Origin of the sequence: Wolbachia endosymbiont (group A) of Andrena fulva, from assembly GCF_964026815.1 — a bacterium.
Classification (GTDB): Bacteria; Pseudomonadota; Alphaproteobacteria; order Rickettsiales; family Anaplasmataceae; genus Wolbachia; species Wolbachia pipientis.
Map to the genome: position 1 here is coordinate 921,957 of NZ_OZ034701.1, position 57,671 is coordinate 979,627.

Here is a 57,671-nt window from a genome sequence, read left to right on the forward strand (position 1 = left end):
AACACAATGTTGCTTATTTAAAATTACAACCAATTACCGGCAGAACCCATCAGTTACGTGCACATTTAGCTCATATAAATTGCCCTATTCTTGGTGACGGTAAATATGGTGGTAAAAAAGCTTTTATTGATGGGATAGCAAATAAAATTCACCTTCATTCGCATTCTTTATCTTTAAAACTGCCAAACAATAAAGAAATCACTATCACCGCTCCTATCACTAAACACATCGAAAAATCCATTGAAGCGCTATTTTTCGACTGAAACGATTTCACCAATCAACTTTTCTGTCTTTGGCTTTAATTTGAAGCACAGATATTAGGCTAATTAATGCGCAGGCAGTAAGATAAATGCCTGCTGCAAGTTTTGTTTCGGTTTTTTCTATAAGCCACATGCATATGTATGGAGAAAGGCCACCAAAAATTCCTGCAGATATATTATTTGCTAAGCTTACGCCAGTGCATCTTACTTTTGTTGGAAACAGTTCACAAATAACAGAACCATATATTCCAAAAGATGCACCTACTGGTATAGTAATCAATAAGTAAGTTATTATTACGACATAGTGGTTAACGGAAGATAATAATGGTAATACACATGTACCAATCAGAGATAGCATAATCAGTACAGGAATCATTACGCGTTTTCTTCCAACTTTATCAGATAAAATTGCAAAAAGTACCGCAGATGCTGCAAATACAACCTGTATTACTATCCTCATTAAATCTTTAACACTAATAGATAAAATAACTAGCTCTTTTATTGATATATTATAAAACATTATTGCTGCGTAGACAATTGCATTCTGAGCAATTCCCAGATTGATTGAAATAATAAGCGGTCTTTTATAGTTTCTTACTAGTTCTAACAATGGTGAATGTGCTAAATTATTAGCGTACTTATTAGTTTTATATGCTAAGCTTTCTTTTAATATGTACCTAGTTAAAAAACCTATTGTCCCCAAAAAAAAGCAAAAATAAAAAAGCAACTTCCATCCCCATATTTCATAGTTCTCACCTGTAACTCTTTTGCAGATAAATATCATTGTTATGCATAAGAGCGTTCCAAGGGCTCCGCTAAAGGGCTTCATACTTCCTAAGAAACCTAGATTTTTTTTATCTTTTGAATGCTCTATCGTAAATGCTGTATTAATGTTTGTTTCACCTCCTGCAGTTATTCCTTGCACTATTCTACAAAACACAAGCAATACAGGTGAAAGCAACCCTATTTCTTTATACCCAGGTATAATTCCCATAATTGTGGATGATATTGAAATTAATATTACTGAAGTAAGTAAAGTCTTTCTTCTGCCATACTTATCTCCCATATAACCAAAAATTACTGCACCAATTGGTCTAAACGCAAAACCAATTGCAAAAACACCAAGGAATTTGAGTGTACTCAAATAATGATCTTCTGATGGGAAAAAAACGTTGATGATTGTATCTGTTAATACTCCAAAAAGAGTGAGTTCATACCACACAATCATGTTACAGATCATGCCCGATAGTATTGCTTTTTGGATATTATTCATGGTCTTTCAATTTAACATAACCTAATATATCATTAACCGGTGCTCCTTGCTATAAAATTTTTCATTCAATAACCTTCAAGGATAATTCACGTAAATGCTTATCCTCCACCTTGGAAGGAGCACCCATTAGAACATCTTCACCTTGCTGATTCATAGGAAAACAGATTACTTCACGAATGTTCGGCTCATCGGCAAGTAGCATAACCATTCTGTCAACCCCTGGTGCTATTCCACCATGAGGCGGCACTCCGAACCTGAATGCACGCACAAGCGCACCGAATTTTGTATCAACTTCTTCTTTACTATAGCCTGCAATGGCGAAAGCTTTATACATGATATCCAGTTTGTTATTGCGAATTGCCCCACTTGATAGTTCTATTCCATTGCAAACAAGATCATACTGGTAAGCAAGGATATCGAGTGGATTCTTTTCCTCTAAATCTTTCAGACCACCGTGTGGCATAGAAAATGGGTTATGAAAGAAATCGATTTTTTTACTTTTATCGTCATATACAAAATATGGAAAATCAATGATCCAACAAAACTTGAAGATATTATCATCTATAAGACTGAGTTCTGACCCTAAAAGAGTGCGTACTTTTCCTGCAATGTTTGCCGCCTCATTCTCTTTGTCAGAAGCAAAAAATACACTATCTCCTGGCTCTATGTTTGTTGCTTCTCTTATGTGGTTTAGCCTATTTTCATCAAGAAATTTAGCAATTGGGCCTTTCGCAGTTCCATCTTTATCAAACGTTATATATCCGAGACCCTTAGCACCGAATTCTTTTTGCGCATGCTCTATCTTTTTATCAAAGAAGCTGCGTGGTTCCTCTGCTGTTTTAGGTGCAGGGATGGCTCTCACTACCATACCACGCTCAATATTGCTTTTGAAAATATTGAACCCTGAATCACGGAAAATTTCTGTAACATCGCTGATTAATAGTGGATTACGCAAATCTGGCTTGTCAGAACCATACTTAAGCATTGCCTCTTTGTATGTAATGCGTGGAAAATCTTTATCGACAGACTTGCGAGAAAATTTGGCGAACACTTTATATAAAGCAGATTCAATAACGTCAAATATGTCCTCTTGAGTCACAAAAGACATTTCAAGGTCTAGCTGGTAAAATTCCCCAGGAGAGCGGTCAGCCCTTGCATCTTCATCACGAAAACACGGTGCGATTTGGAAATATTTATCAAACCCTGAGACCATGAGCAACTGTTTGAAAATCTGCGGAGCTTGTGGCAATGCATAGAACTTGCCAGGATTTAGCCTGCTTGGCACTAGGTAGTCGCGTGCTCCTTCAGGAGAGGAAGCAGTGAGTATTGGAGTTTGAATCTCTAAAAATCCTCGCTCTATCATGAGCTTGCGGAGCTCTGCAATAATTTGTGAGCGCAAAATAATATTGTTGCGGACTTTTTCACGTCTTAAGTCAAGAAATCGATATTTAAATCTCATGTTTTCTGGGTATTCTTGCTCGCCGGTAATGCTTGCCAATATACTTCTTTCTTCTTTTGCTATTTCTTCATCAAAGTGGAACTCAACTTCCGACTCAACGCGCAAATTGTTGACTATCACCTCGATTTCTCCGGTAGAAATAGAGCTGTTTACCGTATCTTCAGTCCTAGCTTCAACTATTCCTGTAACAGTAATTACACTCTCCAATTTTAAATTTGATATCTCATCAAAAAAGTCTTTGTCATTATTAAATACTAGCTGAGTGATTCCGTAGAAGTCCCTTAAATCAACAAAAATTAGGTTACCATGGTCGCGCTTACGATATAACCATCCAGAAAGGGTAACTTCCTTTTCTACGTCGTTCTTCCTCAGTTCATTGCACGTATGAGTTTTACAGCAGTTCATATTTGTTTTACTTCTAAATTCTTTAAGAAGTATAGAAATAAACCTTATTACATACAAGCCCGTTCGTCAGATATTTGCGCAATTTTCGAAATAGAGCAGTACTGCTTTTATATTGTCTTTACCCGCAAAAAAATTGCACAATTTCTATAATTATGGTATAATAGCAAGGGTATTTTTAATGAATTAGATACAGGAAATGCCACTTACACAGATCATATTATATAGCGTAACATTACTTGCTGTCGCTGCAGTATTTCTCTTTTTGAGAAAAATATACAAAAATCGCATTAGAAAAATCATATTTCCTAGAAAAGTTTTTAAAGAAGAGTGGGAAGAAGACAGAAAATTCAATGAATTATATCAAAAAAATAAGCAAAAAGAGTTGCTGAAACAACAAGAAACGCTACGCGAGAAACAAAAAGATGTGCAAGTTTATAAAGAAGATCCAGAAATAGTTGACATAGCAAAACCGGTAGGTAAATGGACAAAGATGGTTATGATGGGTAATGGTTTAATGCAGCGTTTTGCACAATTGATACATAGAGAAGGCGGACAGAAAGGATTTTGGGAGCTGTTTGTAAAAGCTCAGGCTTCAACTCAAGGTAAACATAAGGGGAAGGGCAGATAATCCATGCTTGAATGTGAAAATTTATCCTGCACTCGTAATAATAAGGTACTATTTAAGAATCTCAGTTTTAAAGCTGAGCTAAAATCAAAGATTCTAATCACTGGTCCAAATGGTAGTGGTAAAACCAGCTTAATTAGAAGTTTATCTGGACTTTTACCGCCGGTATCAGGCAATATAAGGCACTGCGGAAAAGATATATATGATGATCCAAAATCCTATATATCTTCTATGGTCTATATAGGCCATAAGAATGCCTGTAAAGATAGCTTAACTGTTGCTCAAAACGTAGAATTCTGGGCAGGAATACGAAATACTAGAGAACTGATTGTGGCAGCTATTTGTTGTTTGCAGTTGCAGCCTGTACTTAATATTAGATATGGCGAACTTTCTGCAGGCTGGAGAAGAAGAGTTGCACTTGCTCGCCTCTTGATTTCTAATGCAAGCGTTTGGATGATAGATGAACCATTTTGTAATCTTGATAGTGCAACGTGTGAATTAGTGCTGAACCTAATCTCAATACGCTCTGAGCAAAATGGTATAGTAATTATTACAGGGCATAGCTCTACAGAGCAATTGTGTGATTTTACAACGATTGATATACGTAATTTCAATAGACTTCTTGTATAGTTTTTGGCAACAACCGCTAGAAATAAAAAACTTACTTGACAAACTCCGCCAGCCTCCTTATCATGAAACTGAAGCTATTTATTTATCTTCTCTGTACAGATTAAATGACAAAAAAACTCACGTATCTGGCGTCTCATGTTTAATTTTTTGCACTATGTGCACTCTATGTCTTTATCAAATTTCTAGGTTTTTACCTATACAAGCTGAAATACGCTTATAAAGCATTTAAAACATCAAAAAACGCCAACTTAAAAAATGGATAGTGAATAATTAGCTACCCTAGGGTTTCTTTTGCCTTTTTTTCTATTTAGTAAATTTCTTAAACATTTATGACTAAAGGTTAGTTGCATTAAAAAGCAGCTAAATCGCAGTTATTAAGCGTTTAGAATAAAAAAACGCCATACTTGAAAGTATAATGTAAGTAATTAGCCAACCACGGGGCTTCTTTTGCCTTTTTTTTCATTTGGTAAATTTCTTAATATTTGTAGCTAAATGAACTGGGCAGTGCGTAACGTTAATTTCTATCCAAGAGGGTGTCATTCCAGTGCTCCTTTTTTTGTCATCCCAGTGCTTGACACTGGGATGGCTTTGTTGCATCGCTACTTATGAAAGGCTAACTATAATTAGGATTATAAGCAACCTATTGAAAATCTTGTTTTTTTGCAATCAATCTGATCAAATTTAAGAATAGTAATTTATTATTTATATTAATAAATTTAATTCTATTGAAAATAGCTAAAGCATTGAAATTCTTGAATTTTAGCCGGATTAGTGAGTGGTAGTGAAATTTCTTTTACTCAAATTTAGGTATTCACTGACCGTTCTTGTTATAAATACCAGAATAATAAGCTACTGATATTCTCCACCTTTTTTATCTTTAATCCATCATAGCTAGCGATGCAACAAAGCCCACTGGGATCCAGTTTTCTTTACAAATTCACAAAAAGTGCTTCATTCTATAACGCAAAACCCATACTCACCAAACCCAATGCATTACTTGCAATTAAGTTTCCTGGATCCAAGTATTCAGCTACTCGGATGATATCTTTGTGTTTGAAGCAAAACCAGCTATAACATTTCTTCGCAAACAAATGTTCGTACAGTTGTGCGCGTGATGCTGGAATCTAGACAACAATTAGATCCTATTGTCAAGCAATAAGCTACATGTGCTATTTATTTAGTAGATTAAATATGAAGTTTAAAACTCTGCTATTGACTTCCTGTAGAACTAGTGAAAACCAAACTTGCTTAAAACCACTTAATTAGTTATAGTTATAAGTTTAGGTACAGTAAAATGACAGCTTTTGTCCCCTTGATTATTTTTTTAATCTTGTATCTTGGAAGTGGTGCTTATTTTTCTTTTATCGGAACTGATAATCCACTTCATCAGGTTTCACCAGTAATCTGCTTATTACCAGCACTATTTTTTGCTGTCTCACGTGGTACAAATAAAATTCAGCATAACATCGATACTGTTATCAAGGGCATGGGTGACAAAAACACCCTTACTATGTGTTTAATTTTTTTATTTTCTGGAGCATTTTCTGCGGTGACTCAATCAATCGGTAGCGCAGACACTGTTGCTAATTTAATTCTTAATTTCCTTCCAGCAAGATTACTGCTGCCTGGAGTATTTTTGGCTTCTGCTTTTATTTCAACTGCAATTGGCACATCTATGGGAGTTGTTGCGCTGATGGTACCTATAGCTGTTAATCTGGCAAAAAGTGGAGCTTTTGGTCTCGAAATAGGAACTGCAACTGTAGTAGGTGGTGCCGTGTTTGGCGATAACCTTTCGATGATATCTGATACCACCATTGCATCTGTTTCTTCACAGGAAGCTTCAGCAAAAGATAAACTTAAAATGAACTCTAAAGTTGCACTTATTGCCAGCATTATAACACTCATCTACCTAGCAGTTGCCTCAAATAGTACAAAAATTATTTCTATATCAAATTTAGATTATTATTCTATAATAAAAATTATTCCTTACATTTCTTTAATAATCATGGGGCTGCTTGAAGTCGCCACTTTAGTAACAATAACTATAAACATAATTATTGCTGGTGTGCTAGGAATAACTTTTTTTGACTATGCTATCATTCAATTTCCTCATGACGTGTATGACGGTTTCAAAAAAGTAAACGAAATAGTGATATTTGCTCTATTTATCGGTGGATTGAGCCATATAATGTACAAGCAAGGTCAAAAAGCGTTGCATAAACTCATCGATGAAAGCAATATCACAAAAACTAAAGCTGAATTTGTGATAGCAGGAATTGCGTCTATGTTTACTACCTTAGTTGCCAATAATACCATTGCTATTTTACTAAGTGGTGGCATTGCAAAAAGGCTTGCACAAAAACACAGTATTGCGCCACATCGCAGCGCATACTTATTAGATGTTTTTGCTTGTGCTACAAAAGGTATCTTACCTTATGGTTCCCAACTATTGCTAGCAGGGAGTATAGCTTTTGTATCACCTATTTCTTTATTAACACAGGTATATTATTGCTTTATTCTAGCGGCAGTTACAATAGGCGAAATAATCATCAACAGCAGAAAAGAGAAACATTGTGCGGCTGCAACTTAGAGTTTCTCTTTTTTTACCCATAAGGAACGGAATTACTTGACACCCTTCGCCAACCCCCTTATCATGAAACTGAAGCTATTTATTTATCTTCGCAATCTGTGCAGGTTAATGACAAAAAACTTAGGGTATTTGGCGTCTCATGTTTAATTTTTCGCACTACGTGCATCGCATGTCTTTAAAAATTTTTAGGTTTTTATCTATATAAGCCGAAACGCGCTTACAAAGCGTTTAAGACAGCAAAAAACGTCAAATTGACAAGGGAGAATTTGAATGCTAGCTACTACGGGGTTTCTTTGCCTTTTTTCCTGCTTAGTAAATTTCTTAAACACTTGCGGTGTAGGTTAGTTGCAAGTTAAAAGCAGCTAAATCGCTCTTAATCAAGCGTTTTAGAATAAAAAAAACGCCGGTATTTTAGTACATGGTAAATAGCCAACCACCACGAGGCTTCTTTTGCCTTTTTTTTTATTTGGTAAATTTCTTAAACATTTATAGTTACAATTTAAGAGCCCGTAAAGGGTGTCATTCCAGTGCCCCTCTGATGTATTCCAGTGCTTGACACTGGAATACAGTTTTCCATATAATCTCATCGAAAATGTTGTAACCACTTTCCATGCTAGTTTGCTTGTGAACAAGCAAACTTTTCTGGATCCCAGTGTCTGGGCACTGGGATGACAAGAGAAGGTACTAGCCTGACACCCTGACAACCGTCATCCCGCTGCTTGTTAGCGGGATCTATGCTAATGCCCTTTTATTCTTTCAATTATGTTATTTCCATTTAAATCTGTCTGTTCCGCAACTTCAGTCAATACAGTTGAATACTCCCTAAAACTGATTGTCATAACTTTACCCTACTTTGAATAATATTTTGATCATTACATATTGTAACAAAAAAAATCAACTCATTTCTTCCAAAGGCTCTATATTGAAGATAGAAAGTCCAGAAGCGATCTAAGGCTTGCACGAGTTGCAGCGGTAAGGTTTAAGTTGTCTTCTTATATTTTTAATTGTGTAATCTCCTGTGTTTGTAAATGTTTTTTCTATGCCCCACTGCAGTAATAAGTACTCTGCGCTCTGAATGATTTATGCTGTAAATTATACAGTAGTTGCTAACCCTTATCCTATATTGCCCTCTAAAGCTATGACATAAAGGCTTTCCTAGATTAAAAGGATCAACTGTAAGGCGTTTCTTTATGGCCTCCTGAACCATTAATTTAATCTTTGCCGGAAGAGCTGGAATTTCTTTTTCAATAACATTTTTTAAGAATTTTATAGTGTAAGTTTTATTTCCAGATGTTTTCATCATCCTCTACTTCTTCTTCACCTTCAGAGAGGCGATCGTCAGCTATTTTGGATAGCTCTACATCTTCTTCGAACTCTTCTTCCACTAAATCTACTAAAACTTCAGGAATAGTTTTATTTTGAGTCTCTGCCATTTCTGTAAGATACTGAGCCAATTTACTGTCAAAACTTACATTAACATTGAGCTTTTTTTGACTGTGAGCCATATATTAACCAGAAAATACTACTATAAACTATAACATTTTTACTTAATTTTGTCAACTTCTCTATTCGTTGAAAAAACAATCTTGCATAAAAAAATCAACTCATCTCTTCCAAAGGCTCTATATTGAAGATAGAAAGTCCAGAAGCGATGACGTGTGCTAAGGCCTGCACGAGAAACATTCTTGCAGCGGTGAGGTTTAAGTTGTCTTCCAGTATGAAACGCATGTTTAAATCACTCTTGCCATACCCCCATAAAACGTGAAACGCTTCTGCAACTTCAAGTAAGTAGAAAGTAATTCTGTGTGGCTCACAAAGCCTTGCTGCAATTTCTACCACATCTGGCCACTTTGCTAAGGTTTTTATGAGGAAGAGCTCTCCACCTGTCCTTAAAAGTGAAGGATCTGCTGTTGGGAGCTCTTTTGGAGCATTACGCATTAACGAATGAGCACGAGCATGCGCATATTGCACGTAAAAAATAGGGTTGTCTTTTGACTGTTCTTTAACTTTAGCAAAATCAAAGTCCAAGACCATATCATTCTTGCGTGTTAGCATTATAAAACGAGTTATGTCCCTGCCAACTTCTTCCACTACATCCCTTGCTGTGAGGAAATTTCCTGATCTTTTGGACATCTTAACAGGTTTGCCATTCTCGAAAAAATTCACAATATTATGCAGTTTTACCTCTATTTTTGCTTGATCATCACTTAGCGCAGAGACGACTGCTTTAAGTCTTTTGACATAACCGCCGTGGTCACTACCAAGCTCTACGATCATATTGTTAAAACCACGTGATATCTTATCAAAATGGTAAGCAATATCCGAGGCAAAATAAGTCCAACTGCCGTCCTCTTTTTTCAGTGCGCGGTCAACATCATCGCCAAATTTTGTAGAGCGAAATAACATTTCTTTTCTGGAAGTCCAATTTTCACTTTCTTTGCCTTTTGGTTTCTCCAAGTACCCTTCATACACTAGACCCTTGTCAGACAATATCTTTATACTCTCTTCAATTTTGCCACTTTTTTGTAGCTCATACTCTGAAGTAAAAACATCATGACTTACTCCAAGTAAGTTCATGTCTTCCTTTATGAGTTCTAAGATAGAACTTAAAGTATAGTCTCTAATTATCTGATTATCTTGCTTTTTTAGAAGCTCCTTGCCATATTTTTTAGCCAGCTCCTCCCCTATCGGTTTTAAATATTCACCTGGGTATAAACCTTTTTCTATACTGATTTTTTCTCCCAGAGCTTCTTTGTACCGCAGATATACTGACTTTATTAGTGTATCTATCTGCGCTCCAGCATCGTTAATATAGTATTCCTTAGTAACTTTATAACCAACTTTTTTCAATAAATTTGCCAGAACGTCACCAAATACTGCCCCTCTTGCATGACCAATATGCAGTGGACCAGTTGGATTTGCAGATACAAATTCAACATTGATGGCCTGATTGTTCCCTATATCTAGGGTGCCAAACTCTGTTTTTAGCTCATTTATTTGTTTTAAAATCCCATGCCATACTTTTATTTTTAAGTGTATGTTGATGAAACCAGGGCCCGCTATTTCCACTTTTGCAACTTCATCAAAAAGTTCAAATTCTTTGGCTAAAACCTCTGCAATTTCAATGGGATTCTTCTTTTCATGCTTTGCGAGCACCATAGCAACGTTTGTGTAAATGTCTCCATGTGCTCTGTTACTTGGGGGTTCTACGATAAAGTTTGTTGTATCTGTATTTATAATACCCCTTTGCTTCAACTCATTCAATTTACTAAAGATTAGAGAGGAAATCTGCTTAAAAATGTTCATTCACTATATTGCTATAAAATCTATAGCAGTATAGTGAATAAGTGGGACTAGTTGAAGGTTTATCTTAACTATTTTATCTTCCTGGATCAGAGTTTATATTAAGTCGTTGCCGTAACCATGGTAAGAGAAAGCCATACCTTCGCTGTAACCATCATTACCAGCATCAGGCTCTTCAACATCATCAGTTACTACCTGATCTTCAGTTGTGATTTTATCCTTGATCGTCTCGTCTACACCCTCATCACTATAAGAAAATTTGTTAGTATATGAATAGCGATTATTGATTTTATCACTATAGTTATGTTTTAACATAGAGACCTCCTATACAGTCAAAATTGGAATTACATTAAGATAGAACAAGCTATGAATATAACGTGAATGAAAGAAACTACAGATCACGAAATTTCCGGATAACTATGGAACCATTATAAAATAATAAAATTAAAAATTTAATAATTTTAATTATAAATCTAGCATATCAACTAACGGTATGATTTAAATTTTCTTTCAATTCCACTGTATCTTCGCCAGTTTTGCATATAGCCCGTCTTTACTTATTAGAGAGTCATGAGTGCCTACTTCTTCTACTTTTCCATGATTAATTACTATAATCTTGTCAGTCTTGAGTGCGGTTGATAGCCTGTGTGTAATTACGATTGTTGTTCTGTTTTGCATTAACTTGCTCAATGCTTTTTGCACGAGGTTCTCACTTTTGTAATCAAGGGCAGAGGTTGCTTCATCCAGTATTAAAACCTGAGGATTGTTGAGTATGGCCCTTGCTATTACAATACGTTGTTTTTGTCCTTCAGAAAGTTTTAATCCTCTTTTTCCTACAAATGTATCAAATTTATCAGGCAGCTTATCAATAAATTCCATCGCATAAGCGCTGATGGCTGCTTGCTTCACTTCCTCATATTCGGCACCTGGTTTGCCATATAGTATATTTTCCATTATTGAGCAAGAAAATATCATGTGATCTTGTGGCACTAAGCCAAACAACGATCTGAGGTCATTTAGCGCAATTGACTTAATATTGTGCCCATCGATAGTAATGCTACCTTTGTTTGGATCATGAAAACGGAGCAGAAGCTTTAAAATGGTGCTTTTACCACTGCCAGATGGTCCAACAATTGATACTGCTTGACCTGCCTCTATAGAAAATGATACGTTATCTAATGCTGGCTTATCAGCATAAAAAAATGTTACGCCATTAAACGAAATTCCCTTTTGAACACTACAAATTTTTATAGGATCATCGGGATCTGCTATAGAGCTTTTCATATTTTTAAATTCAAATAAACGCTCTACTATTCCAAGACCTCGTTGTAAATCACTGATATTATCGCTCAAATTATTTATAGCTCCTGCTGCGAGCGCTGAATAAAACACAAATGAGGAGAGTTCTCCAATAGTTATATTATTGCTTAAGACTTCTTTAATACCAAAAAAGAGCAAAACAACTAGTGAACCTATCACACACGTGATAACTAGAGTTACTAAAATAGCACGCAAGAGTACTAATTTTACGTATGATTTTGATACTGAGTTTAAATGTTCCTTAAAACGGATTTTTTCGTTTTCCTCGAGTACAAACGATTTGATAGTCACTATAGATCTAAAATTTTCCTCACTAAATGACGCAAGCTCACTTAATTTATCCTGAGCAAAGCGTGCATAGCTATGCACTTTTTTTCCAAGTGAGGTCATGATAATGAGTAGTATAGGTATTATTGCGGCTGCATACGCAGTTAGTTGTATATTTGTATATAATAACATAGCAACACTGCCAATCAGAATCACAAAATTTCGTAATATGGTTAGTAAGCTGCTGTTTATTATTGATTGCAGCACAGAGGTATCAGTAATTAACGCTGAGATAACATCTTGTACGCCTGTGTTCTCAAAGAAACTTGGTTGCAAGTTAGTGATACTGCTATATAAGTCATATCTGATTCTTGCGATAACTTTCTCGCTGCCAATGCCAATGAAATATAACCGAGTAAATGCAGTGAGAGAAATGGCTAAAACTATAAGTATTGCAACTAATAGTTTGGTAGTAAAATCGTGCTCTGTGCCAGAATCAATTATATTGCTTAAGCCTCTGCCAAAGAGGAGGATCGTTAAGGCTGAAAATAAAACTGCAATAAAAGCTATGACAAAATAGGATAGATTAGGCTTTATATAGTAAAATAACTGCCTAATATTAGATCGCATCGTATTTTAAAGTTTCTAAAGTTAAGTATATAGATTCTAGTTTCAGGGGAAAGGGAAAAGGTATGGCATTAGTCTACAGCATGTCTTCCAAGCATAACACGCTCACGAAACTTTAATGCGATAGCTTGGTTTCTACTGAAAGACAGCATTATGCCAAGTGCGATGCTCGAAGATAAAAGAGAAGAACCACCATAGCTAAGTAACGGCAGGGTTATGCCGGTGGTAGGAAAAACACTCAATGTTACCCCTATGTTTATTATGAATTGTGTGATGAATTGCATTGAGATACCGAGAATCACTAACAGATTAAATAATTCATTTTCCCTATATGCAACGTAAAGCAAGCGGGCGGAAATGATACCAAATAACATCAATGTGGCTAAGCACGTAATCAAACCAAATTCTTCTGCTAAAACAGAAAACACAAAATCTGTATGACAATCAGGAAGAGAGGCTTTTACGCTACCTTCACCAGGTCCAACTCCAGTTAATTGACCTCTTTTGAATGCTTCTAATGATTTTGTGACTTGAAAGTTATCGCGCTGCGTAAAAAAGACAAAATTGTAAATCCTTTGCTTTATATGTGGGAGGCATAAGTAAGCTATTGTAGTTCCAGTTGTGGCCATTCCTATTATGCATAGAAAGTATAAAAATGGTATACATGCAATAAACATTTGACCGATAAAAGAATATGTTAAAAGCATAGACATACTGAAATCAGGTTGCAAAAGTAACAACACAAAAACTAACAGAAATATTATGATTGATATGTGCATTTTAAACCTCATTTCGCTGGCCAAGATACTAGCTATAACAACAGAAAAAAATGGCCTTACAAACTCAGATGGTTGAACAGAAATTTTGACAATATGTAACCATCGTTTCGCACCTTTTACCTCTATACCAAGTATTATCGCAGTTGCTACTAGAATAGTAAATAAAGCGAAACCTGCGAATGAGAGGTTAAGTATAGTTCTTGTGTTGAGAAAAGAAAATGTCACCAAGGTAATTAGTGACAGGACTATATAAATTGTATGGCGCCGTATAAAATAATCCTGTGGTAGAGAAAGACGCTGCGCAATTACAGGGCTTGCTGAATAAACAAGAATGAAGCTTATAGTGAGCAAAAAAAACACTGGAAGGATGAGATAATAATCCAGCGTTCTATACCAGAGTTTAATATTCATTTTGTTCCAATGTGTAATGCCACTATTCCATAGCTCATATTATGAAACTCAACATTCTTAAAGCCTACCTCTTCAATTTCCATTTTAAAATCAGCCTGAGTTAGAAACTCTCTAATGCTCCTCACTAAATATTCATAAGAACTCTTGTCTTTAGCAACTATGCTGCCAATTTTAGGAATTACTTTAAATGAATATAAGTCATAAAGTTTGGTAAATATCTCATTTTGATAGTGCATAGGGGCAAATTCTAAGCAGATAAATTTCCCATGTGGTTTTAATACCCTGTGCGCCTCATTTAAAGCCTTCTTGCTGTCAGAAACATTTCGAATGCCAAAAGCTATTGTGCAATAATCAAATTCGGAGTCTTCAAATGGTAAACTTTCTGCACTTGCACATACCCAATCAAAATTAATTTGGTTTGAATTTATAGCTTTATCACGTCCTCTGTTTAGCATGTTTTGATTTATATCGCATACTGTAACCTTAGCACTTGGCTCTTTTCTTACTACTCTTATTGCTATATCTCCAGTTCCTCCAGCAACATCTAAAACCTTAGAGTTTTTTGTAAAATGCACACTATTTACCATCTTATCTTTCCATAATCTGTGCATTCCGAGGCTCATTATATCATTCATGGTGTCGTAGCGACTTGCCACGGAATCGAATACCTCTTTAACTAATTGTGATTTCTTCTCGATTTTTATAGTAGACATTACGTAAAAACTCCTTTATAATTAGTAAAAATTAATTTGAATTAACACAAATGTCAACGACAGGCCTTAAGCCTATTAAAATCTTCTTCAGCGTGGTATGATGACCGAGTTAGTGGGCTTGATGCAACCACTAGGAACCCTTTGGAGTAAGCGATATATTTATAATGCTCAAATTCCTCTGGGGTAACATACCTATCAAGTTTTGCATGTTTTGGAGTTGGTTGTAGATATTGACCAATTGTAATAAAATCAACCTCAGCACTGCGCAAATCGTCCATAACCTGCAGTATTTCCTCTTTTGTTTCTCCAAGACCAACCATAAGCCCTGACTTTGTGAAAACTTTAGGATTAATCTGCTTTACCATCTTCAGCAAATATAGTGAATGAAAATAGCGAGCTCGTGGTCTTATTTTTGCATACAATCTCGGCACTGTTTCAATATTGTGGTTATAGACATCAGGTGATGCAACAGCAATTGCTTCAAATGCTCCTTTCTTATTTAAAAAATCAGGAGTTAAAATCTCTATTGTTGTTTCTGAAGTTATCTTTCTAATTTCTTCTATGCACTGTATAAACTGATTTGCGCCACCATCTGGTAAATCATCACGATCAACAGAAGTAATGACAACATGTTTTAAGTTTAACTTTTTTATTGCTTTTGCTAAATTTTCTGGTTCATGAGGGTCTAGTTTATCAGGAATGCCAGTTGCAACGTTGCAAAATGCACAAGCACGAGTGCAAACAGAACCGAGAATCATCACAGTAGCATGACGTTTATTCCAACATTCACCAATGTTTGGACATGCAGCCTCTTCGCACACTGTATGCAAGTTATGCAGTTTAACGATGTTTAAGGTTTCATTGAATACTTCACCGGTCGGAGCTTTTGCTCTGAGCCATTGAGGTTTGCTATGCATCTGAAACTGCTAACTCTACCTCTTGCTTTACTAAAACTTTTTTCAACCTTCTTTTTATCTTCTGCGCTTTCTCACTTAGTTTAATCGTTCTTGTGTTGAGCAAAAAAGCATCTAAATCACCTTTGTAATCTATAGTTCTCAAAGTTCTTGTTGCCACACGAAATCTAAACTTTTTATTCAATATATCACTCGTCAACGTAACTTTATGTAAGTTTAAAAGAAAGGTACGCTTTGTTTTACGATTCGAATGTGATACCTTATTACCAAAAGATTTTTTTCTATTTGTTAATTCACAAACTCTACTCACTTCAATATACCAAATTATTCTATGTACTTAGATTACCTTATATAGTCAAATAGTCAATACTCTCTTGCTTAATTTTTATACCATATACTGCTTTATAACCAAAAAATATCGTAATTTTTTCTATTATAAGAGAAATCATATGCTGAATTTCCAATGCTTTGCTGCCATTTGTTACTACCAGATGCAACACACCCGAATTTATATTCTGTGCATATGAGATCTTTTTCGGTTTTGTACACTCTGCTATTTCTTTCCCTACTATATTTCGCCAGTTTAAAATAAGACGTATTTCATTTTTACTAATCTTATTTTTCATGCATTTTAATGCATAGTTTTCAATTATAGACTTTAATTTTTTTGGACCGCTACGTTTGAGCATTTTTCTGCTATGAACCAGATTCTTCCATGGTTACAACATAGTGTGATGGATATTGTTTATAAGTTCCAGTAACTGTGTCAATCACAAAACCAGGCAACCACAGTAGGTTTAATAAAACAACCTTATTAAAACTTTCACCTACCATCACATTTAATTGTTTATAACCTGCTTTTTTACAATCAACAAACAGTGACCATGAACCTCGCTGAATAACCACTACCCCAGGGTTAGATGTAATAGAATGGCTCATTCCAGATGGGTCATGTACGACGCATCTAACTTTTTCTATCAAGTCACCATTATCATCTACTACTTTCATTTGAATTGCTTGTGTAGAACCGGAAAACATTGTTGCAAAACAACCGGTTAGTAACACAGTTATAGACAATATTAAACAAATATTTAGTAATCTAGAATGCATGCAATATTGATATAATCCAAACATAATAATCTCAAAAATCAATTTTTATCATTCTATAAATTTAATATAGAGTACAATTGTTTGTCAATCCCAGTGTTACAACTGGGATTGTAGCTGCTTTAACAACAACTCTACCCTCTGGCCTCACACCGTAAAAGCAGTATTTTTATGCAAAACTTATCTCAACGTAGCACTTGCCAAGATCGTTCCATTTACCAAATTTTGTGCTGTCATCTTTGCCTCATAATTAACCTTATAGCTGTTTTAATTGTAATTAGTTAAATTATTATTAACTTGCCAGGCTAGATCCAAAAAATAGCATAATCAATATGCAAATTGTAATAGAAATCACGTTTGCGTATGGTTTATTGCTATGCGGTTAATCTTTCCTCAATCCAAGCTGCTTGAATAGCTTCGAGTATTTTTTCGTTACAGCGTTTTTCATCATCATCAAATTCCTCTAAACTCAAGACCTTTTTTTTAAGCTCAGTGAATCTGATACTAATTATATTCTCATTTGGAAATTTTTCCTCCAGAGCTTCCACAATATCTTCTATATCAAGCCATTTCATACTTTTTTGTATTTATCTGCTAAGTTAAATTGGTGCCCATGGGGAGACTTGAACTCCCAAGGTCGCAAAACCCACGGATTTTAAGTCCGCTGCGTCTACCGATTCCGCCACACGGGCTTTTTTTATCTATCTAGAGTAAAACTCTACTACTAAATTGACTTCCATGTCTGCTGAATAAGGAACCTCAGAATATTGAGGTGACCTCAAATACTTCACTGAATGCTCTTTACTATCTGCTTCTAAATAATCCGGAGCCTTGCGCTCTTGTTTTTGTTCAACCTCTACTACTACAGGGATTTTTGCTGCCCTTTCTCTTATTTTTATTATATCACCTGGCTTCACTCGATAACTCGATATGTTAACCACCTTATCATTAACTGTAACGTGCTTGTGAGATATGAGCTGCTTTGCTGAGTAAATTGTTGGAACAAGACCAGAGTGGTATAAAACAGAACTTAATCTCGATTCTAAGATACCGATAAAATTATCAGCCGTATAACCCTTTCTGTTATAAGCATCTAAAAATGTACGTCTGAGCTGCTTACTTGAAATCGCATAGTAAAACTTAAATTTCTTATGCGCAGCAAACTGCTTACCAAAGTCGGATAACTTCTTGAATCCAAGAATACCATGTTGACCTGGAGGGTATTTCCTTTTGTTTACTGGGTCTTTAGCTCTACCCCATAAATTTACACCAAGTCTACGGCTAATCCTATACTTTCTAGTGATAACAGTTGTCATATAAAAACTCTCACGATTTAACTTTAGATTATTAAGGATTTTAGCACTCAGTGTCAACTTGTTTTTGCTGATATAATCTTTTATACTTCATTTTTAAGTTTTTCTATTAACACATGAATCATTCACATTTAAAATCTATGGCAAACGCCATCCGTTTTTTATCAATTGATGCAGTACAAAAAGCAAACTCTGGACACCCAGGTATGCCACTTGGCATGGCAGATGTTGCAACTGTTTTGTTTGCTAAATATCTGAATCATAATCCTGATGATTCTAAATGGTTCAATAGAGATCGCTTTGTTTTATCAAACGGTCATGGGTCAATGTTACTATACTCAATATTATATTTGACAGGTTATATTAGCATAGATGAGCTAAAAAACTTCAGACAAATGGGATCCAAGACCCCAGGTCATCCAGAGTTCGGCTTGACTTCCGGGGTAGAGGCAACAACAGGCCCGCTCGGTCAGGGGTTTGCCGCTGCTGTTGGCATGGCACTTGCTGAATCAATCCTTAAAAAGCAATTCAGAATCAATCACTACACTTACGTGATGCTAGGGGATGGCTGTCTTATGGAAGGAATAAGCCATGAAGCAGCATCACTTGCTGGGCATCTTAAATTGAATAAGCTTATAGCTCTTTTTGATGATAATGATATTTCTATAGATGGCGCTACTTGCCTTTCCTGCTCTGATGATGTAGAGAAACGCTTCTTAGCGTATGGATGGAATGTTGACAAAATTGATGGCCATGATTTTGATGCCATATCCCTTGCAATAGAGCAAGCAAAAAAGTCTGATAAACCTACAATGATCTGCTGCAAAACTATTATCGGAAAATGTTCAAGCCGTGCTGGCACATCCTCTGTTCACAGTGGTGCTTTTTCGGAGGAAGACATCAAACAGATGAGAGAGAAATTAAACTGGAATTATGAACCATTTCATGTACCAGAAGATGTGAAAAACGCCTGGATGAAAACTGTTGAGAGAGCAAAACAAAATTACACGATGTCATTCCAGCGCGTGACCAGGAAAGAAGAAAAAGAATGGATCCCAGTGTCAAGCACTGGGATGACAAAAAGTGGAGCTGGGGTAACAGGATATCATGTAGAACTTCAAAGACGGTTAGATAAACATCTACCAGACAATATCGCTGGTGTTTTAGCTGACCTGAAGAAACAAATATGTGAGCTAATGCCAAACGAAGCTACTCGATCTTCTTTTGGTAGGGTAATGGAACTTTTAACACAACATATGCCGGAATTAATCGGCGGTTCTGCTGATCTTACCGGGTCAAATTGCACTAAATATAAGCACATGCAGGTAATAAATAGCAATAATTATAGTGGCTCTTATGTCCACTATGGAGTGAGAGAGCACGCTATGGCAGCATGTATGAATGGTATGGCACTTCACGGCGCGATTCTTCCTTATGGCGGCACTTTTTTGGTATTTTCCGACTATTGTCGTCCTGCTATACGTCTTTCAGCTCTGATGAAGCAGCAGGTTATGTATGTCATGACTCACGACTCAATTGGAGTGGGAGAAGATGGCCCAACTCATCAGCCAATAGAGCATTTAGCCTCTTTGCGTGCTATACCAAATCTATATGTTTTTAGGCCAGCCGATGCAGTTGAAACTCTGGAGTGTGTTAGCATTGCACTCGAAAAGAAAGAATCTCCAGCACTGTTTGCGCTCTCAAGGCAAAACGTAAGTTACATGCGCAAGTTCTACTCTGATATCGATCAATCTGCTAATTTATCGAAGTTTGGTGCATATATTTTGTGTGAATGTTCAAAAGAATTAAAAGTGACGATATTTGCTACGGGGTACGAGGTTGAAATTGCAGTTGAAGCAAGGGAGAAATTGCAGGAAAAGGGTATAGGTACAAGGATTGTTTCTATGCCATGCTGGAGGCTTTTTGACGAGCAAAGCGATGAATATAAAGCGGCAATATTAAATAATGACAGCATTAAAGTTGCAATTGAAGCCGGAAGTGAAATGGGTTGGCATAAATACATAGGTTCAAACGGTATATTTATTGGCATGAAAAGCTTCGGAGAATCAGCACCTTATAAAACACTTTATGAGCATTTTAATATCAACGCTGATCATGTGGTAAAATGTGTGTGTGAGAAGTTAGGTTGCATTCAGTAAACCTCTTGCATAACCATATGAAAGCCCACTCTTCTTTGTCATTCCAGCGCGTGACGTTATTTCCATCCAAGATGGTGTCATTCCAGTGCTCCTTTTTTTGTCATCCCAGTGCGTGACACTGGGATCTAGCCTTTATTATTTGGTTGAAATTAAGTCTTCTGGATCCCAATGTCAGCTACTTTCATGACATCATCATAAAGTAAAATGAGATCCCAGATACTGTCTCTGCTGTCAAACAAATTATCCAACAAAATTACAATTAAATGGTTGATTATTTTTAAGAATACCAAAAAAGACATGCATTAATTTTCGCATTAACGCAAGAACTATGACTTTTGGACATTTGCCTTTACTTGCTAGACGCTGACAAAACTTTTGAAAATGATTATTATGGTTTTTGACTACTATAGCTGGCATATAAAGAGCTTTTCGAATACGCTCAGATCCTATTTTGCATATGCAACTTCTCTTACTTACTGACGATCCCGATTGATAATGTCCTGGATTTAGACCAGCAAAAGCTGTAAATTGTTTAGCATTGTCAAAGTTATCAACTGATGGCATTTCTGCGACAACAGCAACAGCAGTAAGATATCCTATACCTTTTATAGTCTTAAGGTTTTCCACCATATTTTTTAGATGTGGATAGTTATTTATATGCTCATTAATTTCTTTTTCGAGAACAATAATTTGCTCCTCTATTGCCAAAATTACTTTAGATATAGCTTCTTTGCAACTGGAATGCATATTTTTGTTTTCCAAGCGATTTGTCTGTTGCACCTTATCATCTTTTAGCGATTGCATGCAACGGTAAAGCTCCCTCAAATGCCTCATTTCAGGTGCAATGGGCTTCCAAAGAGCAGGTTTGTTGGCGATACAAAATCTAGCTATCATAGCTGCATCTGATTTATCTGTCTTATTTCTGAGCAGCTCACTTTTGCCAAAAGCTTTCTGGGTTTACTATACTGACATTATGTCCTAAATCGTGCATAAAAGTAGCCAAATCTTCTCCATACCAACTAGTTGCTTCAAGACATAAATGAGTAAGATTTGCTCCATGGCCATTGCACCAAACTACAAGTTTTGCAAAACCATCTTGATTATTTTGAAAGACTTTGTGTCGTTTTTTACTGTCCACTAACAAACATTAAATTTCTTTTTTGAAATATCCACACCCAAAATAGCATTTACTTGCATAAAATTGCCTCCAAGACTATAAATAAACTGAGAGTTTAGACTAACCTTGTAATACGGGATATAATTCCAAAAGATACTGTTCAGTCTTTAACTCTATGGGAGGGAAGCAAAATCTGGCTTAATGGCATTAGTGTCGCATCAGCTTCACCCTCTCTGTGAGGTATTTTAGCTCTAATGCCTCACATCATAAAGATACAAGTGTCACGCACTGGGATAACAGGAGAAGGAGGCTACTTAGAGAGGATGTCATTCCAGCACTTGACACTGGAATCCAGTTTTCCATCCAAGACGGTGTCATCCCAGTGCTTGACACTGGGATGGCTTTGTTGCATCGCTAGCTATGATGGATTAAAGATAAAAAAGATAGCGAATATCAGTAGCTTATTATTCTGGTATTTATAACAAGAACGGTCAATGAATACCTAAATTTGAGTAAAAGAAATTTCACTACCACTCACTAATCTGGCTAAAATTCAAGAATTTCAATGCTTTAGCTATTTTCAATAGAATTAAATTTATTAATATAAATAACAAATTACTATTCTTAAATTTGATCAGATTGATTGCAAAAAAACAAGATTTTCAATAGGTTGCTTATAATCCTAACTATAGTTAGCCTTTCATAAGTAGCGATGCAACAAAGCCATCCCAGTGTCAAGCACTGGGATGACACCTTTTCCGGTAGAAGATCACTATCAAATCACATTGCTCTGGTCATTATGATCACCATTATTTTGTTCAACTGATTGATCGACCCCAGGTGAAGAAGAATCATCATAAGGTTGTGTGTCAGACTTTTCTTCGTCAGACCCAAACAACCATGAAAAAAAACCACCAAAAAATGATGCAATTAATGAAAAAGGCTTCATAAGTATACTAAACAAACTACCAAAAAAAGAGCTCGGCTGTTCTTCTGTTTGTGCAGGTTCTGTGGAAGCAACAGGACCTACATCGTTGTCTTGTACATCAGTTCCTTGTTCTGCACTGGTGGTGCTGGTTTGTCCTCCCTTATTTTGTGTAGATCCAGTAGGTTGACTACCGTTGCTTACACCAGTTCCTTGTTCTGCACTGGTGGTGCTGGTTTTTTCCCCTTCTTTGCTATTATCTGATTGTAGTTCAGTATCATCACCTACTCGTTTTTCTTCCTCTTGACCCCCTTCACTATCTGTCGATGATCCACCCGCTGAACCATCATCAGATTTTTCTGCTGGTTGCAATAGAGTTTTTATTCCTTCATCAGTGGCTAATTTGAAAGGAGTATTTCCATCTTCATTTTCTATATTAACATCTGCTCCTTTTTTTATTAAGAATTTTACTGTTTCCGCAGAGGCGTTTGCTGGACGATCTGCATAACCCATAAACACTTTATTTTTTGTAGCAAAATGTAAAGGAGTCCATAGATCGTTATCTTGTATATTAACATTCGCTCCTTTTTCTAATAAAAGTTCTGCTATATCCGTATAACCTTCTCTAGCAGCCCAATGCAAAAGAGTATGTCCATATGAATCTACTGCATCAGCATTTGCTCCCTTGTTTAATAAAGCTTTAACTATATCTTTATGGCTACTATTGTAATTATATTCCATCATACTCTGAAGAAGTGATTCCATTACTGTATCAACCTTTGCTCCATTATTTAATAAAACTTCAGTTGCATCTTTATGACCATAGAAAGCAGCTTCAAATAAAGGAACCCTTCCATCTTTATCTGCTATATTAACATCTGCCCCTGTTTGTATTAGAGCTCTTACTATTTCTACATTGCCCTTTCTAGCAGCAAAATGTAAAAGAGTTTTTCCATCGTTGTCTATTGAATTAACGTTTACTTTTTTACTTAATAGACTTTGAACTTCCTCATAATTATCACTTTTAACGGCTGAATACAAAGCTTCGATGTCCTTTTGCGTTTCTTCTAGAATTTTTACTATATGTTGCCTGCCTTGTTGAGAGGCAAGATTTAAAGGAGTGCTGCGAGTATTATCTAGTGGAGTAACATAAATTCCTTTTGCTTCTAATAGAACTGTTACTATTTGCTGATTGTAACTTTTAGCAGCTTCATGTAAAGGAGTCTTTCCATCTTTATCTACTGCATTAACGTTGATTCCTTCTACTTTTAATAGAGCTTCTATTATGCTTGTATCGAGTGGTTGCGTTTTGTTGGCTTCGTCAACAGCAACATGTAAAAGAGCGCGTCCAGTTTCAGACTATGCATTAACATCTGCTTTGCTATCAATTAAAAGCGAGACCATATCTTTGTTTCCTTTGGCAATAGCATGCCGTAAAGGAGTAAATCTGTTTCCATCTAAAGCATTAACATCTGCTCCTTCACTTATTAGACGCTTTAATCCATCAATATCACCTCTTTCAACAGCCTCAAATAAAGCAGCATTTTGTGGAACTTGGCTTTCTTCTTCATCATTTTGCAATACTGGATTAACATCATCAGTTTTTTCTGCGTTTTGCAATAGAGTTTTTATTTCTTCTGCCTTAGCTAAATTTAAGGGAGTTTTTTCATTTTTATCTTTTATATTAACATCTGCCCCTTTATCCAATAGAGCTTGCACCGCCTGCTGATAACCACTTTCAGCAGCAAAGTGTAAAGGAGTCTTTCCATCTTGATCTGTTGCATTAACATCGATCCCTTTTACTTGCAGTAGGGCTTCTACTACCTCTTTATGGCCCCATACAGCAGCCAAATGTAAAGGAGTCTTTTGCGACCAATCTGTTGCATTAACATTGATCCCTTTTACTTGCAGTAGGGCGTCTACTACATCTTTATGGCCCTTTTCAGCAGCCAAATGTAAAGGAGCCCTATCTCCATCTTGTGCATTAACATCGATTTCTTTTGCTCCCAGTAGAGCGTTCAATACATTTATGTCTATATTGCCCTTTTTAAGAACCAAATGTAAAGGAGTTTCGCCATATTCATCTTGTGCATTAACGTTGATTCCTTCTGCTCCCAGTAGAGCGTTCAATACATTTATATCTATGTTGTCCTTTTTAAGAACAGAATGTAAAGGAGTATCTTTCTTGTTATTTGGTAAATTAACATTGATTCCATCTTTTCCCAATAGGGCTTCTACTACCTCTTTATGGTTCTTTACAGCAGCTAAATGTAAAGGAGTTTCTTGCAACCAATCTGTTGCATTAACATTGATCCCATTTACTTTCAGTAGGGCTTCTACTACCTCTTTATGGCTCTCTACAGCAGCCAAATGTAAAGGAGTCTTTTGCGACCAATCTGTTGCATTAACATTGATTCCATTTACTTTCAGTAGAGCGTCTACTACCTCTTTATGGCCATTTTTAGCAGCCCAATGTAAAGGAGTCTTTGTTATCTTGATCTTTTACATTAACCTTTGCTCCTTCACTTATTAGACTGTTTACTTCCTGAATATTACCGCTTTTAGCAACCTCAAGTAATTTAGCTGTGCTTTGTAATAGAGTTTTTATTTCTTCGTCAGTAGTTAAAACTAAGGGAGTGTTTTCTTCTTCATCTTCTGCATTAACATTTGCCCCTTTGTCCAATAGAGCTTCTACTACCTCTTTATGGCCCCATACAGCAGCAATATGTAAAGGAGTCTCTCCTTTATCATTTTCTACCTTAACATCTGCTCCTTCACTTATTAGACGGTTTACTGCATCAATATCACCTCTTTCAACAGCCTTAAAAAAATTATCTCTACTTTGTGAACTACTCATCCTACACCTCTTTGTAAAACTATATTGTTATGATAAAGCCGTTAATAATCTATGAGCTCTCACCCCCTGTAAAATTATATTATCATGATAAAGTCATTAATAACCCATGAGCTCTGGATCACGCAAATAATGGTTATTCCCTGTGTTTTTCAGTATATTTGAGCTGGCTGTACATAAGAATTGCAATTGTAGAGCATGCTATTGTTAATAGTAAATTTGGTAAAATACCATAGCGAAAAAATTTTCCTACTATATATATTCCAATAGCCCCAAACATCATATTGCAGAATGAGAGAACTGCACTACCAAGCCCTATACCTTTGATCGTTTCTAAAGCAGAAGTTACGTTATTGCTTATTATTAATGCAAGTCCGATATTGGCTGGAATCCAGGCGACTTGAAGAATTAATATATTCAACTTGTCCGCGAAATAAAAATATACCAATAAACTATCGGATATTATCGGTAACACCAAACCTATTATTAGCATTTTGCTAACCCCTACTTTTGGTACATACCTTCTATTAATTAAAGTTCCAATTATGTAAAATATGACTATGATCGATATGAGGTAGCCAAAATACTGTACTTCAATGCCCATCGATTCAAATATGAACGGGTAGTTAGCAATGTATGCCCAAAGCCACATGAAAGTTAATCCATGAATGGCTGAAAACCCAAGGAAACGATAATTTCTAAATATTGATATATATTGCTTGCAGATATTAGTAGTTATGTTAGTTATACTGGTTTCATTTTTATTTACAGTGAGTGTTTCTTGTAACTTAAAGTAGATAAAAATAAGTATAGCAATTGCTGCAAGTGATATAATAAAAAACAAAAATTTCCAACTATACCCATGTGAAATTATATAACTGCCCACCACTGGAGCTATTCCAGGTGAGAGTGCCACAACCATATTTAATTTTGAAATGACTCTCGAGTATTCACTACCCGAGTACATATCCCTTATTGCTGCATACCCAACAACACCTGCAACACCAGCCCCTGTTCCTTGTATGAAGCGAATTAGTATCAAGAGCGCAATACTGTCGGCTATATAACACATGACACTTGCCAAAGTAAAAATTGTCATACCAATCAGCATCATTGGACGCCTACCATAATGGTCCGATAATGGACCATAAATTAAGCCAGATACCGCAAATCCAACTAGATTTAAGCTAATTGTAAGCTGCACTACACTGCCTTCTACTTTAAAATAATTGGCAATGCTTGGTAGTGCAACTGAGTATAGGTCAGTTGCCATATCGACAATTGCTACAGACAATATCATAATAAGAGAGATGATATTTTGCGAAAGAGCTGTTTTCACTTAATGATTTACTGGATTAAATATACTTGATTATAATGTATTTTTTTCATTAGTATAAGTACAATGTTACATAGTAAACGATGTCATTCGAGTAGCGGACACTGAAATCTTAAACTAAAATCATAAAAAGCACGAATTTCAATACCTTATCTTTGATTATTCACTTTAAGCTTTAAGTCTTCAACAGAAGATACATTTGCCTCACTTACTACCTTTAGTGGTTCACCAAGGCTATGTTCCACTTTTGCTCTTTCCAGCTTGTTGTCTATCTGTTTATGGTATAAATCTTCTCCTCTTGTCCAAGATAGGTCTCCAGACACTGTCTCAGCATAGTTACCATTGTTCTTTCCAAAAGCAACTAGCTCCCATTGGTTTTTTTCTCCATTAACTGGGTTACTACGGGCCATATTTATAGTATGAAGCAGGGCTGGATTTAAACCTGCTTCATCCACTATATTCGAATTATATAGAGCTTCTATTCCACCATTGCTTAAAATTTCAAGCTTCTCATTACATATTTTTTCGTGATTTATAAATTGTCTCTGAAGCCTTTCTATTCCATCTGTGCATCCTAGTTCTTTCCAGGTGCTAAACACAGGTGTTGAAACAACAACACTTTTTGCTTTTTCATCTTGCACATATTTTACAGCCTTATTATAAATTTCTTTTTGGCTTAATAATTTATCTTTATACTCATATAAAATATTAATTGCTACACTTGGATTACTTATCGCAATGAGATCATTGTTTTGGGTTACCATAGTAAATATGCGGAATGATCCTAACAATATTCCTTTAGGAATCGTTATATCTTTTCCTATATGGTCTTTAATATTATTCAAAGCATCAAAGTCTATATATATTGCACCTTTCTGTCCTGTCATTTTTTCTGAAAGAGCAAGAGCAATTAACCTAAAGGTATCTATTTCAATAGCAAAATATGTTCTTTGTTCATCTGTCATATCATACATATTTTTAAAGAAATCCTTAATACTGATATCCTTGCCATCTATCTTCCACCTTTGATCTATTTCGCTCCAGTCATACTGGTGTAAGTCTACAACGTGTACTCCTTGAATTTCTTTCAGTTCACGTTTTAAATCATCTATCTGATTCTGCTCAAATCCCGGGCCATTTATAACCAAATATATGTCCCTCTCCTCCTTATTTTTTAACTTATGGTTTTTTATTATATCCAAGTAATTAAGAGCACTATTCTTACCATCTGGCAAAGATGCACCACGTACTCTTGGCACCCACGTTAGTATTATTGGTGCTTCATTTGATAATTCTTTAGTGTTCGGTAGAAGCTGTAGCTTTACTCCTCTCGTTTGAGTTTTATTACTACAACTCCCCCTAAAGAACCGTGCTTGCAGATTTCCCGCACACGGCTCATCAATATTAGTTTTCACAGTCGTCCCTCTTATGCATATAAAGAAAAATGTATTTTTGGCTTTGGTAATGGATTTACTTCTACGTAGTGTACAAACTGTTCCCAGGTCATACTCTTTTTCTGACTACGCCGATTTATCCATTTAAATGCTAGCTTTCTTACTGATGTGTAAAATTGTTTCAAACACCAATAATTTCCGCTAATACCAAAGTAGTTATAGTGTCCTGTTAATTTAGCCTTCAGTACTTGCCACCAATCTTTAAGTCGAATACTTCCGCGGACTATTTTCAACCACTCCTTGATTTCTTTTAGTTTTCTGGCTAGATTTAACTTAGAGGTTTTATGTCCCATCATTAATCTACCACGACGACTTTTTGCACCATAGTGCGTAAACCCCAGAAAATTGAAACTTTCCGTCCTTCGTTTCTCTCTTATCGCTCGTTGCCACTCCCTCTTGCCAAACTTTACTACTCTGGTCTTGTTTTCAGATACTTCCAACCCAAATTTATTTAGCCTTTGTTTCAGTAATTCCAGAAATTCTTCCGCGTCTACCTTACTTTCGCAACAAACCACAAAATCATCGCAAAACCTTATTACTTGTATATATCCTCTGGATCTTGGTTTAAATTTCTTTTCTATCCATAAATCCAACACATAATGTAAGTATATATTTGCTAATACAGGACTTACTATACCGCCTTGTGGTGTACCTTGTTTTGTTGCTTCATAATTTCCAGCTTCAACTATCCCTGCCTTGAGAAACCGCTTTACTAACCACAGCAAATTTGGGTCAGTTATTCGTTCCCTTAGACACCTCATTAGCCATTTATGCTGTATATTATCGTAGAACTTCTTGATATCCACTTCTACAATGTAGTTTATTGGCTTGTACATAACTGCTTTATCTAGTGCATTTACCGCTTGATGACAGTTTCTTCCTGGTCGAAATCCATATGAGCTGTCCAGAAAGTTTGCCTCGTAAATATTTTCTAATATCTTCTTCAGCATAATCTGTACTAATTTATCCTCGGTCGATGGTATTCCGAGTCCGCGTTTCTCTTTACTTCCAGCTTTCGGTATATATACCCTCTTTACTGGTTGTGGTTGATATTGCTTCCTCTTCATACTTTCTACTAGCACTTCGAGTTTCTCATTCAGATTTTCTCCGTATGATTCCACTGTTATCTGGTCTACTCCACAAGCCTTGTTACGCTTCAGTTCTTTATAACATCTCGCAAGATTCTCTGTATTTATCAGATGGACTAACGATGTGAATTTTAGTCGCTTATCTTGCTTTGCTCTTACTGCTATCTGGTTTAGTTTATATCGCATGTTATTCCTACCTCCGTTGTATTGGCATAGCAATCCCTATTCCAGTTACTATATTGCTGATCGCTTCCCCTTGTACGTGGCTTTCCCACATTCTGAGTACTATCAATCAGTCCGACTTCCCCTGCATCTTCCGCTAGTTCTTGCCTTTGTTGACTTGTTCCAACGTACCTTAATAGGAATGCATGGGATCTCCCAAGTTCACTTGAAGTCCATTTCAATACATGGCACGGTCTCAGATCCCGATAGAGTGAGTGATAACTTGCCTTTACGTTATCCTTCATGCTGTCTTCCATGGCCATGAACATGTCGACCTCTATGTCTTCAGGTATTTCGGGACTCCACTCCTTCACTTCCGTTGTGCCCTGCATTGTCCATCCCACTAGCTCTATTACACTCGTTACCTCATGCAACATAGTGGTCTGTTCCAAACTGTTGGCTAGACTTTGTTTGTGTTGGATTTTCACCAACTGTTCTCCAAGCACTTCTTGGCGCACCTTGGCGCACCTTGGCAATCACTTCACCAGCGGCAAAGTGATACCATGCTGATTCATATATTTTCCTTTCATATCATCATATGATTTCTCGCATTCACTTTCGCCGCTTAAAAATACGAATTGGCATGCGCCTTCATTAGCGTAAATTTTCGCAGGAAGTGGAGTGGTGTTTGAGAATTCGAGTGTGACATGACCTTCCCATCCAGGTTCTAAGGGAGTAACGTTTACTATAATTCCACACCTTGCGTAAGTTGATTTACCAACACAAATGACCAGTACATTCCTTGGTATACGAAAATATTCCACTGTACTTGCAAGCACAAAGCTATTTGGTGGAATTATGCATACGTCTGTTTCCTTATCTATGAAACTATTCTCAGAAAAATTTTTAGGGTCCACGATAGCTGAATTAACATTAGTAAAAATTTTAAATTTATTATCCACTCTTGCATCGTAACCATAAGATGATAGTCCGAAAGATATAACACCTTTGCTGCTTTTGTGGTTCACAAAAGGTTCTATCATTCCAAAATTTTCAGCTTTTTCTCTTATCCATTTATCTGGCATAACTGCCATAATTGCCCCTTAAAGTTGTGTAATACTTACAATAATATAAAATAAAATTTAAATGTAAACTGTAGCTTTTGTCATGCAATTAAAGCTTTTCAGTTTGATTTTTTGTTACAATAATTAGATTTATGTTCTTAACTAAAAATAATGCTTAGAAACTTTCTCCTGATTTTTGTATTCGTATTATTCATGCCGCTGTCAAATGCTGATGCCAGGAAATACATCAGAATTGTTGGGTCTTCAACTGTTTTTCCTTTTATCTCATTTATAGCCGAGGAGTTCAATCGTGTATTCTCCTTTAAGACTCCAGTTGTGGAATCGATAGGAAGTGGATCAGGATTCAAAATGTTTTGCTCAGGAATAGGGGAAGACACTCCAGACATCACCACTTCATCTCGCCCTATGAAGGAAGTAGAAAGAGAACTATGTAAAAGAAATAAAATTAATGAAGTGATAGAGATCATCATTGGCTATGATGGAATTGTCATTGCAAATTCAAATCAAAGCCATAGATTTGATTTCACAAAGAAGGACTTATTTGAAACTTTATCTGTATATTCTCAAGAAAATGATAAATTAGTAAAAAATAATAAGAAGTTTTGGTCTGATGTAAATCAAGCCTTACCAAAAACAGAAATTGAAATTTATGGTCCACATCAAAATACAGGCACATACGAAACTTTGGTTAATTCTATTATGCTTGATCAATATTCATGTATGAACTCGAAAATTTTTAAAGAGAATTATAAAGATCAGGAAGAAAGAAAGAAAGCATGTGGTAATATAAGGGATGATGGAAGGTATATAGAAGTTGGAATTAATGAAAATATAATAATACAAAAATTGAAAAGTAACAAGAACGCCTTAGGGATATTTAGTTTCAGCTTTTTAATGAGGAATCAAGATAAAATACAAGGGAGCACAATTGCAGGAATTGAGCCAACTTACGAAAATATATCATCGGGAAAATATATATTAGCAAGACCTCTATACCTTTACATAAAGAGGGAACACTTGGATACTGTTGATGGATTAAGAGAATTCGTAAAAGAAATTATAGATTCAATCGGTATTGAAGGTGGGTACCTATCTAGGCTTGGTCTAATTCCACTTTCAAGTGAAGATATAAAGAAAGCTTCAGCAAAAGTTTATGATATAACGTGACGGCAACACTTCTTTTATATTCTTTGTTCTAGCGTAGTCAGACCCAGCACGGCGCGCTGGGATGACATTATTAACGTTATGCTTTTTGTTGTTGTGTAAACGTTTTTTCTACACTTGGATCTTCTAAAACCTTAGCAATACCAGCACCCATTAATATAACTGCTGCCAAAACTGTTAAAGCCAGTGCAACTACAGGATACGCTAGCATATAGGCTGCAACAGCACCAGCTACGCATAGTCCAGTAACGCCTAGAGCGATCTTCCCTTTGTGTTCACTCCAGAAGTTTGTATCGTTTTTTTCTGGGGTTTTGTTGTCTGCAGTTGGTGCAGAGTTTACGGTGTTTTGATCTAGATCAGTGTCATCTATAAAGTTAAGATCATCATTCTCAGACGGATCCTGATTGATTTCTTGTGAAAATCGAGTCGCATACTCTTTATCCCATGCTATCTGATCATCAGTCTTGGCATTATCTAGTTCATTTTTACTAAGTTTTTCCTCAAATTCTTGAATCAAATCTTGAAAGCATTGCTCACCTACTCCAGGTATTTTAGCAAAACGTTTTTGTGCACATGTAAGTTTATCCATTACATAGTTATTTTCATTGGGCTCGAACCCAAGGAGCCCTGGAGAAGCAGCATCAAACATTAATTTAAAGCTTTCTTTTATCTTTTCCACATCTTCTTGGTTCAATTCTCTATCATAGTTAACCAGCAGAGGATAAACTAAAAGGGCATCTACGCTTCCATCATCCCAATATACACATCGCTCTAAAACCCTTGCTGCATCTGCACCACAATTCTCTAATACTGCTTTAACTCGATTAACATCAAGGTCTTCTATTGCTTCTTGTAAGTTGGAATCAAGACCCATTACCCTCTTGTGCTCTTCCATTTCTTGAATAACTTCTCCAAGAACAAATCCGTTATTAGAATCGTTGGTCCTTCCTTGCCCTTGCAGGTCTCTAAGCATATTTATTGTGCTAACACTACCACCTTCTGCTGAATCGTATTCTGCACTACACAAAAAATCACGAGTTCTTTGATCAGCTTTCTGCCAAATTAGTTCAATGATCTCTATAGCTTTCTCTTGATCTTGAATGTTATAAGAGTCAATAGCAACCCTTAAAACGGTATTTCTGAGTTCATTAGAAATCCACTCAAGTCTCAAAATTTTTTGTATATTACTATCTTCACTATCTTTGAACATGTTCTGGACTTCTAGAAGATTGCCACACAAGATTGCTTGTATTAATGAGTTTTGAATGTTTGTTTGTATATCAGTTAATTCAACCATATCTTACCTCTAATAAAAATTTAATTATCACACATATTTACAAGTAAATCAAGTATATTGTTAATAACTGTTAATAAAGGCCAACAAAATGCTTGACGTTAGAGTAGCTTTTATGGCTTTGTATAGCGAGGAAGTAATTCTATGAAAAATCATCAACGTTTACAAAATTTGCGTTCAATTGTATTTATTGTGGGAATATTCCTATTGCTGTTTAGATTAGCAATGCTTATTCCTGCTATTACTAATAAATGTCTCAGCTACAAATGGAAAAATTTCCTCGCTGGATTCATAATTACCTGCACATCTGGCGCAATTTTTATTTTACTCGGTAAATTAAGTAGATTGCATGGAATGCCAGCAATTTTTGCGATTACTAGTTGCACCTGGATTGCCTTGTCTCTGTTTGCAGCTATTCCTTTCTATTTTGATAATCTGAGCTATGTTGATGCATTGTTTGAAACGATATCTGGCATCACAACCACAGGAGCAACTATATTTAATGATATTGAAAAACAATCTCCAGGAATACTGCTATGGAGAGCAATGCTACATGGCATGGGGGGTTTTGGTGTAATCACTTTAGGAATTGCAGTTTTTCCTATGTTTAAGGTTCTCAGCCTAAATAATTTACTTTATTCTGAGTATTCAGATGCTACCAAAAGGAAGTTGCCGAATACGCGAAGCGTAGTGATTCATGTTACGGCAATATATTATGGCTTAATTTTGTTATGTATATTTTCCTATTATCTAGCTGGTATGCCACTGTTTGATGCAATATGCCACGGAATGTCCTCTGTATCAACTGGTGGATTTGCTAACTATAATGATTCTATAGGGCACTATAATAACCCTATGTTAGAAGTCATAACGATCATTTTTATGATTTTGGGTTCTCTGCCTTTTCTTAGCTATTTAAAAATCATAAGACGGTTAGACATTTGCCATGATGAACAGGTCTCTTACTTTGTTAAGATAGCTATTGTTTCATCTTTATTTGCTTGTTTTTGGTTGTATAAAAATGTTGATTTAGGAGTGTCATTATCATTTAGATGCAGCACATTTACCATCACCTCTTTAATTACGTCAACTGGTTATGCAATCTGTAATCATATAGATTGGAGTTTCATTTCAGTCTTAGCTTTTTTTCTAACCTTTGTTGGTGGATGTAGTGGTTCTTCAAGTGGTGGAATCAAAATCTTTCGTTTGATCATTTTTCTAAGGTCTATAGAAAATCACTTTCGCCTTTTATTAAACCCAGGCGCAGGTAATAAAGTAAAATTCAATGGAAAAACCCTGGAGAATGATGAAGTTCATTCTGTCTTTATATTTTTTGCAATTTTCATGTTAACGTTTACCATTTCATCAGTAGTGATGTCTTATTTAAGCAATGCAGACTTTATAACTAGCATCAGTTCAGTCTCTGCAACGCTTACAAACTCTGGCCCGGGATTTAGTAATTTAATAGGCCCTTCGGGTAATTATTCCTCTTTCAGTAATGAAGTAAAATTATTTCTATCGTTTTTAATGCTGCTTGGCAGACTTGAAATATTGCCAATCTATTTTTGTATAGGCAATTTATTCTTATTTAATAGAAAGAAATAGTTGGTGAAGTTGTGAAATTTGATATTATAGCTAAACTGACTTACGACAATTTGAAAAACCGTCATTCCGCTACTCGTTAGCGGAATCTATACCGCGAATAAATCCACAGATGTACGAACATTGTGATTTGGGCACACCAGGAAGAATGTCATCCAAGTAGCCCCTTTCTCGTCATCCCGCTACTTGTTAGCGGTATCTCTTAGCATAGATCCCGCGAATGAATCGCGGCATGACGGTTCGCGGCGGTATAGCTATAGATAGTATTAGCTATTTAATAAAAAGATCGTAGCTAAACCAAGAAATATAAAAGCTGAGAGAATATCAGTTGTTGCCGATGTTAGGATTGAAGAAGAAACGGCAGGGTCAGACTTTAAACGGTGAAGCATTATAGGAATGAAAGTTCCGATGAACGTTGCAATAATTGACATCATAATCATGGAGACCACAAAAATCATCTCCACTTTGAAGTTGTGAAACCTTATTGCTAACACTACTAATGAAATAGTAGATAAGATCACCCCGTTTATAAGACCTATTAAAAATTCTTTCATCAGTATTCTTTTTGCATTTTGCTCAGTTAGATATTTTGTTGCGATTGCCCGGATGGTTAGCGTTACTGTTTGGGATCCTGCATTTCCGCTCATTGATGCAATTATCGGCATGATTATTGGCAGCACTATAAAACTTTTTATTACATCATCGAAAAAGCCAACTACTATGGAACACATTGTTGCAGCTAAGAGGTTAAACAGTAACCAAGGTAGCCTTTTAATTATAGTTTTATGTATAGGGGCATTTATATCGGCTTTAGAAGATACACCGCTTATTTTGAGTACATCCTCTTCTGTTTCTTGTTGAACAACTTTTATCACATCTTCAATTAAGATCACTCCAATAATTTTACCATTCTTATTTACTACCGGAGCCGATAATAGAGAGTAATCTTTAAATATTCTTGCTACTTCCTCTTGGTCTATTCCAGTTTTAATGATTTTTATGTCATGATCCATTATCTCTTTTATTATTGTGTCTCCTGAGTGAGATATTACCTTATTTAAATTAACACTGCCTATAGGCTCTAATTTTGAGTTGATAATGAATATCTGGTGAAATTTTTCTGGTATTTTTTTATAGTTGCACACAAATTCTGTCAGTTGATTTATTGTCCAATAATATGGAGCTATAACCATATCTTTATGTATTAACCTTCCTGCACTTTCTTCTGGATATGATAGCAACTCCTCTACCGATTTCTGAGTTTTGCTGGGCAAATAGTAAAGTATATTTTCTACAGACTTTCTATCTAAATCTTTCACTATGGTTACTATATCTTCTACATCAAGGAGCATTAGTAACTTTGCTGTATTTTCTATTCCCAATGTTTCTATGATCTCTATTTGTAAATCTGGCACTACATGCACTAGGGCATCACTTAACAAATGTTGATCGAGGATATTAACTAATTTCTCCCTGTGATCACTGATCGAAGTAGATAAAAAATAAGCTAACTGAACACTGTCTATCGTTTTTACAATATTACGAACATTCTCTAGCTCCTCGTTATCAAGTGACTCTATTAAGTCATCAATAGCCTTTTTGTCTAAACCATAATGGGAACTTATTTCAATATTCATTACTTTACCTTGTTTTTTAATAAATATACGCGCTTGATTTCCTTAAACATTAAAGTATAATGAAATTATTTAAATTAACTATCATATGGTTAAATTTCTATTTTGTTTACTGTTATTGTTATTGATAGTAAATATATTAAAATCTAAAGTATAATGAAAACTTATCCAGAAATTCTTGAACACTTTCAAAGCTTAAATAAAAGTATTTCTCTTATCAGGAGGTGTCTTTGACATAGAAAAATTAAAGTTGCGTCTTGAAGAGCTTGACTCCCAAGCGTCGAATGATGACCTATGGCAAGATAACCAAAAAGCACAAGAAGTTTTAAAAGAACGTTCTAAAATTAAGAATGACGTAGAGTCGTTTTTAAAGCTGGAAAGCGATTACAACGATGCCATCAGCTTAATGAAGTCTGCTATTGATGAAAATGATGAAGAATTTTTCTCTGAAGTTGAAAATGAATTAGCTAAGCTAGAGAAATTAATCAAGTATAAAGAAACAGAGTCCTTATTTACTGGTGAAGCAGATAATAATAACTGCTTTTTAGAAATCCACTCAGGAGCTGGCGGAACCGAGAGCAATGATTGGGCTGAAATGCTGATGCGCATGTATATAAGGTGGGCAGAAATTTATCACAACTTTAAAGTTGAAGTTGTAGAAAAATTAGAAGGAGAGTCAGTTGGTATAAAGTCTGCAATGATAAAAATCGTTGGAGAAAAAGCTTATGGGTGGGCAAAAAGTGAAAGTGGAATTCACAGGCTGGTTAGAATATCGCCATTTGATGCAAATGGTAAACGTCATACCAGTTTTGCAAGTGTAGGAGTAACTCCAGTGATCGAAGATTCAATTGATATTGCTGTGGATGAAAAGGATCTAAAGATCGACACCTATCGTGCTTCCGGAGCAGGCGGTCAGCATGTGAACAAGACTGAAAGTGCGGTACGCATTACGCATATTCCAACTGGTGTTGTAGTTCAATGCCAAAATGGTCGTTCTCAACACAGAAATAAAGATGAGGCATTGAAATTACTTAAAGGACGTTTATACCAAATTGAACTGGAAAAAAAAGAACAGAAAATGGCTGAAGAATATGGTAAAAAATGCGATATAGGCTGGGGCAATCAGATCAGATCGTACGTTATGCATCCATATCAAATGGTGAAGGATTTAAGAACTGGACATGAAGTGGGCAATATAAATTCTGTTTTTGATGGTAATATAGATTGTTTCATAGTTAGTGTGCTCACTAAGCAAAATTAGGTAGGGTTGACTTTCTTGCCATAATATATGATAATTAAAATATTGTTAAAGTAGGAGTAAAGTTATGGCGATTAAATATGATCAGTGGAAAAGTGACCTTACCCAGAAAAAGTGGAGAGAAAGTTTGGAATGTTTTTTACAAAAAGAATGATGCATCAAATTGTTCTGGAATGCAATAGTTAATAGTGACGTTGTTTGTTATAAAAAATTTCTATATATTCAAATATAGCAGTTTTGATATGCTGTTTAGAGTGCCGAGAGGTGTCTATTGGTAACTCCCTTTTTAGAGAACTGAAGAAGCTTTCCACAACAGAATTGTCGTAACAACAACCTTTATGATTCATCTATGTTTTTTATGGATAAGAGATATTGATAACCTTGCAAAGTATATTGTGAACCTTGATCACTATGTAATAGTAGATTTTTAACAGGTTTACGCCTATTAATGGCCATTAATAAAGAGTTCATAACCAATTGTTTATTTATTGCACTACTCATTAACTACCATACGTGAGAATTATTGCTGCCAAATATAGCCATCCCTCCTTGGTTTTGATGTAAGTAATCCCATACTTTATTTGGTTGATCAACAATAAAGTTTTGATCTAGTATATTGGGAGCTACAGCTCTATTATCTGTTTGTTGTTTTTTAATTTTAAACTTTCTTCTCAGTATAGCCCTGATGTCATTTTTCTGCATAATACTTTGCACCGTTTTCAAATTGCAACTTTTACCCAAAGCCTTCAATTCAGCATGAATTTTAGGAGCTCCATATCTACATTTAGAAACTTGATATATTTTTTGAATAGCTTCGAGTAGCTCTTTATTTGCTGATTCTCTACTGCTTATTTTTCTTGTGGTCCACTTATAGTAGCCACTAGCAGAAAATCCTACATAATTCCTGTACTTTATAGCAGTTATTGCTTTTTTTCTTAAATCATAACTATATGCTGCTGGCATTCAACCTCCTTATCATCATCTACCCTTATCCTATCACATCCGGACTTTTATGGAAAGAGCTATACTATGCTCTTTTATAAAAAAATATTTTACTCTTTTTGACTGGCCAGGGCTTTTTTTTAAATGTCTCTTTCCCTTGTTACTCTTGCTTTGTAAATCAAACCTCTCTTTGTCGTAAGGAGCCATGTTACCTCTACCTGGAAATGCATTTGCCGCTGACTTTTTTTCGTTATATTTCTTCATCCATTTTCCTAATACACTATCCCTTATTCCTAGATCTCTTGCTACTTTTGCAACTGGTTGACCTACCTTTCTTTGTTCATTTGCCAGCTTAACAGCTTCCAATTTGAATTCTGCCGTATATTCTCTTGCCATTTCTAATCCTCCAAAATTTTATTTTACCCGAAAAAACTCCTTTCTTTCTCTCCACTTTTTCTGGGTAAGGTCAGAAATTTAATGATCCAGGATATACTCCTTTGTTAAGGGAGATTGAGCATTTTCGAATATTTCTTGAGTGCTTCCAGACTCAACAATTCTGCCATTATGAAAGAAAATTACACTATCAGATAACTTTTTAGCTTGCTTCATTGAATGAGTCACCATAATTATAGTAAATCTTAATTTCAGCTCTTGTATAAGATTTTCGATTGCATTGGTTGCCATTGGATCAAGAGCAGAGCACGGTTCATCCATTAATAAAATAGTTGGCTTCACTGCAATTGCGCGAGCGATGCATAGCCTCTGTTGTTGGCCACCGGATAAATTGAGTGCGCTATCTTGCAATCTGTCCTTCAATTCTTCCCATAAACCAACCTTGGTTAAACTATTTTCCACCATCTCATTCAATTTTTGCTTATCCTTCGCCATACCATGCAATTTTGGCCCACAAGCAACATTATCATATATTGATTTTGGAAAAGGATTTGGCTTTTGAAATACCATACCAACTTTTGCTCTAAGTAGTACAACATCCATATCGCGTGAATATATATCACCCAGCCCATCGATATCTAATTCACCAATAGTTTTGCAACCTGGTACATAGTCATTCATACGATTAAAACAACGCAAAAATGTTGATTTACCGCACCCGGATGGTCCGATAAAAGTAGTAACTTTTCTTTTATAAATATTCAAATTTATATCGAATAAAACTTGCTTAGAGCCGTACCAGAGATTTAAATCTTTAACAGAGGCACGTGTATTGCTCATATCACATCCTGCATTGAATAGAGCCCCGGAATTTCTCTTTTATTTTCGTATAGCCATACTGCTGCTTGAACAGCTCCTCTAGCAAATGTTGTGCGATCAATTGCTTTGTGGTTTAGTTCTATCCGTTCATCAGAATTAACAAACATCACGCTGTGATCTCCTATTACTCCACCTCCACGAGATACCGCAAAACCTATTCCCCCCTTTTTTCTTATGTTTGAACCACTATGTAAATATTGATTGGACTGAAAATCCACTTTTGAAGCGTTAGCAATTGTTTTGCCAAGTTCTATAGCTGTTCCAGATGGTGAATCCTTTTTTAAGTTATGATGCATTTCCCAAATCTCAACGTCATATTCATTACCTAAAAGCTCAGCAGCTTTTTTTACCAATTTCAGCAACACATTAACCCCAACACTCATATTTGCTGACCATAATATTGGAACTTCAGCAGCATATTCTTTCAAATCGACACCTTCTATTCCAGTTGTGCCACTAACCAGCGGTGTTTTAAATTTTACAGCTGCTTTAAGGCAGTCTAACATACATTCTTTAGTTGTAAAATCTATTACAACGTCAGATGACTCAAATATGCCACTAATAGAACTTGTAACTTTAATTCCTAGATTGGCTATAATTGGTCCAATATCTGAATCTATGTACTTACTACCTGAACGGGCAACAGCACCTGCTATTTCCACTTTGGTATTTGTAATTAATTCATTGAGTATTTTTTTGCCCATTCTGCCTAAGCAGCCTATTACTCCAACTCTGATTTTCATAAAGCTTTTTACGTTTATTAAGAATGTTAGGCCTTTTTTTAAGCTCTGTCACTTCTGATCTATATTCTATAGCTGTACGAACACTGCAATTTCAGATCCCAGTGCCTTGACCACAACTATTGCAATATGGTACATAGTGAACGATGTCATTCCAGTCTGGAATCTAGCCTTTCTGCAATCTCATCGAAAACGTTGTAACCACTTTCTATGCTAGTTTGCTTGCTTACAAGCAAACTTTTCTGGATCCCAGTGTCTGGGCACTGGGATGACAGGAGAAGGCACTGGGATGACAAGAATAGGGCACTGGGATCTAGTGGGCTCAAACTACAATGTTTGTACAGCTGTAATCTATATTCTATAGCTGAATAATTTAACAATTCAAAATGAATACATATCCTATTGAGCTCTATATTACATACCAGGTTGCTTTGCCTTTTCCATGCTGAGTGATGTGATTACTCTTTACGAGATTAGATACGTGCTTCTTTAAGGTATTGCAGTTTGCTTTAGTAATATTTTCCAAATCCTTAATTGTAAGACGTCCATGTTTGCTGAGTAGTGCTAATACTTTAGCAGAAAGTGGTGGTAAATAGAGATTTAACACTTTTTCATGTGACACCTTTTGTTCAAGATAAAATTTTTGCTTTTGTAGTGACCTTAAAAAGAACATAAGCCATGGATTAAAATCATTGCTGCTCGTCTTCAAGGATTGTTGAGTACGACGCAAAGCTAAGTAGTAACTCTCCTTATTACTTTCAAGGGAACTGTAAGGTACATAGATATACCCTAACTTTAGTAACAAGAAAGTTGTGAGAATGCGTGATAATCTGCCATTTCCATCCTGGAAAGGATGAATAGCTAAAAAAGTAACTATAAAAATGCCAATAATTAATAGAGGGTGTAACGATTTCACCTCTAATTGCTGGCTAGTCCAATAAATAAGTTCTTGCATTTGTGTTGCTGTCTCAAATGGAGAGGCTGTTTCAAAAACTATGCCCAAGCTTTTTCCAGATTCATCAAACGCTTCAACATGATTGGGGAATTTTTTATATTCTCCCATGTGCCTTTGATCTTTATATGAAAATTGTAAAAGCCAGATGTGAAACTGTTTTATAGTGTTTTCTGTAAATGGCATCTTGTTAAAGTTTTGAAATACTTCTTCACACACATACGCATATCCGGCTATTTCTCGTTCATCTAGAGAACGAAATGAGCGTGTATCAAGTTTGGATAGTAATTGCTCAACTTCACGGTCTGATAATCTTGCCCCTTCAATACGAGTAGAAGAACCAATACTTTCAATTGTTGCAATTTTCTTGAGCATTTGTAAACGTTCTGGAGCTAAATTACCAAACAATTGCCATGCTCCTTTAAATTCATCAATTTCAGCAACTAATTTTAACATTTCAGATGTTATTACAATTTTTGAAATGTCAAACATATCTGTATTTTTATCTAGTTATATTCAATTATATTCGAAAATATCCTATTAGCAAAGAATACTTGTGAGACACACACTAAAGAATGAATTTTGGTAGGCATAAAAGCAGCTATTTTATGTTAAAATACAACATTTTGATGAAATTATAAGAAAGGCTGGATCCGAGTAGTCAGCTACCCGTCAGTGCATGTTGAAAAATCATTTTATGATCTAAATCAGTTTTTTTACAGGTAACTTCTAAGCTTATCAATTTTTCCAAGATCTTCTTAAGTTCTGAAAGTTGCAAACTTTTCAAATGAGATTTAAAACTCTGCAATTGTTTAAAAAACAATGGAGGGCTTAGCTGATCAATCGCAGCCTGCTCACTCATTCCACCTTGCACTGACAGCAAAACGGTTTCAAGGCGTAGGAAATAATTTGATATAATGCGAATTAGCGCTATCGGTGAAAAATTTTCTTGCGATATCAATGCATCAGAAATTCTAATGAAGCGCAACATATCTTTACTTGCTATGGCAGAACACAAATCATCAAGTGTAGCATAGTCGTTGCCGGAAGTTGAAAAGCATAATTCTATATCAGTAAGTTTTAGGTCTTTTCTCTCCCCTAAGTACAAAACTAACTTTTCAAGTTCTGAACATATAGGCAGCTTGCTATGATTAAAGTAAGATTGCAAATGGTAGATTATCTCATTTGTGCATTTTATATCATTTTGTTTTAAGTAACTTGATATAATGTCATAAAGATTGCTGTTGCTGTCCTTATAGCAAGCAATCACACCAAAAATTTTTGAACTCTCCATATAACTTTTAGTCGCAGAATTATATGGAAGATCACTTGCTACCATCATTACATAATGACCACTTGCGTTATAATCCAATACATTTTTTAACTCCTTGGATATACCTCCACTCACATTTATCAGCTTAATTAATTTTTTGCTGGTAAACATCGAAACGTTTGCCAATTCAGAAAACAGTAAACTGGGTGACTTATTCACTATTGCAAAATCCATCACCTGAACTGAATACTCACCCAAATTAGCAATTATTTCTTGTACATAAAAATCAACCCTACTGTTATCACTTCCATGAATTAACACACCACGTAAAGCATCAGGTTTCTCTAGGAATTTTTTAACTTTGGATGGTGTGACCCTCATGCTATCTATATGATATCATTCTCATTTGACTGTACATGAGTATCCAAAGACTCTGAGTCTCCTTGTGCAATATTATGCACATCACCTGCTACATCATCTGACTCTTCTGTTTTTCCTGTAATATAATTATAAAATTTTTTCACAGGTTGAGATATATATTTGGAAAAAAATCCTTCTTCGCTCATATTGCTTACTCCATAAAATTAACAACTTATCATTAGCATATAAATAATAGTATAGCAAAAACTATTTTGTGCTAAGATAGTGATGTTTTATAATGAGTATATTACAAAATTATTAACATTCGAGATCAAAATTAAGCCAACCTGCTTAATACTAGCCTTATAAAATAAGCGATAATTAAATATACCGCTGCAACAAGTATAATTGCAGGTCCAGTTAACAAATCAAAACTTGCAGATAACATGAGACCTGATATCCCAGAGATCACAGAAAAAACTGTTGCAACAATAATCATCTGCATCGGAGTTTTCGAAATGAGCCTTGCAGATGCTGCTGGTATTAGCAAAAATGCAGCAATAAGTAATATTCCTATTAATTGGGCAGCAATTGCTATAAATATAGCAAGAGTGATTAAAAATTCTAGTCTAACAAAATTAACATTAATCTTCTCAACTACTGCTAAATCTTGATTAATTGAAATCATTAACCAATAACGCCATCTAAATATTAATATCAAAGTAACTATTAGAGAGGTTAAAAAAATCGATATTATATCACTTTGATCGAGCGTTAATATATCACCAAACAGTGAGCTAATAATACTATTATTGCCAGATGGAAGAAAAGACATAAGTATTAAACTCGATGATAAAACTACATTGGTAACAATGTTCAATATCGTATCAGCAGAATATAATCTGTTAAAATTAAGAGAAAGTAGTATAGCAAATGTAATTGCAATAAGCATTATGCTAAGCGATGGGCTAATCTTAAAAATTAAAGCAAGTGCAACACCGAGCAATGAAGAATGGGACAAACTATCACCAAGATAAGATAACCTTTGCCATATCATAAACGATCCTAAAGCGCCTGTTACTAGGCTAATTACAACTACTGCAACTAGACTATTGATGAAAAAGTCCTGGGTAAGCATGCTATATGGCTATTAGATAACTGACAACAAATCTATCTTCGGATATTAAAACGTTATGGGTTCTGCATGCAGAACCTGTTGTCATAAATTCAAAATTTAAACCTTTTTGTTCCATAAGATAGGACTTCACTGAAGAACTTAGTATATTGCGTGTTTTACCAGTACCTATTAACAAAATTTCTATTTCCTCTGTTAAAAAAGATTCAAAATACTCCTTGCTGTTTATATCACTTTCTTTCAATTTTATCACCTTTTCAGGAAAAATTATAATTGAGCCATAATATTCTTGATTGTTTACCAAAAATTTTCCTTCCCTGTAACCATTTATAAGATTTTTATTCTCGGAAATTAAGGGAGTTACATCCATAAGTCAAACTATTAATTGAGTGTCACATACCCACCATTCTGGTTGCTTTTTTCCGATATTAACTGCAGCAGCTTTTGCATTTTCCTCACTATCGAATATTCCAAAACATGATACACCACTGCCTGACATGCGAGAAAGTATAGAGCCTTCTTGTGACTCAAGTGTTGATATCACATCCTTAATTTCAGGTACAAAGCTTATTGCTATTTCTTGAAGATCGTTTCTCGTCTCTTTAAGAAGCTTCAACAAATCCTTTTCAGCGTCATCGCTCCATTTAATTGGCTCAGAAAATTTTCCTTCATGTTTGGAAAATACCTCTGGTGTACTCAAAAACCTTTTTTTCGGTTTCACAAGCACCACATTTGTAGGTAAAGAGAATTTTTTAATGTGGCATAATTCTTCGCCAATACCTCTAACAAAAACTGGCTTGCTATCTACGCTTGCGGGAACATCAGCACCAACGTTTAAGGCTATTTCATTTAAAATCGTCCTATCAATCTCCCACAGCTTCCCTAGCGTACGTACCACAGCTCCAGCATCTGAGGATCCGCTACCAAGTCCTGCAGCAATTGGTATGTTTTTTACAACCTTTACAGTGACTTTAGTGCGTACAGGAGCATGCCTAAGCAGCAGATTAACCGCTTTCATTACAGTGTTATATTGGTTATTTATTTTAGACTCGGAGTTTATAAATTCAACTGTAGAGTTATCGTATCTAAAATCCTTCTCACCTACTTTTATTTCCAAAAAATTAGAGAGATTAGCAAAGACAAATAAACCTTCAATCAAGTGATACCCTGTTTCTTTTTTGTCTACAACATGCAAAAAAAGATTGATTTTTGCAGGCGCCTTTACACAAAAACTTTTCATTATATATCTTCACTAACACTATTTTTACATTATATGTATAATGCTATTCTAGTCAACTTTTATAAGGTTCTCGCACTTCTGATGAGATCAAATGCCATAAATCCTAATTTCTCTGTGTGGGTAAATGCGTCCGCTGGTACAGGCAAAACAAAAATCTTAATAGACAGAGTATTGAGACTTTTATTAGAAAACAAAAGAAATATTCTTTGCTTAACATTCACCAATGCTGCAGCAAACGAAATGGAGAATCGCATTCACAGCATACTCAGTAAGTGGGCAATATGTTCAGATAGTGTGTTGGCAGCAGATCTAGAACAACTAGATTTCTTTTCGATGTCATTCCAGCGCGTGACACTGGGATCCAGAAAAAATAAAGATTATTTAACAAGAGCAAGAAGGCTTTTCTCTGAACTGGAAAATCTTGGTCTAACTATACAAACCATACACGCTTTCTGTTACAAATTAATTTCCAGCTTTCCCATAGAAGCTGGCATCGCCCCAAATTGCACGCTGAGCGAATGCAAAGAATTACATCCCATCATATTCAATAAAGTGCTTCATAACGAAACTGTGCAGGATGATATCAATCTTATTGCAACTGAAATTGATGAAAATAAATTACGCGATTTGCTTTATACTTTATGTGTAAAAAGATCAGCGTCAGCAAATGATTCGAAATATATCAAAGATAAATTGAGCGCCCCAGATGAAATTCATGACTTACAGAGCGAAACAATTGAGCACGTGGAAAGACTAGCCGAGATATTAAGTGAAGGCAGTAAAAGAGATCAGAGTTATAGTGAAATACTTTATTCTACTGTCATCCCAGCTGGGATCCAGAAGAAAAGAACCAGCGTCACGCGCTGGAATGACACTAAAGTAGAAAACCTAGCCAAGGTCTTTTTAAAATCAGAATCGCACGAAAAAAAGAGCATATCATCCATTGCAACAAAAAGTATTTTGGAGAAATTCAAAGATGCAGAGCAAATAATAGAGAGCGTTCAGAATGTAGTATTTACCCATATAAGAGACATGAACTCTTATCAAATATTCAAGAGAACCAGTAGCTTACTTGGTATATTTAAAGTATATGTTGATCTATACAGTAGCGAAAAATCAAAAAATGCACTGCTTGATTACAATGATATAATTGACTTAGCAACAAATCTTCTCAGCAATCCAAACTATAAAGATTGGATATTGTTTAACTTGGATCAAAAAATAGATCACATCCTTGTTGACGAGGCACAAGACAATAGCATCAGTCAGTGGAAAATTATAACAAATCTCTGCGATGAATTTTTTGCCGGTAATGATGAAAAGCGAACCTTATTTGTAGTTGGTGACGTAAAACAATCCATATACAGATTTCAAGGAGCAAATCCCCATCTATTCAACTACATGCAACAATACTTTCATACGAAAACTGGTGGCAGAGATTGGGTATCATGCCAACTTGAAAAGTCATTTCGTTCAACTCCAGAAGTTTTGATGCTTGTAGATAGAATATTTAACAACTTCCGCGCAGAAATATCTTTTGTTGATAATGAAATAAAACATGTTCCACATAGAGAAAATGATCAAGGATATATTGAAATTTGGCCAGCGTTACCAAAGTGTAAAGAGGAAGAACAGCAAGCTTTACAAATTCCTCTGATATGTAAGGAAGGTTATACAATAGCAGATCGATTACTTGCTCAGGCAATAGCCCACAAAATTCACAATTGGTTAAACGAAGGGCGGATTTTAGTTGCTAAAGATCGCCATATAGAACCAAGAGACATTATGGTTCTGGTACGACAACGAAACGTATTGGTTGATTACATAATAAGCGAACTTAAAAAAGCAAACGTGCCAGTTGTAGGCCGAGATTATTTTAGAATTATGGACTATATAGCCGTGCAGGACTTAATAGCTTTGGCCGAATTTTTACTCCTCCAGGCAAATGATCTAGCTCTTGCAAATGCTTTAAAATCACCGTTATTCAATTTTACCGAGGATGATTTATTTAACATTGCATATGATCGTAAAGAGCATTCACTATGGGAAAGAATTCAGGATTATTCTGTGGTTATCTACAGTGAATTAAACTATCTCATTAACTTATCTCGCACAGAGTCTCCTCTTGCACTATTTACACATATATTGCGTACAGGTAAGAAGAAATTTGCTGCAAGGCTAGGTCTTGAGTGCTTTGAGGTTCTAGACGAATTTATGAACCTCGTGTTGCAATTTGAAAACCCATCTCTTCAAGCGTTTGTTCAGTGGATCAAGGAGAATAACCCGGAGATTAAGAATGATATGCAATCAGAACGCAATGCTGTGCGAATAATGACAATTCATAAATCAAAAGGTCTGCAAGCTCCCATAGTATTTTTGGTTGATACAAACACAGTGCCAAGAAACAGTGAAAGCATTATCTTTGATGGAACAGAAGTGCCATTTTGGTGTGGAAAAAACAACAACGCTTATTGCGATCAAGTAAAAAGAGAGAAAAAACTAGAGGATTATAATGAATATTTGCGTTTATTATACGTAGCACTCACACGTGCTGAAGATGAGTTATACATCTTAAGTAAAGAGCCAGTGCAAAAGGGCTCTTGGTATGATCTAATCACTAAGTACGGAGAACCATATGAAAAGAAACAAAGGGATTTACGGCCAATATTTAAAGAAAAAGTTGAAGTATTATGCGTGAATGCAAACTACCCTTACATTTATAAAAAACGTGATTACTTTGACGTTCCGGTCATTTCCCTTCCACCAAACCTATCAATGTCATTCCAGTGCTTGACACTGGAATCCAGTAAAAAAGAAGGAGAACCAGCATCAGCTACTCGCTCTCCCCTGTCATCCCAGTGCTTGACACTGGGATCCAGTAAAAAAGAAGGAGAACAAGTGTCAGCTCACTCTTCGGTATCATTTCAGCACTCTCTTTCGTCATTCCAGCGCGTGACGCTGGAACCTGGAGAAAAAAAGGCCTGGATCCCAGTGTCAAGCACTGGGATGACAAATAGGGGTATTAGAATGACAGACAGGGGTATTGGAATGACAGATGAGAGTGCTGGAATGACAACAAGGAGCATTGGGATGACAGATGGTTATGCAAGAGGCCTGATTATTCACAGCATATTGCAGTATATGCCCAAGATAGAAAAAGAAAGGAGAAAAAATTGGGTCAGAAAATACCTTGATAACATCAGCGAAGATAAGGATGAAATTTACAGTAAAATATTAGCCTTTAATGAAAAATATGGCTATTTGTTTGACTTGGAAGGCAAATCAGAGATTACACTGAGTGGAACAATTGATGGCAAGTCAGTATTAGTACGACTAGATAGGCTATGCATAACGCAAGATAAAGCAATCATAATTGACTACAAGTCACACCGTAACGTTTCTGTTTCCTCATTAAATGAAATAAAAAAGCAAATGTTGACCTATAAAACCTTAGTACAAGAAATATATCCAAACAAGCAAGTAGAGTGCGTGGTTATTTGGGTGAAAGATTTAACCATTCAATCTGACTTTTAACGAAACTTGATTGCAAGAAATAGCTACTACGTCATACCACCGCGAACCGTCATCCCGCGATTCATTCCACAACTGTACGAACATTGCGATTTTGGCCTACCAGAAGGGTGTCATGAAAGTAGCTGACACTGGTTCCTTTATGACGGTGTCATCCCAGTGCCCAGACACTGAGATCCAGGAAACTTAATTGCAAGTAATGCATTGGGTTTGGTGAGTATGGGTTTTGCGTTATAGAATGAAGCACTTTTGGTGAATTTGTAAAGAAAACTGGATTCCAGTGTCAAGCACTGGAATGACAAGTTCTCGGCAACCCCTACGTCATCCCGTCACGGTATCTCTTAGCCGCTAACACGTAGCGGAATGACGATTGTCGGTAAATCTAAGTTACTGTAGCTATAAAGGCTTTCACAACAACCTATTTTCCTTGAAACTAAAATAGCTACTGAATGTAATAATAATGTGGTCTATTAATTCTATTCCTATACTTTGGCAAGCTTCTGCTAGTTGTCTAGTGAGAGATATATCGCTATTTGAAGGTTGTGTATCTCCGCTTGGATGATTGTGAGATATTACAATGGATGTTGAACCAATCAAAAGTGCGCGCTTGATGATCTCTCTGACATAAAGAGGAGTTTGATCTACTGTACCAATATTTTGCAGGTCTTCCGCTATTAGACGATACTTTTTATTCATATAGATGACACGAAAATTTTCCTTATTGAGGCTTCCTATACTTATTCTTAAATAATCAAGCAATTTTTCCCAGTTATCGATTACAGGCAGGTTTTTTATTTCTTCTCTTGCAGAACGAACAAAGGCTTGTTTTACACAAAAGATGGCAGATATCGCTGCATTGCTGACATCATCAACGTTTTGCAGCGCTTCCAGGTCAGCATTAAAAACTTTATTTAAGCTGCCAAAACTTTCTATCAAACTCTTTGCCACCGGTTTTACATCAATTCTACTATATGCTGAATATAAAATGTGCTCTAAAACTTCATAATCAAGTAATGATTGTCCATTATCTAAAATAATTTTCTCTCTTAGGCGCTTTCTATGCCCCTTTTTGTAATTTTTCATCATCAATGAATTGCTTATCTCTTGTATAATAAGAAATTAGATTTTTAAGTAAAATATTTAATAAAGCGCATGACGCACAATTGTAAGAACATTCATTTTTAAAGACAGCAAATGGTGTCATGAAAGTAGCTGAGACACTGTCCTCCTTTGTCATCCGAGTAGCTGACACTGGTTCCTTTACGACGGCAGTGCCCAGAGGTGTCATCCCAGTGCATGCACATAGTGCAAAAAATTAAAAATAAGACGCTAATACGTAATACTGTTGTCGTTTAATCTGCACAGATTGAAGATAAATGAATACCTTCAGTATCATGATAAAGGGGCTGGCGAAGGGTGTCAAGTAGTTTTTAGCTCTGCCTTCTAAGGCTTTTACTCGTGACAACCACTGTGCCTGCGATCTTATCGTGCCAAGTTTGACAGCGTTTGTTGAAATTTGACCATAAAAAGCCCAAGAACAATGGTGCAACTGACAATATAAAGGAAAAAAATCTCTTTGTTGCTTGTTTTAGGGTCATCTTTTCGAAAGTTTGTGCATCCACAACTCTAAGCCCAAATAATAGTTTTCCAGGTGTAGTAGCAAACTTTACCCACATATATATTACATAGCAAAAGAGCATAATAAACTGGACTATTTGATTTAGGATTAGTAATTTTATAAGTCTACTCTGCGTTGTCTTTTCTTCCGCAGACAGTGGTGCTTGCATTGGGGATTTTGCATCAATTTGACTTAATATTTTGCTATCCTCTGAGTTTGTAAAGAGCTGATTAAAGGCTTGGCTGCAAAACTGCAAGAACAAAGCGATAATAATTAAATCAAGCAATACTGATATATAGCGCCTGAGGCCCGTTACATAACATATTCCATTTTCATCTTTCTTTACCTTTTGAATAACATTTATAGAAGAAAAAATAGAAAATAAACGATCAAAAAATTTATGTAACATATATACACTTTCCAATATTTAACGTGCCCCTGGCCGGACTTGAACCAGCATGCTTTTGCAAGCAACAGATTTTGAGTCTGCCGTGTCTACCATTCCACCACAGGGGCATTAAGTTTTAATGCTATAGGCAACACGGAATTAGTCAAATTTTTTTGCCTTTACATCTTTCAAATGAGGACTAAATATTCTACAATAATCAACAGTTACTCTCAAAACTTAAAATGAATGAATTAGCTAGTCTCTTGGGTTCAAGAAGTGTAGACAAGGAAATATGTAAATTACCGCATAATCTAGAAGCTGAACAGATGCTTATTGGTGCAATGATTCGTGATAATAGAATCTGTGATGCGGTTGAAGATACAATTACGGCAGAGAATTTCTATGATCCATTACATCAGAGTATCTTTACGCAAATATCCAAAACCAGGAAACACGGTATAGTTGCCAATGAACTGAGCCTCAAAATGTTTTTTGAGAACGACCAAGCGTTTACCGAGTGTGGCGGGGTAGAGTACTTAGCAAAGCTTGCAGCGAAGGCAAGTATTGCACTTGATATTTATAGTTTGACTAGAATAATCCGTGATACTTACTTAAGGAGATGTTTAATCAAGCTCGGGCAAGAAATAGTTGGTGATAGCTACAACTACGATATTGAAAATCCTGCACAGGCGCAAATTGAACAAGCAATGACAAAATTGTTCAATTTGGCAGTAAAAAAACAAGGTGAGAAAACATATATAAAACTTGCAAGTTCAATTAAAGATGTAGTTGAGAAGATCAGCACACTGAAAAATAATCCAGAAGCGCTAGGCGTTACAACCGGACTTCAAGATCTAAATCAGCTTCTTGGTGGTCTACAAAAATCTGATTTATTAATTTTAGCTGCAAGGCCTTCTATGGGTAAAACAGCATTGGCGCTAAACATCGCACTTAATGCTTGTAAGATGTTGCAAAAAAGAGCAGATAAGCAACACTATGTAGCGTTTTTCTCGCTTGAAATGTCAGCAGAGCAATTAACTGCAAGGCTGATCACTATAGATTCAGGAATTAGTTATTATAAGGCATTAACCGGGAGAATTAGTGATTTTGAATTGCATGAATTTATCAATACTAGTACAGAATTATCTGAACTGCCTTTCATCATAGATGACACCCCTGCGCTATCAATTAGTGCCCTTCGCACCAGAATACGCTTGCTGTATCAATTATATAATGTAGAAGTGGTATTCATTGATTATTTGCAGCTAATCAGAGGAACAACAAAAAGGAGTAATGAAAATAGAGTGCAAGAAATCTCGGAAGTGACGCAGGGTTTGAAAGCAATTGCAAAGGAGCTAAATATTCCCATTGTTGCACTATCTCAGCTCTCTCGTTCTGTTGAGCAGAGGGATGATAAAAAACCACAACTTTCTGATTTACGTGATTCAGGGAGCATAGAGCAAGACGCAGATATAGTAATGTTTCTCTATAGAGAAGAGTATTATGAACTAAGAAAACAGCCAAATGAAGGAAACAATAAACATCGGGAATGGCAAGAGAAAATGGAAAAAATTAGAAACATTGCAGAGCTCATTATTGCAAAGCAGAGAAATGGACCAATTGGCAGTGTGAAGCTATATTTTGACTCTAACAGAGGTGCATTTAAAGATTACACGGAAAGGCATAGTTCATAGCTTGGCAGCAATCTTCTTGTTCCCAAGTTCATTGATTATTTTTTTATGTAAAGATAGCTTGACAATTTCTTAAAAATCCTTTTATAATGGTATTATATTTTATAATACGTGAGATGATGAATAAAAACAATGTACCCTATCTTATAGCTGGTGCTCTGGCTACTGCAACTTTATTAGCATCTGAAGTGTTTGCTGCAGCTCCTTATATTGGTTTCTTAGCTCCAGTTGCAGCATTAAGTGTTGGCTTGCCATTTATTATTGGTTATGCTGTGTTTTCTGTTGTAACTATTGCACTTTCGTATAAAGCAATTAGTGAGAACAAAACAAATTCTGAGTTAAAAAATAAAATGAAAGCTCAAGAGCAAACAATTTCTGGGCAAAAAACTCAACTAGCTAAAAAAGAAGCGGAAGTAAAAGCTAAAGAGGAAGAAAATTCTAAGTTAAAAAATAAAGTAGAAGCTCAAGAGGAAGAAAATTCTAAGTTAAAAGATCAAGTACGCACTCAAAAGCAGAAAAATTCTGAGCAAAAAACTCAACTAGCTGAAAAAAATAAAAAGATAGAAGAAGACAAATTAAAAGTGGCAATTGCTGATGGCACTGTTCAGCTTGCAAAAGGAACAGTTAATAGCGCTGTTTGGTTTGCAAAAGAAGCAGTTAATGGTGTCTTGTATTCTGGCAAATATGCTTACGATAATTATGTGCCATCAACTGAGTCTACAAAAGGAACACTTAGTGGTATTGGAGGTGGCTTGAAAAATACTTATGATGCGTCAATTGCATCTGTAAGAGGAGCACTTAACAGCGTTGGAAGCAGCTTGTACAGTAGGATTTATGGTACTAAGGTTTCTAGTCCGGAAGAGCAGTTTAAGCGTGAAGATGGATCTAAACCTAGCATGCAAGAACTAACTCGTTTGGATTATTTAAATCTTGAGGTTCTTTCCAGTGAGCAAAAGCAACGAGCTAATAGTTTGGATTATTTAAATATTGATAACGTTCCTAAGCAACCTGATCATTTAAATGTTGATGCTGCTAAAAGTTATTTAATGAGTCTTTCTGAGGATCAGGATGTATTTTATGATGCAGAATCTGGTGATGAAAAAGGTACTGAGATTTCTAGTCCAGAAAGTCAGCCAACTAAAGAAGAAAATGGTCAAGGCTGGTTTGCATGGAGCCTAGGAAAGGCTAAGTCGGCAATGACTGAAGTAGTAGTGATAGGTGCTGATGTTACTAAACCATATCTTGCTAAAATAACTAAGGCACTTGCACCTAACTTGAATATGTAGACAGCGTTGTGCACCGTCGTTAACTAAAGATAATCTCATCCAGGAGAAATAGTTTTTACACTATTTCTCCTCTTTAGCATCAACCCTAAAAAAAACCGGCGTAGGTTTAGGCAATGTTATGCCTGAACTTACGCACGCGTCGCACAAAGATTTTAAATCTCGTTGTTCTTTCGGAATTTGCAGTTGATTTAGTATCATCTCTGCTGACTTGGGAACGATTGGCTGCAATAAAATGCCTATTATCCTGATATATTCCAGTAACTTGTAAATTACTAAATTCATGCGCTCTCTGTCAGTTTTGCTTAGTGTCCAGGGTGCACTTTTGTCTATGTAGGCATTTGCTTCAGAAGAGATGTTGATGATTAGAAGTATGATATAGTTAAATTCATACTTTGATAGGTGATTCATCACTTGATCGAGTATAGCTTTGCAACCTGGAAGACTTTCTTCACCTTTAAGTAGGCTTTGATCGATTGTTGGTACAATTCCAGAACATTGCTTGTGTAAAAATGAAATTGTTCTTTGCACTAAATTGCCTATGTTGTTTGCCAGTTCTGAATTTATCCGGCTGATCATATTTTTCTTACTAAAGTTGCCATCTTGGCCGAAGCTTGCTTCCCTGAGGAGAAAATAGCGTAGCTGATCAACACCAAACTCTTGAGCGAGGCCAATTGGATCTATGACATTACCAAGGGACTTGGATATTTTCTCTCCCTCGTTCAACCACCAACCATGAACTGCAATTTGTTTTGGCAGTGGTAGGTCTGCTGCAAGGAGAATCGCTGGCCAATATACAGCATGAAAGCGCAATATGTCTTTACCGATTACATGAACGTTGAAAGAGTTGTCAGCTAGGTTTGCAGCGCTTGACACTGGAATCTGCGTTTTCCCTTGGTTTGGTGTCATTCCAGTGCTTGACACTGGAATCTGTGTTTCTGGTTCTGCCCAAAACCTCTTATATTCCTCACCTTCAGTACTAGGGAAACCTATTGATGTAAGATAATTGGTTAATGCATCTATCCAGACATAGATTACGTGTTTGTCATTACCTGGTACTTTTATTCCCCAGTTAAAACTAGTGCGAGAGATTGAGAGGTCAATGAGCCCTGATCTTACAAACGATATCACTTCATTTCTTCTGCTCTCAGGAAAGATAAAACTTGGCTGATTTTTATAGAGTTCCAGTAATTTGTCTTGCCAGTTTGACAAGCGAAAAAAGTAGCTCTCTTCTTTTATCCACTGAACTTCTGCGCCTGTTGGTGCTTTGCCATCTATCAGCTCTGATTCCTGATAAAATGCTTCATCACGAACTGAATACCAACCCGAATAGGAATCCAAATATATTTGCCCTCTCTCTTCAAGTCTATTCCATAAAGCTATAACTGCTTTTTTGTGACGTTCCTCCGTAGTGCGAATAAAATCGTCATACTCAAAATTCATGAACTTAGCCAATTCTTTAAATGAAACGCTCACTTCATCTGTAAATTCTTTTGGCTGCATTTCCTTTGCTTTAGCTGCTTTTTCTATTTTTTGTCCATGTTCATCTGTACCGGTGGTAAATTTGACATTTTTCCCAGCTAGTTTCATGAACCTTGCCACCACGTCACACAAGAGAGAAGTGTATGCATGACCAATATGCGGCTTATCGTTTACGTAATATACTGGCGTGGTGATGTAAAAGTTCTCGAATTGTTCCATGGTTTAGCATTTTGATAAAAATCAACTGAGTTAATTATAGTATTAAAAAGGCAGTAATAAATAAATATTGATTGGGTTAAGCATAATTTTTGAAAAAAGCTATTTACTGAAATTTTATTAAAATAAGAAACAATCAGGCATGATTATTGAAAGAACAATGAGAAATTTTCTTGTAATTCTATTTATAGTTTTCTATGCATTTGATGCACACGCTGATGGAGCAACAGATGTAATGTGTAATGTAATAGGTTACGTTCATGGAATAGGTGGACCAATGATTACAGTGGTAATAATTGGTTCAAGCTTACTTGCAATATTTGGCAGAATGCCTTGGCCTGCACTTTTCGCACTGGGTATGTTTGTTGCTGTGTTTTTTGGTGCTCCTCAAATTGTAACAAAGGTAACAGAAAAAGAAGTTTGTTGTCTTTTTAAAGGTCAAACCTTGGAGAATGGAAAGTGTGTTGCTGCTCCTGGATATGAACGTGTAGGTACAGGTTATGCTTGTCGTTCCGGTTGGGCGCTAACTAATAAAGGCTACTGTATAAAAGCTGGCCAAGATCCTTCAAAGTATTGGAAGTGAAAATGGTGCTTTTATAGAGTTAAATCTAACAAACCGCAGAGTATATAATTAACATCCACGCCTTTAGTTAGATTCCACTCACGCTTTATTACGTTGTACTCCATGCCAGCCATGTTTTGCAGCGTTACATTATTTTCTCTTAAGTGATTTGCAATTTCTGACGGCTTGAGAAATTTATTCCAGTTATGTGTACCTTTTGGCAGCCAATTTAATATGTACTCTGCACCAATTATTGCAAGGCAGAAGGATTTGATAGTTCTATTTATTGTGGATATAAATATCAGCCCATTCGGTTTTAGCAGTTCTATCGCTTTTTTCATGAAAAGCTCTAAATTATCCACATGTTCAACTACTTCCATCAACAGAACCACGTCGTACTTCTTGTCATTGCTTAGCTCTTCAATGCTGGTGTGTATATATTCTATATTTAACCCTACTTTTTTTGCATGTGAATGCGCTACTTTTATGTTTTCTTCACATACATCTATTCCCACAACGTTAATGCCAACGCGTGCCATTGACTCTGACAAAATGCCACCACCGCATCCAACATCAAGCAATGATAATTCTTTCAAATTGCATTTTTTTAACTCTTTTATTTTCTCAATAATGTAAGATACTCTAACAGGATTCATTATGTGCAATGGTTTGAATTTGCCGTTCTCATCCCACCACTGGCCTGCCATTTTAGCGAATTTTGATATTTCATCTTCGTTATAAGTTTTTGTTTTTTTTTTCTTAGAGGTTATATTGCTGAGTTTATCAAGGCGTTTTTTATGTCTGCTTTCTTTTGAAAATTCTGTTTCGAGGAATTGTTTGACTATGTCTTTTGCTAATCCACTCGCAGTAAACCCTGCACCAAGACACAGTACATTTGCGTTGCCATGCTCGCGAGCTAATTTTGCGATCTCAACACTGTTACATAAAGCAGCGTAGATTCCTTCAAAACGATTTGCCACAGTACTCATGCCCAAACCTGTACCACAAATTAATATCCCATAATTTGCTTTTTTGCTTGTTATATCTTCTACAACTTTAACAGCATAGTTTGGGTAATCTACACACTTTTGCTTAGCAGTGCAGCCTTGATCTACTACTCTGTAACCTAGGGCTTCCAGGTAAGGTTTTATTTCTGATTTTAATTCATAACCAGCATGATCTGAGGCAATTGATACTACATCTAACATATAAGAAATAAGGACATTTTATATGGGTTTGAACTTTCTGTCAAGTCATTCAATGCTTCTGACCTTTTGGGAGTTCTAAAGCTATAGCTAAGGTTTTCCTACGTCATACCGCAATTCATTCCACAACTGTACGAACATTGTGATTTGAGAATAATCTCCGCCAGGAAGGGTGTCATCCCAGTGCTTTGGCACTGAGATCCAGAAAACTTAATTTTAAATAAGTACACCAGATAGCTGTATAATAAGAGCTGGATTCCAGTGTCAAGCACTGGAATGACACCTTCTGTATAAATATTAAGAAATTTACCAAACGAAAAAAAAGGCAAAAGAAGCCCCGTGGTTGGCTAATTACTTACATTATACTTTCAAGTATGGCGTTTTTTTATTCTAAACACTTAATAACCGCGATTTAGCTGCTTTTAAGCCGCAACTAATCTAAATTATAAACGTTAAGAAATTTACTAAACAGAAAAAAAGGTAAAAGAAACCCTAGGGTAGCTAGTTATTCACTATCCATTTTTTAAGTTGGCGTTTTTTAATGTTTTAAATGCTTTATAAGCGTATTTCAGCTTGTGTAGGTCAAAACCCGGAAATTTGATAAAGACATAAGGTGCACATAGTGCAAAAAATTAAACATGAGACGCCAGATA

Annotated in this window: 59 protein-coding genes, 2 tRNA genes and 2 pseudogenes (1 of these 63 only partly in view); 14 read left to right on the forward strand and 49 right to left on the reverse strand. The window is 35.8% G+C overall.

From position 1 onward, the window contains the following. On the forward strand, positions 1–263 hold the final stretch of the coding sequence (locus AAGD84_RS04615; protein WP_341817866.1) for an RluA family pseudouridine synthase. Its footprint begins 661 nt before the window's first position; 263 of the gene's 924 nt are visible here — the last part of the coding sequence; its start codon lies beyond the left edge, outside the window; the stop codon is at positions 261–263. Between the two features lie 7 nt (positions 264–270). On the opposite strand, the gene AAGD84_RS04620 is transcribed toward AAGD84_RS04615, so the two are convergent. After that, positions 271–1,533 carry an MFS transporter gene (locus tag AAGD84_RS04620; RefSeq protein WP_341817867.1) on the reverse strand — a complete coding sequence of 421 codons (1,263 nt, stop codon included), beginning with the start codon at positions 1,531–1,533 and terminating at the stop codon, positions 271–273. Between the two features lie 61 nt (positions 1,534–1,594). Next, a complete protein-coding gene (aspS, locus tag AAGD84_RS04625) occupies positions 1,595–3,397 on the reverse strand; it encodes an aspartate--tRNA ligase (protein ID WP_265037980.1) in 1,803 nt (600 codons plus the stop codon). Positions 3,398–3,593: 196 nt separating this feature from the next. Here aspS and AAGD84_RS04630 point away from each other — a divergent pair, with 196 nt between their 5' ends. The 4 genes from AAGD84_RS04630 (at position 3,594) to AAGD84_RS04645 (ending at position 7,242) form a co-directional block, all read left to right on the forward strand. After that, positions 3,594–4,025, forward strand: coding sequence for a hypothetical protein (locus tag AAGD84_RS04630; RefSeq protein WP_006279891.1), 432 nt, complete (start codon positions 3,594–3,596; stop codon positions 4,023–4,025). Positions 4,026–4,028: 3 nt separating this feature from the next. Beyond that, positions 4,029–4,652, forward strand: a complete 624-nt coding sequence (gene ccmA, locus AAGD84_RS04635; RefSeq protein WP_341817868.1) for a heme ABC exporter ATP-binding protein CcmA — start codon at positions 4,029–4,031, stop codon at positions 4,650–4,652. A 544-nt stretch (positions 4,653–5,196) separates the two neighbouring features. Then, positions 5,197–5,337, forward strand: coding sequence for a hypothetical protein (locus AAGD84_RS04640; protein ID WP_341817869.1), 141 nt, complete (start codon positions 5,197–5,199; stop codon positions 5,335–5,337). Between the two features lie 609 nt (positions 5,338–5,946). Beyond that, positions 5,947–7,242: a Na+/H+ antiporter NhaC family protein gene (locus AAGD84_RS04645; RefSeq protein ID WP_236514769.1), complete on the forward strand. Its 1,296-nt coding sequence runs from the start codon at positions 5,947–5,949 to the stop codon at positions 7,240–7,242. A gap of 1,000 nt (positions 7,243–8,242) precedes the next feature. On the opposite strand, the gene AAGD84_RS04650 is transcribed toward AAGD84_RS04645, so the two are convergent. The 14 genes from AAGD84_RS04650 to rpsD all read right to left on the reverse strand — a co-directional run bounded on the left by AAGD84_RS04650 (position 8,243) and on the right by rpsD (position 17,999). Beyond that, on the reverse strand, positions 8,243–8,542 hold the full coding sequence (locus tag AAGD84_RS04650) for a type II toxin-antitoxin system RelE family toxin (protein WP_077188096.1): 300 nt from the start codon (positions 8,540–8,542) through the stop codon (positions 8,243–8,245). After that, complete coding sequence (locus tag AAGD84_RS04655; RefSeq protein ID WP_010962565.1) at positions 8,523–8,747, reverse strand: hypothetical protein; 225 nt, start codon at positions 8,745–8,747, stop codon at positions 8,523–8,525. The genes AAGD84_RS04650 and AAGD84_RS04655 overlap by 20 nt, the downstream gene beginning before the upstream one ends. Positions 8,748–8,841: 94 nt before the next feature. Next, complete coding sequence (argS, locus tag AAGD84_RS04660) at positions 8,842–10,548, reverse strand: arginine--tRNA ligase (RefSeq protein WP_264723329.1); 1,707 nt, start codon at positions 10,546–10,548, stop codon at positions 8,842–8,844. 93 nt (positions 10,549–10,641) lie between these two features. Next, positions 10,642–10,860 (reverse strand): hypothetical protein, encoded by a 219-nt coding sequence (locus AAGD84_RS04665; protein ID WP_010962563.1) that lies wholly within the window; start codon positions 10,858–10,860, stop codon positions 10,642–10,644. Positions 10,861–11,055: 195 nt separating this feature from the next. Beyond that, complete coding sequence (locus tag AAGD84_RS04670) at positions 11,056–12,762, reverse strand: ABC transporter ATP-binding protein (RefSeq protein ID WP_341817871.1); 1,707 nt, start codon at positions 12,760–12,762, stop codon at positions 11,056–11,058. A 68-nt stretch (positions 12,763–12,830) separates the two neighbouring features. Beyond that, on the reverse strand, positions 12,831–13,949 hold the full coding sequence (locus AAGD84_RS04675) for an FtsW/RodA/SpoVE family cell cycle protein (protein WP_264723332.1): 1,119 nt from the start codon (positions 13,947–13,949) through the stop codon (positions 12,831–12,833). Continuing rightward, positions 13,946–14,662, reverse strand: coding sequence for a bifunctional demethylmenaquinone methyltransferase/2-methoxy-6-polyprenyl-1,4-benzoquinol methylase UbiE (gene ubiE, locus AAGD84_RS04680; protein ID WP_341817872.1), 717 nt, complete (start codon positions 14,660–14,662; stop codon positions 13,946–13,948). The genes AAGD84_RS04675 and ubiE overlap by 4 nt, the downstream gene beginning before the upstream one ends. Before the next feature lie 53 nt (positions 14,663–14,715). Continuing rightward, positions 14,716–15,579: a lipoyl synthase gene (gene lipA, locus AAGD84_RS04685; RefSeq protein ID WP_010082514.1), complete on the reverse strand. Its 864-nt coding sequence runs from the start codon at positions 15,577–15,579 to the stop codon at positions 14,716–14,718. Continuing rightward, positions 15,572–15,886 carry a 50S ribosomal protein L28 gene (rpmB, locus tag AAGD84_RS04690; protein ID WP_006279619.1) on the reverse strand — a complete coding sequence of 105 codons (315 nt, stop codon included), beginning with the start codon at positions 15,884–15,886 and terminating at the stop codon, positions 15,572–15,574. The genes lipA and rpmB overlap by 8 nt, the downstream gene beginning before the upstream one ends. A 37-nt stretch (positions 15,887–15,923) precedes the next feature. Then, on the reverse strand, positions 15,924–16,265 hold the full coding sequence (locus AAGD84_RS04695) for a DUF721 domain-containing protein (protein ID WP_010082513.1): 342 nt from the start codon (positions 16,263–16,265) through the stop codon (positions 15,924–15,926). A 7-nt stretch (positions 16,266–16,272) separates the two neighbouring features. Continuing rightward, on the reverse strand, positions 16,273–16,710 hold the full coding sequence (locus tag AAGD84_RS04700; protein ID WP_341817873.1) for a hypothetical protein: 438 nt from the start codon (positions 16,708–16,710) through the stop codon (positions 16,273–16,275). 347 nt (positions 16,711–17,057) lie between these two features. Next, the gene (iscX, locus tag AAGD84_RS04705) at positions 17,058–17,258 is read right to left on the reverse strand and encodes a Fe-S cluster assembly protein IscX (RefSeq protein ID WP_007552114.1); all 201 of its coding nucleotides are present in this window, start codon (positions 17,256–17,258) and stop codon (positions 17,058–17,060) included. A 30-nt stretch (positions 17,259–17,288) separates the two neighbouring features. Next, positions 17,289–17,375, reverse strand: a tRNA-Leu gene (locus AAGD84_RS04710). Between the two features lie 9 nt (positions 17,376–17,384). Further along, complete coding sequence (rpsD, locus tag AAGD84_RS04715; RefSeq protein ID WP_341817875.1) at positions 17,385–17,999, reverse strand: 30S ribosomal protein S4; 615 nt, start codon at positions 17,997–17,999, stop codon at positions 17,385–17,387. Positions 18,000–18,112: 113 nt separating this feature from the next. Here rpsD and tkt point away from each other — a divergent pair, with 113 nt between their 5' ends. Beyond that, entirely contained in the window at positions 18,113–20,155 is a 2,043-nt protein-coding gene (gene tkt, locus AAGD84_RS04720) for a transketolase (RefSeq protein WP_341817877.1), read from the forward strand. Positions 20,156–20,395: 240 nt separating this feature from the next. On the opposite strand, the gene AAGD84_RS04725 is transcribed toward tkt, so the two are convergent. Together AAGD84_RS04725 and AAGD84_RS04730 are read right to left on the reverse strand one after the other, a co-directional pair. Then, positions 20,396–21,049, reverse strand: a complete 654-nt coding sequence (locus AAGD84_RS04725; protein ID WP_138264789.1) for a transposase — start codon at positions 21,047–21,049, stop codon at positions 20,396–20,398. A 37-nt stretch (positions 21,050–21,086) separates the two neighbouring features. After that, positions 21,087–21,293 carry a hypothetical protein gene (locus tag AAGD84_RS04730; protein WP_182309225.1) on the reverse strand — a complete coding sequence of 69 codons (207 nt, stop codon included), beginning with the start codon at positions 21,291–21,293 and terminating at the stop codon, positions 21,087–21,089. Between the two features lie 233 nt (positions 21,294–21,526). On the opposite strand from AAGD84_RS04730, the gene AAGD84_RS04735 reads away from it, so the two are divergent. Then, complete coding sequence (locus AAGD84_RS04735; RefSeq protein ID WP_264723336.1) at positions 21,527–21,754, forward strand: hypothetical protein; 228 nt, start codon at positions 21,527–21,529, stop codon at positions 21,752–21,754. A 293-nt stretch (positions 21,755–22,047) separates the two neighbouring features. Here the strand turns inward: AAGD84_RS04735 and AAGD84_RS04740 are convergent, their stop codons facing one another. From AAGD84_RS04740 to dcd, 10 genes and pseudogenes are all read right to left on the reverse strand, one after another. Next, the gene (locus AAGD84_RS04740) at positions 22,048–23,238 is read right to left on the reverse strand and encodes an ankyrin repeat domain-containing protein (protein WP_341817878.1); all 1,191 of its coding nucleotides are present in this window, start codon (positions 23,236–23,238) and stop codon (positions 22,048–22,050) included. Between the two features lie 69 nt (positions 23,239–23,307). Then, positions 23,308–23,484 (reverse strand): annotated as a pseudogene (locus AAGD84_RS04745) (ankyrin repeat domain-containing protein); the annotation flags it as partial. 72 nt (positions 23,485–23,556) lie between these two features. After that, positions 23,557–24,567, reverse strand: coding sequence for an ankyrin repeat domain-containing protein (locus AAGD84_RS04750; RefSeq protein ID WP_410541707.1), 1,011 nt, complete (start codon positions 24,565–24,567; stop codon positions 23,557–23,559). A gap of 15 nt (positions 24,568–24,582) precedes the next feature. Next, a pseudogene (locus AAGD84_RS07545) lies at positions 24,583–24,696 on the reverse strand (ankyrin repeat domain-containing protein); the annotation flags it as partial. Then, a complete protein-coding gene (locus AAGD84_RS04755) occupies positions 24,659–25,054 on the reverse strand; it encodes an ankyrin repeat domain-containing protein (RefSeq protein ID WP_341817879.1) in 396 nt (131 codons plus the stop codon). The gene AAGD84_RS04755 and the pseudogene AAGD84_RS07545, both read right to left, overlap by 38 nt. A 133-nt stretch (positions 25,055–25,187) precedes the next feature. After that, positions 25,188–26,351, reverse strand: a complete 1,164-nt coding sequence (locus AAGD84_RS04760; RefSeq protein WP_264723446.1) for a multidrug effflux MFS transporter — start codon at positions 26,349–26,351, stop codon at positions 25,188–25,190. A 185-nt stretch (positions 26,352–26,536) separates the two neighbouring features. Further along, positions 26,537–27,661 carry a hypothetical protein gene (locus tag AAGD84_RS04765; RefSeq protein ID WP_406833389.1) on the reverse strand — a complete coding sequence of 375 codons (1,125 nt, stop codon included), beginning with the start codon at positions 27,659–27,661 and terminating at the stop codon, positions 26,537–26,539. Positions 27,662–27,813: 152 nt separating this feature from the next. Continuing rightward, on the reverse strand, positions 27,814–29,115 hold the full coding sequence (ltrA, locus tag AAGD84_RS04770) for a group II intron reverse transcriptase/maturase (RefSeq protein ID WP_338476458.1): 1,302 nt from the start codon (positions 29,113–29,115) through the stop codon (positions 27,814–27,816). Beyond that, positions 29,100–29,627, reverse strand: coding sequence for a hypothetical protein (locus AAGD84_RS04775; RefSeq protein ID WP_341817880.1), 528 nt, complete (start codon positions 29,625–29,627; stop codon positions 29,100–29,102). The genes ltrA and AAGD84_RS04775 overlap by 16 nt, the downstream gene beginning before the upstream one ends. Continuing rightward, the gene (dcd, locus tag AAGD84_RS04780; protein ID WP_006280485.1) at positions 29,628–30,185 is read right to left on the reverse strand and encodes a dCTP deaminase; all 558 of its coding nucleotides are present in this window, start codon (positions 30,183–30,185) and stop codon (positions 29,628–29,630) included. A gap of 141 nt (positions 30,186–30,326) precedes the next feature. On the opposite strand from dcd, the gene AAGD84_RS04785 reads away from it, so the two are divergent. Further along, positions 30,327–31,343, forward strand: coding sequence for a substrate-binding domain-containing protein (locus AAGD84_RS04785; protein ID WP_155968901.1), 1,017 nt, complete (start codon positions 30,327–30,329; stop codon positions 31,341–31,343). A gap of 76 nt (positions 31,344–31,419) precedes the next feature. Here the strand turns inward: AAGD84_RS04785 and AAGD84_RS04790 are convergent, their stop codons facing one another. After that, positions 31,420–32,637, reverse strand: a complete 1,218-nt coding sequence (locus tag AAGD84_RS04790) for a hypothetical protein (protein WP_155968902.1) — start codon at positions 32,635–32,637, stop codon at positions 31,420–31,422. Between the two features lie 141 nt (positions 32,638–32,778). Here AAGD84_RS04790 and AAGD84_RS04795 point away from each other — a divergent pair, with 141 nt between their 5' ends. Continuing rightward, a complete protein-coding gene (locus AAGD84_RS04795; RefSeq protein ID WP_265038123.1) occupies positions 32,779–34,239 on the forward strand; it encodes a TrkH family potassium uptake protein in 1,461 nt (486 codons plus the stop codon). Positions 34,240–34,502: 263 nt separating this feature from the next. On the opposite strand, the gene mgtE is transcribed toward AAGD84_RS04795, so the two are convergent. Next, positions 34,503–35,873, reverse strand: coding sequence for a magnesium transporter (mgtE, locus tag AAGD84_RS04800; RefSeq protein ID WP_006280192.1), 1,371 nt, complete (start codon positions 35,871–35,873; stop codon positions 34,503–34,505). A 153-nt stretch (positions 35,874–36,026) separates the two neighbouring features. Here mgtE and prfB point away from each other — a divergent pair. Next, positions 36,027–37,131, forward strand: a protein-coding gene (gene prfB, locus AAGD84_RS04805) for a peptide chain release factor 2 (RefSeq protein ID WP_141456981.1) whose coding sequence is annotated in 2 segments (ribosomal slippage) — positions 36,027–36,101 and positions 36,103–37,131 — 1,104 coding nt in all. Because the reading frame shifts where the segments join, the coding sequence is not laid out codon by codon here. Positions 37,132–37,310: 179 nt separating this feature from the next. On the opposite strand, the gene AAGD84_RS07550 is transcribed toward prfB, so the two are convergent. The 13 genes from AAGD84_RS07550 to AAGD84_RS04865 all read right to left on the reverse strand — a co-directional run bounded on the left by AAGD84_RS07550 (position 37,311) and on the right by AAGD84_RS04865 (position 45,042). After that, on the reverse strand, positions 37,311–37,475 hold the full coding sequence (locus AAGD84_RS07550; protein WP_151807939.1) for an IS3 family transposase: 165 nt from the start codon (positions 37,473–37,475) through the stop codon (positions 37,311–37,313). Continuing rightward, positions 37,465–37,629: a hypothetical protein gene (locus AAGD84_RS04810; protein WP_153296803.1), complete on the reverse strand. Its 165-nt coding sequence runs from the start codon at positions 37,627–37,629 to the stop codon at positions 37,465–37,467. Before AAGD84_RS04810 ends, AAGD84_RS07550 begins: the two co-directional genes overlap by 11 nt. A gap of 3 nt (positions 37,630–37,632) precedes the next feature. Continuing rightward, the gene (locus tag AAGD84_RS04815) at positions 37,633–38,091 is read right to left on the reverse strand and encodes an IS3 family transposase (RefSeq protein WP_341817882.1); all 459 of its coding nucleotides are present in this window, start codon (positions 38,089–38,091) and stop codon (positions 37,633–37,635) included. A 33-nt stretch (positions 38,092–38,124) separates the two neighbouring features. Continuing rightward, complete coding sequence (locus tag AAGD84_RS07555) at positions 38,125–38,466, reverse strand: transposase (RefSeq protein WP_353271735.1); 342 nt, start codon at positions 38,464–38,466, stop codon at positions 38,125–38,127. Positions 38,467–38,544: 78 nt separating this feature from the next. After that, the gene (gene pstB / locus AAGD84_RS04825; protein WP_341817883.1) at positions 38,545–39,303 is read right to left on the reverse strand and encodes a phosphate ABC transporter ATP-binding protein PstB; all 759 of its coding nucleotides are present in this window, start codon (positions 39,301–39,303) and stop codon (positions 38,545–38,547) included. Next, a complete protein-coding gene (dapB, locus tag AAGD84_RS04830) occupies positions 39,300–40,085 on the reverse strand; it encodes a 4-hydroxy-tetrahydrodipicolinate reductase (RefSeq protein ID WP_010962542.1) in 786 nt (261 codons plus the stop codon). Before dapB ends, pstB begins: the two co-directional genes overlap by 4 nt. 146 nt (positions 40,086–40,231) lie before the next feature. Further along, positions 40,232–40,408 (reverse strand): hypothetical protein, encoded by a 177-nt coding sequence (locus AAGD84_RS04835; RefSeq protein WP_153801318.1) that lies wholly within the window; start codon positions 40,406–40,408, stop codon positions 40,232–40,234. An 83-nt stretch (positions 40,409–40,491) separates the two neighbouring features. Further along, positions 40,492–41,526, reverse strand: a complete 1,035-nt coding sequence (locus AAGD84_RS04840; RefSeq protein ID WP_341817884.1) for a Fic family protein — start codon at positions 41,524–41,526, stop codon at positions 40,492–40,494. 169 nt (positions 41,527–41,695) lie between these two features. Then, entirely contained in the window at positions 41,696–42,688 is a 993-nt protein-coding gene (gene holA / locus AAGD84_RS04845) for a DNA polymerase III subunit delta (protein ID WP_265038112.1), read from the reverse strand. Positions 42,689–42,693: 5 nt separating this feature from the next. Then, a complete protein-coding gene (locus AAGD84_RS04850) occupies positions 42,694–42,873 on the reverse strand; it encodes a hypothetical protein (RefSeq protein ID WP_010082539.1) in 180 nt (59 codons plus the stop codon). Between the two features lie 131 nt (positions 42,874–43,004). Beyond that, positions 43,005–43,805, reverse strand: a complete 801-nt coding sequence (locus AAGD84_RS04855; RefSeq protein ID WP_264723282.1) for a metal ABC transporter permease — start codon at positions 43,803–43,805, stop codon at positions 43,005–43,007. 1 nt (position 43,806) lies between these two features. Further along, on the reverse strand, positions 43,807–44,172 hold the full coding sequence (locus AAGD84_RS04860) for an Mth938-like domain-containing protein (RefSeq protein WP_151808071.1): 366 nt from the start codon (positions 44,170–44,172) through the stop codon (positions 43,807–43,809). Between the two features lie 3 nt (positions 44,173–44,175). Beyond that, positions 44,176–45,042 carry a 4-(cytidine 5'-diphospho)-2-C-methyl-D-erythritol kinase gene (locus tag AAGD84_RS04865; protein ID WP_213863071.1) on the reverse strand — a complete coding sequence of 289 codons (867 nt, stop codon included), beginning with the start codon at positions 45,040–45,042 and terminating at the stop codon, positions 44,176–44,178. Between the two features lie 81 nt (positions 45,043–45,123). Between AAGD84_RS04865 and AAGD84_RS04870 the strand changes: the two genes are divergently transcribed. Next, positions 45,124–48,576, forward strand: a complete 3,453-nt coding sequence (locus AAGD84_RS04870) for a UvrD-helicase domain-containing protein (RefSeq protein ID WP_341817885.1) — start codon at positions 45,124–45,126, stop codon at positions 48,574–48,576. Between the two features lie 405 nt (positions 48,577–48,981). Here AAGD84_RS04870 and radC read toward each other — a convergent pair whose 3' ends face one another. The 4 genes from radC to AAGD84_RS04890 all read right to left on the reverse strand — a co-directional run bounded on the left by radC (position 48,982) and on the right by AAGD84_RS04890 (position 50,707). Beyond that, positions 48,982–49,656: a RadC family protein gene (radC, locus tag AAGD84_RS04875; RefSeq protein ID WP_010962534.1), complete on the reverse strand. Its 675-nt coding sequence runs from the start codon at positions 49,654–49,656 to the stop codon at positions 48,982–48,984. Further along, a complete protein-coding gene (locus tag AAGD84_RS04880; RefSeq protein WP_041573522.1) occupies positions 49,631–49,861 on the reverse strand; it encodes a hypothetical protein in 231 nt (76 codons plus the stop codon). The genes radC and AAGD84_RS04880 overlap by 26 nt, the downstream gene beginning before the upstream one ends. Positions 49,862–50,003: 142 nt before the next feature. Further along, positions 50,004–50,600 carry an RDD family protein gene (locus AAGD84_RS04885; RefSeq protein ID WP_341817886.1) on the reverse strand — a complete coding sequence of 199 codons (597 nt, stop codon included), beginning with the start codon at positions 50,598–50,600 and terminating at the stop codon, positions 50,004–50,006. 24 nt (positions 50,601–50,624) lie between these two features. Beyond that, a tRNA-Leu gene (locus AAGD84_RS04890) sits at positions 50,625–50,707 on the reverse strand. Between the two features lie 114 nt (positions 50,708–50,821). Here AAGD84_RS04890 and AAGD84_RS04895 point away from each other — a divergent pair. Next, a complete protein-coding gene (locus AAGD84_RS04895; RefSeq protein WP_182320382.1) occupies positions 50,822–52,273 on the forward strand; it encodes a replicative DNA helicase in 1,452 nt (483 codons plus the stop codon). A 116-nt stretch (positions 52,274–52,389) separates the two neighbouring features. After that, entirely contained in the window at positions 52,390–53,556 is a 1,167-nt protein-coding gene (locus AAGD84_RS04900; protein ID WP_264723379.1) for a hypothetical protein, read from the forward strand. A gap of 60 nt (positions 53,557–53,616) precedes the next feature. Here the strand turns inward: AAGD84_RS04900 and metG are convergent, their stop codons facing one another. Beyond that, the gene (gene metG / locus AAGD84_RS04905; RefSeq protein WP_341817888.1) at positions 53,617–55,254 is read right to left on the reverse strand and encodes a methionine--tRNA ligase; all 1,638 of its coding nucleotides are present in this window, start codon (positions 55,252–55,254) and stop codon (positions 53,617–53,619) included. Positions 55,255–55,393: 139 nt separating this feature from the next. Here metG and AAGD84_RS04910 point away from each other — a divergent pair, with 139 nt between their 5' ends. Next, on the forward strand, positions 55,394–55,834 hold the full coding sequence (locus tag AAGD84_RS04910) for a TrbC/VirB2 family protein (RefSeq protein WP_010082521.1): 441 nt from the start codon (positions 55,394–55,396) through the stop codon (positions 55,832–55,834). An 11-nt stretch (positions 55,835–55,845) separates the two neighbouring features. On the opposite strand, the gene ubiG is transcribed toward AAGD84_RS04910, so the two are convergent. Next, entirely contained in the window at positions 55,846–57,021 is a 1,176-nt protein-coding gene (gene ubiG, locus AAGD84_RS04915; protein WP_264723381.1) for a bifunctional 2-polyprenyl-6-hydroxyphenol methylase/3-demethylubiquinol 3-O-methyltransferase UbiG, read from the reverse strand. Between the last annotated feature and the right edge of the window lie 650 nt (positions 57,022–57,671).

Bases quoted from the DNA above. Each gene is read 5' to 3' on its own strand.
- AAGD84_RS04645 (WP_236514769.1), top strand. From the start codon at position 5,947: ATGACAGCTTTTGTCCCCTTGATTATTTTTTTAATCTTGTATCTTGGA.
- AAGD84_RS07550 (WP_151807939.1), bottom strand. From the start codon at position 37,475: ATGAATCATAAAGGTTGTTGTTACGACAATTCTGTTGTGGAAAGCTTC.
- AAGD84_RS04895 (WP_182320382.1), top strand. From the start codon at position 50,822: ATGAATGAATTAGCTAGTCTCTTGGGTTCAAGAAGTGTAGACAAGGAA.
- AAGD84_RS04810 (WP_153296803.1), bottom strand. From the start codon at position 37,629: ATGAGTAGTGCAATAAATAAACAATTGGTTATGAACTCTTTATTAATG.
- AAGD84_RS04725 (WP_138264789.1), bottom strand. From the start codon at position 21,049: ATGATAGCTAGATTTTGTATCGCCAACAAACCTGCTCTTTGGAAGCCC.
- mgtE (WP_006280192.1), bottom strand. From the start codon at position 35,873: ATGAATATTGAAATAAGTTCCCATTATGGTTTAGACAAAAAGGCTATT.
- pstB (WP_341817883.1), bottom strand. From the start codon at position 39,303: ATGAGCAATACACGTGCCTCTGTTAAAGATTTAAATCTCTGGTACGGC.
- AAGD84_RS04910 (WP_010082521.1), top strand. From the start codon at position 55,394: ATGATTATTGAAAGAACAATGAGAAATTTTCTTGTAATTCTATTTATA.
- AAGD84_RS04790 (WP_155968902.1), bottom strand. From the start codon at position 32,637: ATGGTTGAATTAACTGATATACAAACAAACATTCAAAACTCATTAATA.
- AAGD84_RS04795 (WP_265038123.1), top strand. From the start codon at position 32,779: ATGAAAAATCATCAACGTTTACAAAATTTGCGTTCAATTGTATTTATT.
- holA (WP_265038112.1), bottom strand. From the start codon at position 42,688: ATGAGGGTCACACCATCCAAAGTTAAAAAATTCCTAGAGAAACCTGAT.
- iscX (WP_007552114.1), bottom strand. From the start codon at position 17,258: ATGAAATGGCTTGATATAGAAGATATTGTGGAAGCTCTGGAGGAAAAA.
- AAGD84_RS04850 (WP_010082539.1), bottom strand. From the start codon at position 42,873: ATGAGCGAAGAAGGATTTTTTTCCAAATATATATCTCAACCTGTGAAA.
- AAGD84_RS04785 (WP_155968901.1), top strand. From the start codon at position 30,327: ATGCTTAGAAACTTTCTCCTGATTTTTGTATTCGTATTATTCATGCCG.
- AAGD84_RS04860 (WP_151808071.1), bottom strand. From the start codon at position 44,172: ATGGATGTAACTCCCTTAATTTCCGAGAATAAAAATCTTATAAATGGT.
- dapB (WP_010962542.1), bottom strand. From the start codon at position 40,085: ATGAAAATCAGAGTTGGAGTAATAGGCTGCTTAGGCAGAATGGGCAAA.
- AAGD84_RS04840 (WP_341817884.1), bottom strand. From the start codon at position 41,526: ATGTTTGACATTTCAAAAATTGTAATAACATCTGAAATGTTAAAATTA.
- ubiE (WP_341817872.1), bottom strand. From the start codon at position 14,662: ATGTCTACTATAAAAATCGAGAAGAAATCACAATTAGTTAAAGAGGTA.
- lipA (WP_010082514.1), bottom strand. From the start codon at position 15,579: ATGCATAGCAAACCTCAATGGCTCAGAGCAAAAGCTCCGACCGGTGAA.
- AAGD84_RS04900 (WP_264723379.1), top strand. From the start codon at position 52,390: ATGAATAAAAACAATGTACCCTATCTTATAGCTGGTGCTCTGGCTACT.
- AAGD84_RS04670 (WP_341817871.1), bottom strand. From the start codon at position 12,762: ATGCGATCTAATATTAGGCAGTTATTTTACTATATAAAGCCTAATCTA.
- AAGD84_RS04630 (WP_006279891.1), top strand. From the start codon at position 3,594: ATGCCACTTACACAGATCATATTATATAGCGTAACATTACTTGCTGTC.
- aspS (WP_265037980.1), bottom strand. From the start codon at position 3,397: ATGAACTGCTGTAAAACTCATACGTGCAATGAACTGAGGAAGAACGAC.
- AAGD84_RS04755 (WP_341817879.1), bottom strand. From the start codon at position 25,054: ATGAGTAGTTCACAAAGTAGAGATAATTTTTTTAAGGCTGTTGAAAGA.
- ccmA (WP_341817868.1), top strand. From the start codon at position 4,029: ATGCTTGAATGTGAAAATTTATCCTGCACTCGTAATAATAAGGTACTA.
- AAGD84_RS04675 (WP_264723332.1), bottom strand. From the start codon at position 13,949: ATGAATATTAAACTCTGGTATAGAACGCTGGATTATTATCTCATCCTT.
- AAGD84_RS04815 (WP_341817882.1), bottom strand. From the start codon at position 38,091: ATGCCAGCAGCATATAGTTATGATTTAAGAAAAAAAGCAATAACTGCT.
- AAGD84_RS04870 (WP_341817885.1), top strand. From the start codon at position 45,124: ATGAGATCAAATGCCATAAATCCTAATTTCTCTGTGTGGGTAAATGCG.
- metG (WP_341817888.1), bottom strand. From the start codon at position 55,254: ATGGAACAATTCGAGAACTTTTACATCACCACGCCAGTATATTACGTA.
- AAGD84_RS04700 (WP_341817873.1), bottom strand. From the start codon at position 16,710: ATGTTTGGATTATATCAATATTGCATGCATTCTAGATTACTAAATATT.
- radC (WP_010962534.1), bottom strand. From the start codon at position 49,656: ATGAAAAATTACAAAAAGGGGCATAGAAAGCGCCTAAGAGAGAAAATT.
- AAGD84_RS04655 (WP_010962565.1), bottom strand. From the start codon at position 8,747: ATGGCTCACAGTCAAAAAAAGCTCAATGTTAATGTAAGTTTTGACAGT.
- tkt (WP_341817877.1), top strand. From the start codon at position 18,113: ATGAATCATTCACATTTAAAATCTATGGCAAACGCCATCCGTTTTTTA.
- ltrA (WP_338476458.1), bottom strand. From the start codon at position 29,115: ATGCGATATAAACTAAACCAGATAGCAGTAAGAGCAAAGCAAGATAAG.
- ubiG (WP_264723381.1), bottom strand. From the start codon at position 57,021: ATGTTAGATGTAGTATCAATTGCCTCAGATCATGCTGGTTATGAATTA.
- AAGD84_RS04735 (WP_264723336.1), top strand. From the start codon at position 21,527: ATGCCTCACATCATAAAGATACAAGTGTCACGCACTGGGATAACAGGA.
- AAGD84_RS04650 (WP_077188096.1), bottom strand. From the start codon at position 8,542: ATGAAAACATCTGGAAATAAAACTTACACTATAAAATTCTTAAAAAAT.
- argS (WP_264723329.1), bottom strand. From the start codon at position 10,548: ATGAACATTTTTAAGCAGATTTCCTCTCTAATCTTTAGTAAATTGAAT.
- AAGD84_RS04880 (WP_041573522.1), bottom strand. From the start codon at position 49,861: ATGACACCTCTGGGCACTGCCGTCGTAAAGGAACCAGTGTCAGCTACT.
- AAGD84_RS04865 (WP_213863071.1), bottom strand. From the start codon at position 45,042: ATGAAAAGTTTTTGTGTAAAGGCGCCTGCAAAAATCAATCTTTTTTTG.
- rpsD (WP_341817875.1), bottom strand. From the start codon at position 17,999: ATGACAACTGTTATCACTAGAAAGTATAGGATTAGCCGTAGACTTGGT.
- AAGD84_RS07555 (WP_353271735.1), bottom strand. From the start codon at position 38,466: ATGGCAAGAGAATATACGGCAGAATTCAAATTGGAAGCTGTTAAGCTG.
- AAGD84_RS04760 (WP_264723446.1), bottom strand. From the start codon at position 26,351: ATGATATTGTCTGTAGCAATTGTCGATATGGCAACTGACCTATACTCA.
- dcd (WP_006280485.1), bottom strand. From the start codon at position 30,185: ATGGCAGTTATGCCAGATAAATGGATAAGAGAAAAAGCTGAAAATTTT.
- AAGD84_RS04695 (WP_010082513.1), bottom strand. From the start codon at position 16,265: ATGCTCAAACGTAGCGGTCCAAAAAAATTAAAGTCTATAATTGAAAAC.
- AAGD84_RS04855 (WP_264723282.1), bottom strand. From the start codon at position 43,805: ATGCTTACCCAGGACTTTTTCATCAATAGTCTAGTTGCAGTAGTTGTA.
- AAGD84_RS04620 (WP_341817867.1), bottom strand. From the start codon at position 1,533: ATGAATAATATCCAAAAAGCAATACTATCGGGCATGATCTGTAACATG.
- AAGD84_RS04885 (WP_341817886.1), bottom strand. From the start codon at position 50,600: ATGTTACATAAATTTTTTGATCGTTTATTTTCTATTTTTTCTTCTATA.
- AAGD84_RS04665 (WP_010962563.1), bottom strand. From the start codon at position 10,860: ATGTTAAAACATAACTATAGTGATAAAATCAATAATCGCTATTCATAT.